The organism is Mesorhizobium sp. WSM4848, from assembly GCF_055811375.1.
In genome coordinates this window covers 13,792-60,392 of sequence record NZ_JBVVPX010000041.1, presented here as the reverse complement: position 1 = coordinate 60,392, position 46,601 = coordinate 13,792, and the positions used below count along the sequence as shown (strand labels likewise).

Below are 46,601 nucleotides of genomic sequence, written 5' to 3'. Positions count from 1 at the left end.
CCCAGCGTGCCGTATCACCAAACGAAGAGCCCGCGCGCAAGCCCGAGCCGGAAATATTGGAACGGAAGCCGCCGAGCTCGCTGCAGGATGCGCCCGCGAAGCAGGACCAGCCGAGCGCACGAGGAGGCGTGCCGCCTACGCAGGAGATCCGGCCACCGAGCCCTCGGATTTCCGAGCCGGCCCAGCGTGCCGTATCACCAAACGAAGAGCCCGCGCGCAAGCCCGAGCCGGAAATATTGGAACGGAAGCCGCCGAGCGCACTGCAGGACGCGCCCGCGAAGCAGGACCAGCCGAGCGCGCGAGGAGGCGAGCCGCCTACGCAGGAGATCCGGCCACCGAGCCCTCGGATTTCCGAGCCGGCCCAGCGCGCTGTTTCACCAAAGGAAGAACCCGCGCGCAAGCCCGAGCCGGAAATAATGGAACGGAAGCCGCCGAGCGCACTGCAGGACGCGCCCGCGAAGCAGGACCAGCCGAGCGCGCGAGGAGGCGAGTCGCCTACGCAGGAGATCCGGCTACCGAGCCCTCGGATTTCCGAGCCGGCCCAGCGCGCCGTACCACCAAAGGAAGAACCGGCGCGCAAGCCGGAGCCGGAAATATTGGAACGGAAGACGCCGAACGCGCCGAAGGACGCGCGCGGGAAACAGGAACAGCCGAGCGCGCGGGTAGAGCCGCCCACGCAGGAGATGAAGAACAAGCCGGTTCTGCCCGGCGTGACAATCGAGGGCGACCGCGGTCCCTTGCTTGCCCGGGAAGTGCCTGGTGGCGGCGGTCCGACCGGAACCGGCAAGGGGGGCGGCGGGGGCGGCGGCAATGGCGGCGGCGGCGCGTTCCACAAGCGTCTCGGCCCAGTCGATCTCTCGGCAAGCCTCACAGCCGGCCTTCGCGCGGTCAAGAAGAACCTCATCGCGGTGATGATCTTCACGATCGCGACCAACGTGCTGGTGCTTGCGATACCAGTCTACCTCTTCCAAATTTCGGATCGCGTCCTAACGAGCCGCTCGGTCGACACCCTGGTGATGCTGACGGTCGTAATTGTCGGCGCGGTCATCCTGCAGTCGATATTTGACGCCATCCGGCGCTTCATCCTCATGCGCACAGCGGTCGAGATCGCCGCGCAATTGGGCGGACCAATCCTCAGCGCAGCTGCCAGGGCTTCACTGCACAGCAACGGGCGCGAATATCAGACGCTGGGGGATCTTCAGCAGCTGCGTACGTTTCTGGTGTCCGGCACGTTGCTGTCTCTTCTCGATGCGCCGATGGCCCCGTTGTTCATGCTAGCGATATTCCTGATCCACCCCGACCTCGGCTTTATCGTCGTGGCGACGGCGCTGCTGCTGCTGGCCATCACGCTCGCCAACCAGCGCGCAACCGCCAAGCCGTTCGGCGAGGCCAACACAAGCCAAACCAAAGCCAACCTCCACGTCGATTCGATGTCGCGCAACTCGCAGATCATCAACGCGCTGGCGATGATCCCGGAGGCCGTGTGGATCTGGGGCAAGGATACCGGCAACTCGCTCAAATGGCAGGTCATAGCTCAGGACCGAAACATAGCCTTTGCTTCTCTTTCCAAGGGCGTCCGGCTGCTGACCCAAGTCGTGATGCTCGGTTGGGGCGCTTATCTGGCCATCGAAGGCACAGTCACAGGCGGCATGGTCATCGCCGCGTCTATCATTGCCGGTCGCGCACTTGGCCCGATCGAGGGTGCGATTGAAGGGTGGAACCAGGTTGTGCAGTCACGCGCCGCCTTTGGCCGCATCAGTGCACTGCTGAAGGAATCCCCGCTGAACTTCGAACGCCTGAAGCTGCCGCGTCCGGAAGGGCGTCTCGATGTCGAGCGGCTGCTGTTCGTGCCGCAAGGAACCAAACGCGTCGTGCTCAATGGCATCGGCTTTGGCCTGGAGGCGGGAGACTCACTTGCGATCATCGGCAATTCGGGCGCTGGTAAAACGACCCTGGGCAAAATGCTCGTCGGCTCGATCCTTCCAACTTCGGGAAGCGTGCGGCTCGACCTGATGGACCTGCGGAACTGGGATCAGCGGCAATTTGGTGAAAGCATCGGCTACCTTCCCCAGGACGTGCAGCTTTTCCCGGGGTCGATCAAGGCGAACATCGCCAGAATGCGCGAGGACGTCGACGATGGCGCAATCTACGAAGCCGCCAAGCTGGCCGACGTTCACGAACTGATCGCCTCGCTTCCGCATGGCTACGAGACCTTCGTCGCCGCCGATGGCGCGCCGCTTTCTGGCGGGCAGAAGCAGCGGATCGCTTTGGCGCGCGCCTTTTTCGGCAGCCCGAAATTGGTGGTCCTCGACGAGCCGAATTCGAACCTCGACACCGGTGGCGAGTTGGCTTTGTCGCGCGCTCTACAGCAAGCCAAAGAGCAAAAGATCACGATGGTCACCATCACGCAGCGGCCCGCTTTGCTGCAGACCGTGGATAAGATCCTGGTGCTCGTCAACGGCACCGTGGCTCTTTTCGGGATGCGTCAGGACGTGCTCCAGGCTTTGGCGGCGCGCGGCATGAGCCTCGACGGCGGCCATTTTGCCAATATTCAGGTCAAATGAGAGAGATCGGCCGTGAAGGAAATAGCCAAGATCGAAGACGCTCAATGGTATGGCGCCGTTCCGCGTTCCATTTGGAAGCAGACGACCGCTGGATTGCTGCTGATGGCCGTCACCTTCGGCGGATTTGGCACCTGGGCATTCACAGCACCCCTCGCAGCCGCGATTATCGCGCAAGGGAGCTTCGTGGCCACTGGTCAGAACAAGATCATCCAGCACCTGGAAGGGGGTATCATCAAGGAGCTTCTGGTTAGCGAAGGCGACCATGTCGAAACCAATCAGCCTTTGGTGCTGCTCGACGAGACGGCCGCCCGGGCAAAGGAACGGCAGTTGTTCTTCCGACAGGCGCGCCTTGAAGCGATCGTGGCGCGCTTGACCGCCGAGGTGCACGGGGCGGAGACCATACAGTTCCCGGCCATAATAACCGAAAATCGCGACGACCCGGAAATTGCTTCGATCGTGCATAGCCAGCGTCTTAACTTCGAGGGCTCGCGCACCAAGTTAAGCAGCGAGATCCGATTGCTCGACCAGAACATCGGCGCCCTGAAGTTCCGGGCGGGCGGTTATGAGCAGTTGCTGAAAGCGGTTACGATACAGCTCGGTCTTCTACGCGAGGAATACACCGGCAAGAAGACCCTGCTCGACCAAGGGTTGATCCGCGCGACCGAGATCAAGGCGATTCAGCGCGCGATAGCAGATGCCGAAGGGCAGATGGGGCGGCTCTCAGCCGAGATATCCGAGACCGGCGCCCAGGTCGTCAAGCACGAACAGGAGATGCGGCAGACAGAAAACGCCTACCGCCAGGCGGCGCTCGACGAGCTCGAGGGCGTTGAAACCGAACTGGACAGCATCCGCGAACAGTCCCGCGAGGCGCAAAACGTGCTGCGCCGAGCGACGATCCATGCGCCGGTTTCGGGCACTGTCGTGCGGATATTCTACCACACGTCCGGCGGCGTGATCGAGAGCGGCAAGAGCATCATGGAGATCTTGCCGGCGAATGTGCCGCTTATCATAGAAGCGCAGGTGCCTCGCACCGAGATCGACAATGTCAAGGTCGGACAAAAAGCGACGGTACGGCTGGTCGCGCTCAACGCGCGCACGACGCCGGTTCTGAACGGCGAAGTTTACTACGTCTCTGCCGACTCGCTCCCCGACGCCTCCGGTCCGACTGCAAAGGAGGTTTATCTGGCGCGCGTCAACCTGCCGGTCAGCGAACTGGCTCGCGTGCCTGGATTTGCTCCGACGCCTGGCATGCCCGCCGAAATTCTCATCCAGACGGCGGAGCGGACCTTTTTCAACTACCTGTCCAAGCCGATCAAGGACAGCATGGCCAGGGCATTTATGGAGCGCTGATCGTAGCGGCGGGGGGTAAATATGCAGATCGACGTCTTAACACGCCCGGAAGAACTGAAGGGGCTTCGCGACAACTGGGACGACCTCTACGCCAGGGATCCCGACGCGCATTTCTTCGTCTCGTGGGACTTTCTTTCCCACTATCTTCGCCGCTTCGACGGTGAATGGTTCATTTTGGCGGCGCGCAAGGGGCCGCCGGGGTCTCCCTATGTCGCGCTTCTGCCGCTCCGGCTGAGCAACAGGATGAGGAAAAAGACCGGCGAAATCTACCATGAAGTGTATATGGGGGGAAACCACGCAGCCGATTATACCGGCATCCTCTGCGCGCCGGAATACGCCAACCGGGCAATCGCGGTTTTCGCGAAGCATCTGAAGACGATGCATTGGGCCAGCCTGCATCTGGAGAACCTGCGGATGTCGGAACGCAGGATAGGCTGGCTGATGGAGCAGCTTTCCGACAATCGGCTGACGATGCGTCGGATGAGGCGCGTCAACCAGGTTGACAATGTTGACAACTGCATCTGCCCGGCGATCCACCTCCCGTCCTCATGGGAAGATTACCTTCTGCACAATCTCAGCGCTAACACCCGCCAGAAGATGCGGAGATTTCTCCGGAAGCTGGAGAACTCTGACGAGTTTCGCATAACGCATGCCGACGCCTCTACCATCGAGCGCGATATCGACATCCTGCTCGAGTTCTGGCGCATCAAGTGGACGCCGCGGAAGGGGAACCTGGTTCCCGGCCTGGTCAAGAGCAACCGACTGCTGTTCAGAAAAGCTTTCGAAAGCGGCACGCTGTTCCTGCCTGTGCTTTGGCACGGCGACCGGCCCTTGAGCGCTCTCGCGATCTTCCTCGATCCGATCAAGAAGAGCATGCTGTTCCACATGGTCGGGCGCGACGAGACGGCCGACATGCTGCCGTCGGGACTGGTCCTGCACGGTTATTGCATCCGCCGCGCGATCGAGAACGGTTTCCAGACATACGATTTCCTGCGCGGCAACGAACCTTACAAATATTCCTTCGGCACCCGCGACACCGTCCTCAACTGCACACTGCTGCGAACCAAAACCGGCCGGAACCTTGGCGACCGGCTGGACAGGCGATACTTGGTCGGCGCGTTGGAGGAGGCGGCCCGCCTCCACAAGAAGGGTTGGATCATCCAGGCTGAGAACGTCTATCGCCAGATCCTGAACACCGAGCCGACGCATGATCAGGCTCTGTACGGACTCGGTCACGTCTTGGGTACGAAGGGCGATCACCGTCAGGCTGCGGAATGCTTCGGCGCGCTTGCAGCGATGTCGCCGCAATCTGTAAACGCCTGGCTTTGCCTCGGCATTGCGCAGCAGTCGCTAAACGACCACTCCGCAGCCATCGAGTCGTTTGGGCGAGCCACGGACCTCGATCCGGGCCTCATCCTGGCGCGTTATGCCCGGGGCCGCAGCCTTCTCGCCCTGCAGCGGACGGATGAGGCGGCCAAGGCTTTCACGCTGGTCCTTGAGAATGGATCGCCCGCGCCCGCGGAAACCGCCCTGCGCGCCAAAGCCCGGCGACAATTGCAGCAGTTGAGGACAGCCAAGCCGCTCTACATTCTAAAGAAACCTGAGCGCGAGAAGCCCGTCATCCAGCCGTCAGTGCCGCTGGGGCTGACGACTCTGCTCACGGTTGCGCGGCCGGCAACCGCAAGCCGCTCCACCTCTTCTGTCGCTTGACGAGGGGCTTGCCTTAGGATCAGCGTGCGATTGGCCGTCCAGAGGCCAAACGCAATGGCAATCAAGTCGGGAGAGGTCCCCTGCCGCTGCAAGCCGTTCAAACGACTCGTGCCGCATCCTCATCGCGCCGATTGAGGCCAGCGTTGTAGCGCAGCACGGCCAACGTCGGTAAGCGCATAGACGCCGTGCTCGGCCCTGGCGAACCAGCCATAGACATTGTGAAGCAGGATATTGGCGGCGCGTGGCGAAATGGTCTTCAGATCGCGCGGGCGCTTCGGGCCATCGACCATGGCAGCGGCGCAGGCCAGCGCGTCCTGCCGGTAAGCGGTCATCACCGGCGTACGCGAGCCGCCGCCGACCACGGGGTCGCCGCGCCGGCGCCGATGCTCGTCCACCAGGCGCGATCTTCGCCTCGGGTCTCGCCGGGGCGGCAAGGCGGCCGGACTGAGCAGCAATTCGACGTTGCCGGCGGAGCCAACCCCGAGAAGGCCGAAGCCGAGCCGCCGGCACAGCGCACGGAACCGGCGATCGTGCTCGCGGCCTTTGCCTCGACTTGACATCCTCGCCGCGAGCCAGACCTCATCGCATGACGCGGCACGGTCAACACCTTGAAGAATGAGCTCAAGGTTGAACTGCAGCTTCAATTCGCAGATGACGAGCACGGGCGGCTCGCCGTCCCGCAGACCCACGACATCGCAGCTGCCAACCTCGCCTTTGACAGTGAAGTCCAGACTCTCAAGAAACCGCTTCACCGGGATGTAAAGAGACGTTTCCTGCATGCCGGAGCCATAGCCGATTCGTGACTGGCTGGCACCGCATCACCGACAGGCTTTGCCACCGAGGGGCAGTTTTGTCACTCGTGAACACATGGATCAATGCATCAAGCAATTTGCTGGGACTTGCCCGCTCGGCCGTTAAGCCCTCAGCCCCCTCGCCTCGCCAGACCGCTTGCGCGGAACCATCATATCCCTGGCCAGCAGGCGGCTCACCCGGCAGAATGCCATGAACGCCCGGCAAGCCTCCTCGGTCTCGACCAGGTCGACCGTGGCGCCGAAGCAGGCGTTGAACGCGGCCTGATAGACTGGACCCTGGCGGCGAACCGGCCAGCCTTGCAGGAGATCCAGCGCCTGTTCGACGCTGTATATTTCCTCGACCGGCAGGCCAGGCGCGGTCGTGATGCGCACCGGCACCTCGAATTGCAATCTGTCCATTCCTGTCTCTCCAGAACGCGCAGCAACGCCGCTCGTCGCAAAACGTTGCTTTGACCGGCTTTTCGCTCAGCCCCACATCTTGTTCAGAAATATGTCGTCAGTGCGGACAAACAGCTCGGCTTGGGCCGGACACACACACAAGATGGAAGCCGCAAAGCGTGAATATTGCCGGCTCGAGCCAAATCGCCGGCAGTTCGTCCTTGAACCTGGCGCCGTCCGGTGCCAAATCTGGGAGACTTTTCTCACGGGCTCATCAGGAGCCCTTTCACCCGGGCAAGACGGATACAATGGTCACCTATCTCGACGCCGCCACGGCACCGCTCAGAAACACCGGCCAGATCCGCCTCTATGGCGAAGAAGGCTTTGCCGGCATGCGCAAGGCCTGCGATCTCACCGCGCGCTGTCTCGACGAACTGGTGTCGATAGTGGCGCCGGGCGTCACCACCGAAACCATCGACCGCTTCGTCTTCGAGTTCGGCATGGATCACGGCGCATTGCCGGCGACGCTCAACTATCGCGGCTACACGAAGTCGTCCTGCACCTCGATCAACCACGTCGTCTGCCATGGCATCCCCGACAGCAAGCCGTTGAAGGACGGCGACATCGTCAACATCGATGTCACTTACATCCTCGATGGCTGGCATGGCGATTCCTCGCGCATGTATCCGGTGGGCACGATCAAGCGCGCCGCCGAGCGCCTGCTCGAGGTCACGCATGAATGCCTGATGCGCGGCATCGCCGCGATCAGGCCCGGCGCCCGCACCGGCGCCATCGGCGCCGCCATCCAGACCTACGCCGAAGCCGAGCGCTGCTCGGTGGTGCGCGATTTCTGCGGCCACGGCGTCGGCCAGCTCTTTCACGATGCGCCGAACATCCTGCACTATGGCAGCGCCAGCGAGGGCGTCGAGATGCGGCCGGGCATGATCTTCACCGTCGAACCGATGATCAATCTCGGCCGGCCGCACGTAAAAGTGCTGTCGGATGGCTGGACGGCGGTGACACGCGACCGCTCGCTGTCGGCGCAGTACGAGCACACGATCGGCGTCACCGAGACCGGATGCGAGATTTTCACGCTGTCGCCAAAAAACCTCGACCGCCCAGGCCTGCCGGCATAGTGTCTGCCAGCATAGTGTTTGTGCGAGGGCCGGGTCTTTCCGGTGAAGAAAATGCGGGCCGCCTATGGGGAAAACCAGCGACGAAGACGAACGGATCTTCTTTCCCGAAAGACCGATAAAATCGTCCGCGAAAGCCAATACGGTCGATAAGCCGGTCGAAAAGCCGCACTATCTCGGCCATCGCGACCGCTTGCGCCAACGGTTTGCGGCCGGTTCCGACGCTCTCCCCGACTACGAATTGCTGGAGCTCTTGCTGTTTCGCCTGATTCCCCGCGCCGACACCAAGCCCCTCGCCAAGGCATTGCTGGCACGCTTCGGCACGCTGGCGGAGGTGCTTGGCGCGCCCGTCGCACGGCTTGAGGAGGTTAGAGGTATCGGTCCGACGGTGGCGCTCGAGCTGAAGATCGTTGCCGCCACGGCCCAACGCGCGGCGCGTAGCGAGATCAAGGGCCGCGAGGTCTTGTCGTCCTGGACGCAGGTTCTCGGATACTGCCGGTCGGTCATGGCCTTCGAGGAGCGCGAGCAGTTCCGTATCCTGTTTCTCGACAAGAAGAACGCGCTGATCGCCGACGAGGTGCAGCAGGTCGGCACTGTCGACCACACGCCGGTCTATCCGCGCGAAGTGGTCAAGCGGGCGCTCGAACTCTCCGCCACGGCGATCATTCTGGCGCATAATCATCCGTCAGGCGACCCGACGCCGTCGCGCGCCGACATCGAGATGACCAAGCTGGTCATCGAGACGGCCAAACCGCTCGGCATCGCCGTCCACGACCACATCATCATCGGCAAGAAGGGTCATGCCAGCATGAAGGGCCTGCTGCTGATCTGACGCCCTGTTTGAACAAGCATCAGCTTCTCGCCGAAAGCGTCCCGTTTCATGTCATGACACGCCAGGCAGCGACGGGCGTGCCGCGAGAGCGCGGCCTCCGACCGCGATGGCGAGGGCGACGACGATCAGTATCGCCGCGACCGCAAACGTGATCCGCATACCGGTGGCGACGGCGTCGGGCCGCGCCGTTGCGATGTCGATGGCCCCTGAGCCGAATGCGAACACACCACCCATCACGGATGCACCGGTGATGAGCCCGAGATTGCGCGACAAATTGAGCAAGCCGGAAATGACGCCGCGCTGGTCAGGGCTTATATCCGACATGACAGCGGTGTTGTTTGCCGTTTGAAACAGCGCATAGCCAGATGTGATGACGGCGATCGGGGCGATGTAGCCAGGGATGCCTGATATTGCCGGCATCACGGATAGGATGAAGCAACCGGCGGCTATCGCGATGAGCCCAATGACGGTCATGCGCCCAGCGCCAAAACGGTCGGCTATGCGACCAGCCGGAACACCGGTCAGCGCGGCGACAAGCGGACCGACCGACATGACGATGCCAACAACAGCCGCATCGAGCCCAAGCGCACGAGACAGATAGAACGGCCCGACCACCAACGTCGCCATCATCACCGTCGCCACGAGCGCGCTCGTGGCGAGGCTCGCACTCAACGTCGTATTGCCGAAAGCAGCCAATCGGATCAAAGGCGACGCCACCTTCGCCTCGACAAGCACAAAAAAGCCGGCCGCCAAAACTGCAGCCACCAACAGAGCCAGGTTGAGCGGACCAAAACTGCCACGCCCGATCGTCATCGCGAGCGCATAGGCGCCAAGCGTCAGGGCAAGCAGCAGCGTGCCGACAAGGTCGAAGCCGACCCGATCCGTCTTCGGCCCCCGGCGATCAGCCGGCAGATAGCGATAGGCGAGACCAAATGCCAGCAAGCCCAGTGGCACGTTGACGAGGAAGATCGCCCGCCAACCGGCTCCGGCAATCAGCAGGCCGCCGAGCGAGGGACCGAGCGCGGTGCCTATCGCCGACATCGTTCCGAGCAGCCCCATCGCGCTGCCGGTCCTTGCCTTCGGCACCGTCTCACCGACAAAAGCCATGGTCAGGGTCATCATGATGGCCGCCGCCAAGCCCTGGGCCGCCCGGGCTGCAATCAGCAGCCAGAGCGTCGGCGCGACGCCACACAGGACCGAGGCCACCGTAAACAGGAACAGCCCGGCCAGCAGCAGCCGCCGGCGGCCGGTGATGTCACCAAGCCGTCCGACGCTGACGATCAGGGTCGTGATGGCGAGAAGGTAAGCCAGCACGATCCACTGGACCGCCTGGAACGAGGCGTCGAACGCCTGCGTCAACGTCGGCAAGGCGACATTGGCGATGCTGATGCCGAGCGAGGACAGCAACATCGATAGCGAAAGGCTGGCGAGCGCCCACCGAACCGAAGGTGCCCGGTCTGGATTTCCGGCGATCGCCCGTCCTGCATCGATTGGCTTCAACATGAACTCCGTTTTCTGGTGCGACTCCCGAAACGGAGCTGGCAGACAGGTATTCCGTTGCTTGATATGGCGGAAGGCGCATCATTTGCACTTGATCATTGCGTTTGACGCTATGTCAGGTCATGCCGGCCATGCTACGATCAGCATATGTCACATCCCGATCTCAATCTGCTTGTCACGCTTGACGTGTTGCTGACGGAAGGCAGCGTGGCGCGCGCCGCTAGAAGGCTGCGGCTCAGCCCGTCGGCGATGAGCCGGGCGCTGGCGCGATTGCGTGAGACGACCGGCGATCCGCTGCTGGTCAGGGCCGGACGCGGCCTCGTGCCCACGCCCCGAGCCATCGAGCTCCGCGAGCGCGTCGGTCAGCTTGTGGAGGACGCCGAAGCCGTTTTGCGCCCTGTTGAGACGCTCGACCTGATACGGCTTGTGCGGACCTTCACGCTTCGAAACAGGGATGGCTTTGTCGAGAATTTCGGACCGGATCTCATTGCGCGCGTCGGCCAACAAGCGCCGGGCGTGCGGCTGCGTTTTGTGTTGAAGCCGGACAAGGACAGCACGCCCCTGCGCGACGGCAGCGTAGACCTGGAAACCGGCGTCGTCGGAAAGGCCACGGGACCGGAGGTGCGCGCGCAAGCGCTGTTCCGTGATCGTTTCGTTGGCGTCGTGCGGATGGGGCATCCGTTATGCGAGCTGACGATCACCCCTGCCCGTTACGCAGCCTGCCGGCACATCCTCATCTCCCGTCGCGGGCTCGACAGGGGGCCGATCGACGATGCCCTTGTGCCGTTGGGGTTGAAACGGGAGATCGTGACGGTCGTCGGCGGCTTTTCGGAAGCTCTGGCTCTGGCGCGTGCCTCGGACCTGATCGCCAGCGTTCCCGAACGCTATACGGGAAACCTGCGCGATGGAATGTTCTGGTTCCCTCTGCCTGTTCCCCTGCCGGAAATCTCGGTCTCACTTTTGTGGCACCCGCGGCTCGATGCCGATCCGGCGCACCGCTGGCTGCGCGGCTGCGTTCGAGACGTTTGCGCCGGAATAACCCACTGGATCTCTTAAAGCGCAGCGGTCAAGGCCAGCGTTGCTGATCCGATCACGGCAACTCGGTGTTGCAGGTGCCGGCGACAGGGAGCGGCCTTTCACGATCCGGCAGAAAGCCGTGTTGTTCGGGGCCCAGCAGGTTTTTTCTTCGTCGCAGCCTTCTTCTTCTTGGGTTCTTCCACATCATCGCCATTGCGTTTTCGGCTGACGGGAAGACCGCACTAGAATTGCGACCGGAAATCGAGCTATGATGCATTTGGCATTTCCTGGGACGGCTTCGCGCCCTTGGAATGCCGGGAGGAACGGGATATGGCCATAGCGCTTGTACTCGTTTTGGTAGTTGTGGGCTCAGTGTTGTTCCACTTCCTGAGCCCATGGTGGTGGACGCCGATTGCCTCTAACTGGGACTATATCGACAACACCATCATCATCACCTTCTGGATCACCGGCGTCGTCTTCGCCGCCGTCGTCCTATTCATGGCCTATTGCGTCTTCCGCTTCCGTCATCGTGAAGGCAACCAGGCGGCATACGAACCCGAGAACAAGCGGCTCGAATGGTGGCTGACGATCGTCACCGCAATCGGCGTCACCGCCATGCTGGTTCCCGGCCTGTTCGTCTGGAACCAGTTCGTCAGCGTCCCAAGCGACGCAACAGTGGTCGAAGTCGTCGGCCAGCAATGGCAGTGGAGTTTCCGCTTGCCCGGCAAGGACGGCAAGCTCGGAACATCCGACACCCGCAACGTCAGCCCTGAAAATCCCCTCGGCGTGAACGCCAGTGACGCCAACGGCCAGGACGATGTCGTCGTCGAAGCCGCCGATCTGCATCTGCCGGTCGGCAAGCCGGTCAAGATGCTGCTCCGCTCGATCGACGTGCTGCACGATTTCTACGTGCCGGAATTCCGCGCCAAGATGGACATGATCCCGGGCTCGGTCACCTATTTCTGGTTCACCCCGACCAAGACCGGAACTTTTCAGGTCCTGTGTGCCGAGCTTTGTGGCCAGGGACACCCGTTGATGAATGGCGTGGTCATGGTCGACACGCCGGAAGACTATCTGGCGTGGCTCGGCGAACAGCAGACTTTTGCGCAATTGTCGGCCCCCCAGCAGGTGGGCTCGGCGGAGTAGACGCCGGCAAGGACGGCGATTTGGGTTGAAATTGCGGCGCGGCTCGAAACTGTCGAGTCAGGCCGAAAAGGGCACGGAGGTGTTCCTATATGGTCGATGTCACACCTGCAGATGCGGTACCGCCGGCCGAAGTCGCGGAGATGGAACTCTATCATCCGCACAGTTGGTGGACGAAGTACGTCTTTTCGCAGGACGCCAAGGTCATCGCCATCCAGTATTCGGCGACGGCCACGGCAATCGGCATGGTGGCGCTGGTGCTGTCCTGGATGATGCGGCTGCAGCTCGGCTTCCCCGGCACGTTCGACTTCATAACCCCGGAAGCCTACTACCAGTTCATCACCATGCACGGCATGATCATGGTGATCTACCTGCTCACGGCACTCTTCCTCGGCGGATTCGGCAACTACCTGATCCCGCTGATGGTCGGCGCGCGCGACATGGTCTTTCCCTATGTCAACATGCTGAGCTACTGGATCTACCTGCTCGCCGTGCTGGTTTTGGTGTCGAGCTTCTTTGCGCCCGGCGGACCGACCGGCGCCGGCTGGACGCTCTACCCGCCGCAGGCGATCATGACCGGCACACCAGGCGGCCAGAACTGGGGCATCATCCTGATGCTCGTCTCGCTGATCCTGTTCATCATCGGCTTCACCATGGGCGGCTTGAACTACGTCGTGACGGTGCTGCAGGCCCGCACACGCGGCATGACGCTGATGCGCCTGCCGCTGACCGTCTGGGGTATCTTCACCGCGACAGTCATGGCGCTGCTCGCCTTCCCGGCGCTGTTTGTCGCCTGCGTGATGATGCTGTTCGACCGTGCGCTCGGCACCAGCTTCTTCATGCCGGCCATCGTCGAGATGGGCGAACAACTGCAGCACGGCGGCGGCAGCCCGATCCTGTTCCAGCATCTGTTCTGGTTCTTCGGCCACCCCGAGGTCTACATCGTGGCGCTGCCGGCCTTCGGCATCGTGTCCGATCTGATCAGCACCCATGCACGCAAAAACATCTTCGGCTACCGGATGATGGTCTGGGCCATCGTCGGCATCGGCGCGCTGAGCTTCGTGGTCTGGGCGCACCACATGTATGTCAGCGGCATGCATCCCTATTTCGGCTTCTTCTTCGCCACCACGACGTTGATCATTGCCGTCCCGACCGCGATAAAGGTCTACAATTGGGTGCTGACGCTGTGGCGCGGCGACATCCACCTCACCGTGCCGATGCTTTTTGCCCTGGCTTTCATCGTCACCTTCGTCAATGGCGGGCTGACCGGACTGTTTCTCGGCAACGTCGTCGTCGACGTTCCGCTGTCGGACACGATGTTCGTCGTTGCCCATTTTCACATGGTCATGGGCGTCGCCCCGATCCTGGTGATCTGTGGGGCGATCTATCACTGGTACCCGAAGGTCACTGGCCGGATGCTGAACGAGGCGATGGGCCAGTTCCATTTCTGGGTCACCTTTCTCGGCGCCTATCTGATTTTCTTTCCTATGCACTACATCGGCCTGATGGGCGTGCCGCGCCGCTACAACGAACTGACCGCCACGACGGTGATGACCGAGTCGGCCCACGACCTGAACGCCTTCATCAGCATCATGGCGTTCCTCGTCGGCTTTGCCCAAATCGTGTTCCTGTTCAATCTGATCTGGAGCATCCGCCACGGCCGCGAGGCCGGCGGCAATCCGTGGCGCGCCACGACACTCGAATGGCAGACGTCCGAAACACCGCCCGCCCATGGCAATTTCGGCAAGGAACTGCCGATCGTCTATCGCTGGGCCTATGACTACAGCGTGCCGGGCGCCAAGGAGGACTTTATCCCGCAAAACATGCCGGGCTCCTTCGGATCCTCCAGGGAGCCGGCATGAGCGTCATTCTGGTCTTCCTCCTCGTCATCGTCGGCTTTGCCGGATGGTGGCTTTCCCATCAGCGGCTGATGGCCAAGCCATGGCTCGAGCAAGGTGTGATCGGGGATATTATCGGCCCGGAAGGATCAGCGCTGCCGACCGCCAAGATCGGCCTCGGCGTCTTCCTCGCCGTCGTCGGCTGCCTGTTTGCGCTGTTCACCAGCGCCTATTTCATGCGCATGGCGCTGTCGGACTGGCAGGCGCTGCCGCTGCCGCGCGTGCTCTGGTTCAACACCGGCGTGCTGGTCCTGAGCAGCATCGCGCTGCAATGCGCCTCGGTCGCTGCGCGCCGGGGCGAGATCGACGCGGTCAGGCTCGGCCTCGTCACGGCTGGGCTCACCGCGCTTGCCTTCCTGGTTGGACAAATTGTGGGTTGGCGGGAACTGACCGCCGACGGCTACTTGCTGACCGCCAATCCAGCCAACAGTTTTTTCTACCTGATAACCGGGATGCACGGCCTGCACATACTGGGCGGGCTGGTGGGCCTGGGCAGAACGACCGCCGGCGCCTGGAACGGAGCAAGGCCGGAGCGGCTTCGCCTCGGTGTCGAACTGTGCACCATGTACTGGCATTTCCTGCTTTTCGTCTGGCTCGCCATTTTTGCACTTCTGGCCGGCTGGGCCGCGACTTTTATCGAGATTTGCCGACAGTTGCTGACCTAGGAGGGCCGGACGGATGGCAGACGCGACACTGACGCATACTGGCCAAACACAGCCGCGACCGGCGGGCTTGCAAGGCGTCGCCGCCGACTGGTCCTCGGATCAGCGCGCCTTCAAGAATGTGTCCTGGGGCAAGGCCATGATGTGGATCTTCCTGCTCAGCGACACCTTCGTCTTCGGCTGCTTCCTGCTCTCCTACATGACCGCGCGCATGTCTACCCGAGTGCCGTGGCCCAATCCGAGCGAGGTCTTTGCGCTTCACATTGGCGGCTCGAATATTCCACTGATCCTTATCGCGATCATGACCTTCGTGCTGATCTCGAGCAGCGGAACGATGGCCATGGCGGTGAATTTCGGCTACCGCCACGACCGCCGCAAGACGGCGATCCTCATGCTTCTGACCGCAGCGCTCGGCGCGACCTTCGTCGGCATGCAGGCCTTCGAATGGACCAAGCTGATCACCGAAGGGGTACGCCCCTGGGGCAATCCCTGGGGTGCGGCGCAGTTCGGGTCATCCTTCTTCATGATCACCGGCTTTCACGGCACCCATGTGACGTTCGGGGTGATCTTCCTGATCATCGTGGCGCGAAAGGTCTGGCGCGGAGATTACGAAACCGGCCAGCCTGGTTTCTTCACCAGTCGCAGGGGCCGCTACGAGCACGTCGAGATCATGGGGCTCTACTGGCATTTCGTCGACCTGGTGTGGGTGTTCATTTTCGCATTCTTCTATCTTTGGTGAGAGGCAGACATGGCTTTGATGAGAGACATGGCTTTGGTGAGAGGCAGATATGGCTGAAGCAACCGCAAACGGTCTGGGGCAACATACGCTCCACGGAACCCAAGCGCATGATGCGGCGGCAGCAGGCATTGCCCCTGCGGAGGTTCATCAGGAGCACCCGATCAAGCTCTATCTGGTGGTCTGGGCATGGCTGTTCATCCTCAGCGCCTGCTCCTATCTGGTCGACTACGTCGGCCTCCAGGGTTATCTCAGATGGTCGCTGATCCTGATCTTCATGATGCTCAAGGCCGGGCTGATCGTCGCGGTCTTCATGCACATGGCCTGGGAGCGGCTGGCGCTGACCTACGCGATCATATTGCCGCCGATCCTGGTGCTGGTGTTCGTGGCAATGATGGTCTTCGAATCGGATTACACGCTTCTCACCCGGACGCTGTTTTTTGGGGCCGAGCCCTGACGCGCAATCCGGGTTCGGGCAGCATTTCCCGTCGAGGGCCGGAGGGGCTGTTCACGGCCCGCTCTGCCTTGCCTTGAAACGGTCGACAGCTGGCCCATTTTTGTCACCACCGGAAAACGACAAGGAGATCGATTTTCGTCGTTTCTCTGTCGCGAACTCCAGGAAGGGAGGCTCAAGATGACGATCGCAAACAGATTGAAGGACTTTATCGACGAGAAGGGAATTTCCTACGATACCGTCGAGCACCACCGCACGTCGACAAGCAGGCAGTCCGCCTTAGCGGCGCATGTGCCCGGCAGCTTAATGGCCAAATCGGTGGTGGTTCACCACGACGGTGGCTATGCGCTGGCCGTGGTCCCCAGCACGCACAGGATCGAGCTCGGCACTTTGCAGGACGTGATGCACCAGCGTATCGGGCTCGCCTCCGAGGACGAGGTGGTTTCGCTCTTCGAGGATTGCGACACCGGCGCCATCCCGCCGATCGGCGCGGCCTACGATGTGCCGGTGATTGTCGATGAAAGCCTCGGCAATGCCGGCGATATCTATTTCGAGGGTGGCGACCACAGGACGCTCGTGCATGTCAGCGGCAAGGATTTCCGCAACCTGACCAGCGATGCACAACAAGCCCGCTTTAGCTACCCGGCTTACTGAACGCTCTTGCCAACCTGCCGCAACGGCCTCTCGCCGGTGCGGCAGGGCAGAATTTTTTCAGTCCGCCGGTCTGGTGGAAGCCGGCGATTCCACGACTTTGCGATAGACGTGCCAGGTGGCGTGACCGAGGATCGGCAGCACCACCGCCAGCCCGGCGAACACCGGCAGCGAGCCTATGATCAGCGCGACGGCGACAATCAGTCCCCAGACAGCCATGACGATCGGGTTCGCCAGCACCACCCGCACCGAGGTGTGGATGGCTTCGTAGGCCCCGACGTCGCGGTCGAGCAACAACGGGAACGCGACGACCGTGGTGCACAACACGACCGCGGCGAAGACGAAGCCGATCGCGTGGCCAACGATAATCAGTGTCCAGCCGCGTCCGGTGGCGAATATTTCACTGATGAAGCTGGACAGTGATTCCGGCGGGGCCGAGCCGAACACCTGCTGATAAAATATCTGCGCGGTCAACAGCCAGGCGATAAAGATCGCAAGCAGCATGATCCCGACCGCCGCGATGGCCGGCAGCGCTGGAGAATTCCTGACCTCGAAAGCGTGGCTCCATGAGGCGTCGAGCCCGGCCTCTCTCCGCCGGCTGATCTCATAAAGGCCGAGCGCCGCGAATGGACCGATCAGCGCAAAACCAGACACCAGCGGAAACAACAGCGGCAACGCGTTGTTACCCGACGTCCAGACAGCGAGCACGACGCCGACAAGCGGATAGATCAGGCAGAGGAAAACGATGTGCGACGGTTTGACCATGAAATCGTCGACGCCACGCTTGAGCGCGTCGAAAAGGTCGGAAACGCCTATCTTTCGAATTCTGGTGTGCTCCAGCGTCTCGCTGGCGCCTGCAATCACGTGAAAACTTGCCATGACCATTCCTCCAGACCAGGTCCGGTAAGGTCGCGATTTCACGGTGCGTTCAGCGTGACTGGCCACGCAAAATCGCAACCTGCACCATGATCAACATACGCTCTTGCATGGGATTTGTCGCTGCCCTTTATCCGGGAGGACGGCCTCGGTGATCAGGCTAGTGGTCGAAGACTGGCGCTTGGTACCGGCGTCGTAAGCCCGCTCAGGGTGGTTTCTGCCGTACTTCTCGTCTCTGCGAGATGCATCATTTGGAACATCCAGTCACGACAAACTTGCGTTATGCTTATTTCTCCGGCAGCCCGGCAGCGATGAGATCGGCGATCTGGCGGTCGAGGATGGGGGGTCGCTGGCGAAGGCGATTTCGTGCCAGCGATGGGCGGTGAAGCCGGGGATCATTTTCAAGGCCCTCCCGATCTCCGCCTTCGCCTCATCGGGCAAGCCGAGCCGCACCGCATTGACGGCCCGCAGCAGCGGTGCATTGACGAAGACATCGCCTATTTCTTTCATGGTCTCGTGCGACTCGACGTATCGTTCCGCAGCGGTCTCCGCCCAGCCTTTGTACGTCGCGTACATGGCAATGAGCGCTGGGTCGTTCCTGATCGCGAAGTCGGCCCAGTCGATAGCCTTGTCATAGTTTCCCACAAATGTGTGAAACTGCGAACAGTCGCCGCGCAGAAAGGCGTCGTTCGGAGCCAGGGCCACTGCAAGTTCCGCTTCCTGCACCGCGGCTTGCAAATCGCCTTCGAGGGTGTGGACATAGGCAAACAAATAATGAGCCAGCTTCTTCTCCAAGGGAGAGAGCCCCTTGATCGCGAAGGCTTCGCGAACGAGTTGGCCTGCCCGGCGGATATCGTCGGTCGGTGCACCGCTCCAACCATTGACGACTTCAAAGGTGTGATAAAAGCCGAGCTTGATACGGAGCAGTGCCGAATCGGGAAATTCGGCAAGGCCCTGGGTCCAGATGCGGCCAGCTTCGGTATTTCCCTCGGGCGTGAGTTGCATCAGCAGATCGTGGCCGCGCAGATAATAGTCATACTCCCGAAGATTGGCCGTATCCTGGCCCCAGGCTTCGCGGTATTGGGCCCGCTTGAGTTGTCCCTTCTCGCCGGTCAGCGCGCCGATGATCTTGCCCGTCACCTCGTCCTGCAGCGCCCATGGATCGGTGCCGGTCTTGTCGAAACGCTCGGCCCAGACATGCTCGCCGGACTTGGCGTCGACAAGCTGCGCGACAATGCGAACCTTGTCGGCGTCCTTTCGGACACTGCCTTCTAGCACGTAGCCGACGCCGAGCTCCTTGCCGACCTGCCGGATATCGGTGGCCCTGCCCTTGTAGGTGAAGGACGAATTGCGGGCGATCACCGAAAGATCTGGCGCGCGGGCCGACCCCGACAAGATCATTGCTGCCGTCAAACGCGGGCACCAAGTGTCAGAATCGATCCACTAGCCCTAACGGCCTTTGTTCGATAGTCTCAAACTGGGTTGAAGGGGGTGAAGGTCATGGATGGAAAGACCGTTCTCATACTCGGCCTTGGCGTCGTTATTCTGCTGTTTTTGGGATTTTGTGCACTGCCGACGTGAGGCCTGAGCAGGTCATTCCGTCAATTTCCGGCCATCAAATTTCCGGCCGTCAATCTCCGGCTGACATGACGGCACGCATTGCTACGGTATCGGCAAGCAGCACGGCAAAGATCGCGAAAAGATAGAGAATCGAATAGGCAAACAGCGCCTTTGCGCGTTTCATCTCCCGTCCTTCGGCCCACCTGTTGTCGACCAGAAGCTTCCAGGCATGCCAGATGAAACCCGCGCCCAAAGCGGCCGAAACAATCCCGTACAATCCGCTCGCGAATCCGAAAGCCCAAGGAAGCACGCCGATTGGTGCCAGGATCAGCGAATAGACGAAGATTTGTTTTCTGGTCGAAGCCTGGCCGGCCACATTCGGCATCATCGGAATGCCGGCCGCGGCATAGTCGCCGATCTTGAACAGCGCGAGCGCCCAGAAATGCGGCGGCGTCCAGAGGAAAATGATCAGAAACAGGACGAGACTTTCAACCCCGACGGCGCCGGTGGCGGCCGCCCACCCGATGACAGGCGGAAGGGCGCCCGCGGCGCCGCCTATGACGATGTTCTGCGGCGTCGAGCGTTTCAGCCACATCGTGTAGATGACGACGTAGAAGAAGATGGTGAAGGCCAGCAGCGATGCGGCGAGCCACCCCACCAGCACGCCGAGCGTCATGATCGCAAGTACGGAAAGCACCAGGCCAAAGCCGAGCGCTTCGCTTGGCGTGATCCGGCCTGACGGGACCGGCCGCTTTGACGTGCGCGACATCAACGCGTCAATATCGGCATCGTACCACATGTTGAGTGCCCCGGCGGCTCCCGCTCCAACCGCAATTGCACCAATCGCAATCACGGCGATGACCGGATTCATCGCCGCGGGCGCCACCATCAGGCCGACGAAAGCGGTAAAAACAGCAAGCGCCATGACGCGTGGTTTCAGAAGCGCGAAGAAATCACTGATCGTCGCTTCAGAGATCTGGATACCGGTATCCTTGAGGCCGCTTTCCCGAGCCGACATTTCAAGCGACTACCGATTGGCACACGCAATCTGGCCGGCCCATCGGCCGGCGGAAGAGCCAGGTTACTTCCTGGCAAAAGAATCGGGTTACTCCCTGGTGGAAGAACCGGGTTACTTCCTGGCGGAAGAACCGGGTCATTTGGAGAATTGCTTCAGGTAGGCGATGACGTTGGCGAGATCCTCGTCCTTCTTGAGACCGGGAAACGCCATCTTCCCACCTTTTATCATGGCCTTGGGATCGCGAAGATAATTCGTCAGCGTGGCGTCGTCCCATTTGACGCCGGATTTACCCGCCTCGGTCATGGCTTTAGAATACTTGAACCCCGGATGTGTGCCGGCCGTCCGGCCGATGACGCCGCTCAGCGACGGACCGACCTTGTTCTGGTCCTTGTCAACGACGTGACAAACCTTGCATTTGGCGAAGACCTTCTCACCCGCGGCGGCATCCTGTGCATGGGATTGGCTCGTGACAGAGGTCGCAACGGACACGACTGCGAAAAACGCGATTGCACGCATGGCATATCCTCCCCGATCGCCAAATCTGCCTGGACGATCTGCGCCTGCCGACACCTTCGCCGCGATGCACCCTTTGCACGACAGGCAGAATATCCCGCCTCTCCCCGCATGGAATTGCGGCATCTACATACCACAGAATCTGGCCAGCAGATAGAAGAAGTCGACCAGCAAGATTGGCGCCGAGGCCACGCGGCAGGCCGATCGGCCTCGAGCACAACCGGAACGCATACCGGGTAAAGTCGTTAGACCAGCTACGGCTAAACATCTGGAAGACAAAAATCAGGGAAGTGTCTATGAACGACAGGAGCGAGCTGGAGGTGCGCCACGGCACCCGCATGATCGACGGCGAGACCGTCTTTTATCGAGAAGCAGGTCCTGAAACTGCGCCGGTGTTGCTGCTTCCGCATGGCTATCCCTGCTCATCCTTCCAATATCGCCGACTAATGCCGGCGCTCGCCGATCGGTGGCGGACGGTCGCGCCGGATTTCCCCGGCTTTGGCTACAGTGGAACCCCCGATCCGGCACGGTCGGCTATGATTTTGATGCCTATGCAATTTTCCTGGAGCGGTTTACCGACGCGCTGGAACTCGGCAGCTACGCGTTATGGTTGCATGACTACGGCTCGCAGATCGGCCCGCGCCATGCCATAGCGCACCCATCGCGGATTAGGGCCCTGATCATCCAGAATGGCGACATCTACGCAGATGCTCTTGGCCCGAAGTATGAAACGATCCGGCGTTTCTGGCGTGATCCTTCGCCAGCGAACCGTGCGCCGCTCGAACAGGCGGTGAGCGAAGACGGCTTTCGCGCCGAGTTCGTAGGCGAAGTCGATGACGACGTCGCCCAACGTGTCCCGCCCGATCTGTGGAAGTTGCATTGGCCGCTGATGGATACGCCTGTGCGCCGCGCGCTTTCAGTCGGACTGATGGAGAAGCTCAAGGCCAATCTCGACTGGTTCCCTCGTTACCAGGCATACCTGCGCGAGCAACGGCCACTGGCAATGATCCTTTGGGGTCCGAAGGACGAATACATGCCCGAGCCGGCAGCGCGCGCCTATCTGCGCGATCTCCCCGAGGCCGAGCTGCATCTGCTGAACGATGCCGGGCACTGGCTGCTGGAGACCCATTTCGAGGTCGCCCTGCCATTGGTGCGACGGTTTCTCGGCAAGGTCCTGGGTTAATGCATGTCGGGCAAAAGCATGCCCTCGGGCACTGAACCGAGGGTGTGCAGCAACCTGTCGATCATGCTCGGCACACTCGAAAAAAAGGCCACCTCGTGGGCGGCCTTTCACATTTCGCAGAATGCCGTGTTATTCGGCGTCCTTGGCGGCTTTCTTCTTCGGCGCGGCCTTCTTCTTGGGTTCTTCCGCATCGTCGGCCTTGCTGGCGTCGGCCTTCTTCGCTGCGGCCTTCTTCGCCGGCTTCGCCTTGGCCGTCTCGCTGTCCTCGTCGTCGGCCATCAGTTCTTCCTTGCTGACCTTGACGTCGGTGACCGAAATCTGGCTGAGCAGATGGTCGACCACCTTCTCCTCGAACAGCGGCGCGCGCAACGTGTTCAGCGCTTCGGGATTGCTGCGGTAGAATTCGAAGGCTTCCTGCTGCTGGTTGGCCGGATAGCGGCGCACCTGCTCGAGCAGGCCACGCTGCAGTTCCTCGTCCGACACGGTGACGCCGGCCTTCTCGCCGATTTCTGCGAGAACCAGGCCGAGACGCACACGGCGCTCGGCAAGCCGCATATATTCGGCGCGCGCCTCTTCTTCCGTCGTCTCCTCGTCGGCGAAGGTGCGGCCGGCGGCTTCCAGATCGCGGTTAACCTGGTTCCAGATGTTGTTGAACTCGGCCTCGACGAGCTTCGACGGCGCCTCGAACGCGTAGGCGGCATCGAGCTGGTCGAGTAGCTGGCGCTTGATTTTCTGGCGCGTCATCGAGCCGAACTGGTTCTCGATCTGGCCGCGCACCACCTCACGCAGGCGCTCCAGCGACTCGAGGCCGAGATTCTTGGCCATTTCGTCGTTGATCTCCAACGCACCGGGCTGGGACACTTCCTTGACGGTGACATCGAAGGTGGCTTCCTTGCCGGCCAGATGCGCCGCCTGGTAGTTTTCCGGGAATGTGACCGTGACCTGCCTCTCGTCACCGGCCTTGCTGCCGATGAGCTGATCCTCGAAGCCGGGAATGAATTCCTTGGAGCCGAGCACCAGCGGCTGGTCGGTGCCGGCGCCGCCGCTGAAGGCTTCGCCGTCGATCTTGCCGACATAGTCGATCGTCACGCGGTCGCCCTCGGCGGCCTTGCCGGTCTTCGGTTCGTAGGTGCGCGCCGATTCGGCGACACGCTTGACCTGCTCGTCGATTTCCGAATCCGGCACGTCGAACACCTGACGCGTCACCTTGATGTCGGAGAAATCCTTGATCTCGATCGGCGGAATGATCTCGTAGTTAAGGCGGAACTCGAAGTCGGCGCCGCCGGCCAGGATCTTCTCGGCCTCCTTCTCGTCCTCGGTCATGATCACTTCGGGCTGCATGGCAGCCTTTTCGCCGCGGCCGGTAATGATCGATCGGGTCGAATCGTTGAGGATCTCGTTGACCACTTCGGCCATGAACGACTTGCCGTAGACCTTGCGCAGGTGCTGCACCGGCACCTTGCCGGGGCGAAAGCCGTTGATGCGGACCTTGCTCCTGGCATCGGAAAGCCGCGCCATCAGCTTGGCTTCCATGTCACCGGCCGGCACGGTGATCTTGATCTCGCGCTTGAGACCGGAGTTAAGCGTTTCGGTGACCTGCATCATAGAACCTTCGTTTCCACCAATGAGGCAGCCAAACGGCTCTTGCCGTTTACAGCCTGCCGGTATGATCTTGCCGGGAATGGCTTTTGGTGCGGGACTTGGCGATCTGTCCACTCAACGCGGCTCAAATCGTCCAGAAACACGCTCCAAAATGTGAATAAGTCTTTGTTTTTCCGACTTCTTGTCACATTCTGCAGAAGTGGATCGTCGCATCCCGTCACATTCGACACGCCTTTTGTCACAGGCGCGGCCGATTTTCAACCATCTTCGCGTCTACAGGCGTCTACAGCGCCGCGCCTCATCTTGGACGCACACAGGATGCTGGAGCACCTTGAATATGGCACATGATCCCCAAAAATACGATTTTTCGTGTTTCGGGATCATGCGCCGGCGAACGGCCGCTATTTTGACCGCGACATTGACAGAATGATGGCTGCCTGCGGGCAACGCGGATGTGGCGGAATTGGTGGACGCGCTGGCTTCAGGTTCCACTCCCATCTTGGCTCCCGCTGGTGTAGCTATCTCCAAGTAGTCAGCCGCTCAGCGCAGCGGTCCTGATGCAGACAAGCCCGCCACCCCTTGCGAGTGGCGGGCCGGCCGCGAGGCCAGGAGAGTGTTGTCAAAGCCTCCGCGGCCGATGCGACACTCCCGTTTGCGCAACAGTCTTCTCAGCGGCGTGCAATCAGCAAGCAAAGCTCACGTAGATCGCGATCGTATGCGCCGCCGCTCGCGAGCACGTCGACGCAGCGCTTCTTCATCCGCATCAGCTGGCTGCTGGACATCTGCGCGACCCCGCTCATGGCGAGAGTGCCGGGCGCTCCAGGGGTCCCGGGTGCTCCAGAGGTGCCGCCAGGAACGGTTCCGCCGCCGACGCCGACACCGACGCCGACACCGACGCCGCTCGTCGCACCAAGATTGGCACCCACACCCGGTGCAATGCCGCCGGTGCCGCCCAGATTTGCGCTCGCGCCGGCACTGATACCACCGGTGCCGTCGAGATTGGCGCCCAGGCCAGCCGTGGCCCCACGCGTACCGCCGAGATTGGCGCCCAGCCCAGCCGTGACGCCACGAGCGCCGACGACATTGGCGCCTGCACCGGCGCTAACGCCCCTGCTGCCGCCGATCGATGCACCGGCGCCGGCATTCACCCCGCTTCGGCCGCCGATCGAAGCGCCGACACCCGCGGTAATGGGTTTCTTGCGGCCGATCGATGCACCGACTCCCGTGTTTACCCCGCTGCTACCGCCGATCGAAGCGCCGGCTCCCGCATTAACGCCGCCACTGCCGCCGATCGAGGCGCCGAGACCGGCGTTTACCCCGCCCCGGCCGCCAACCGAGGCGCCGAGACCGGCATTTGCGCCGCCTCGGCCGCCAACCGATGCGCCGGCGCCGACGCTAATGCCGCCTGCGCTGGAGGGAAAAGAAAGAGATAAAACAAGTGCACCACAGGCCAAAGCTGCGGCGAAGCCGTTAACGACGTTTGCCATGACACTCTCCTTTGATAAGTACCCCACAGCAGCAGTTTCAAAGCTGCTACTTTAGAAATAACGAACTCAGAGAGTGTTAGAATCGCTAACACGAAACAATGTTTGCAGTCGTGCCTTACGGGTAGAAAAATATTCCGAATCAATTTGAAAAAATTTGGATACATCCATTGGGAGGAAGATCCGGCCGCCGACGAGTTCGTTCGCGCATGGCACGGGCTGGGACTTACCAAGCGACCGGCGTAGACGCCAACGCGGGACCAAAAACCTCGAAAATCTAAGTGTTGAACTTGTGACACGGGTTGTGACATAGACATGTCACGGTGACACGAAGCCAGCGGGTATGGCGGAATTGGTAGACGCACCAGATTTAGGTTCTGGCGTGAGAACGTGGGGGTTCGAGTCCCTCTACCCGCACCACTGCTCCCCTCGAACAGTGGATCAAGGTTCCAGTACCGGAAGGCTGGGGGTCAAGTCCTTTCTTCCGCACCAATTGGTGCCTGCTCATCAAATACCTGGCGTGTGAACCATCCGGTCAAATTCGCAAGTTCAGGTCCCAGCATGCGGTCGTCGCCGACCGGCCGATTCTAATAAAGCGGTTCCTCGAACAGCGTCTTGTCGCCGTCCATCAGCGCCTTGATCTGCGCGGCGCCATCGGCTGCGATCGCGACGCGGACGCCGAACGGCCGCACCCGCATGTTGTTCTGGATCGCCATCCCCTCGCCTTCCGGCAGATAGAAGCGCTCGATGCCGTAATCCGGCGCGATCGTCGTGGCTTCGCTGAGATCCCGCCCTTTTGACACATGCCCGACGATATCGACTTCATCGGATGCTGCCGGCGCAGGCGCTTGCCCGAACCAGGCCGTGGTTGCGCCCCAATAGCCGTCGGCGCCCTGCTTCAGCCTGACCACGATCGGCGTATCGTCGCTCGTCAGTTTGCCGGCCGGAATGTTGGCGATCAGCTTCACCGGTAGGCGCGAAATATCATAGCCGAGCATAATGTAGTCGCCACGCAGCAGATCGCGCGGATCGATCGGTTCGACCCTCAGCAACACTTGCTTGCCGTCGCGCAGGATCGCCGCCCGGCCGGCGATGATCCAGCTCAGGAAGCCGATCTGGACGAGCGCCAGCACCAGCGCCGAAATGATCAGTCTTTTACCGGTCATCATGCCGCCGCTCCTTCTGCGTCGGGGGCCCTCATGCGCTTTTCCACGCGGAGGATGACAAGGGCAAGCAGGCCAAGAAGCACAGCGGCTGCAAGGAAGAAGCCTGCCGTGTCGAGCATCGACTGCAGCATCACCACATAGATGATGGCGAGTTCGAAGGCGAAGCCGGCATAGGCAACCCAGCGCAAGCCCCTGCTTTCGCGGCCGCCCAGCACGATTGCCGCGACCATGCCGGCAAGCGCAATGGCCGAGGCAATGCCGAAGCCGCTGTTACTGCTTTCACCGGCCAGTTCGAACTGGATCATCGCCAGGCCGGTGAGAAACCCGATCAGCGCGTGTAAGGGCAATCTGCCGCCAAGCTGCAATATCCGGTCGACGGGTCCGGCAGCGAAGATCGCAGCCGCGAAAAGCAGCGCCGACACGATAATGAGCGGGACGGCGACCTGCAGCGTTTCGTATTCCGTAAACAACAGCACGAGATAGAAGATGACCGACAGGATAATCAGATGCCGCGCCGCCTGGCTGCGGGTCCAGAACGAAATGGCGAACAACACGATCGCCATGACGACGAAGGGGTGCGGAAATTCCGTGCGCCTGAAATAATCGAAGCCTCTCAGGAACAGCCACGCGTCGGCAATGCCGACAGAAGCAACGGTCAGCGGGTTCGAGCGCAGCGCAACGGCCGCCAGGGCGGTGCCCGCGCCCCAGGTGATCAAGGCCGACGCTTCGTCGCCGGACAAATGGTACATCTGGCCGATCAGCGCGATCGATCCGCCGAATGCCGCTGCGGCGACGATCCAGAGTGCCTCGCCGATTGCAGCATGGTCGCGTGTCTTCAGCACGGCGCCGCCGACATAGCCGGCGAAGATGATAGCGAAGAGCGCTGCCACCCGCGCCAGCCGCGGAATGGCTTCCCAGTTGGCGGCGACGAAGATCAGCACGGCCGCACCAAAAAGCAACGCCGCCATCATCGCCAGGATCGAGCCGAAGCTCAGTGATTTGCGCTCATTGGCCTCGACGTCGCGCGTCAGCGCGTCGGCCGTCGAGGCGTCGATCAGGCCAGCCTGCAGCCATCGCGTGATATCGGCCCTGACCCGCGACGAATAGCTCGCCATGCTTTTCTCCCCCAGCTTGGTCGTTTCTTCAGCCGACCCGGACAAACCGTTGACGCTACGGCATTTTCCGATTCGGGCCTATCTATGTCGAAGACGAGAATTGCCGGTGATTGTGCATTGCACAATTTGCATTGCTGCCATGCACCAATAGCGCTTTTAAATCGATATGACCCGACCTATCTTCTCGGCGTACACAAAGACGGAATGATCCGAAAGAAAGACGAAACGAGAATACCATGAACCTGATCCGCAACTACCGCAACTGGCGCCGCTACCGGGACACCGTTTCCGAGCTGAGCCGCCTGAACAACCGCGAATTGACCGACCTCGGCATCAGCCGCAGCGACATCCACTACGTCGCCCGCAAGGCGGTCTAATCCTCTTCGGACCGCAAATGGTCCGAACCAGTTTGACTTGAAAAGAGAATGACAATGAACCTGATCCGCAACTATCGTAACTGGCGCGTTTATCGCTCGACGGTTACCGAGCTGGGTCGCCTTTCGAACCGCCAGCTGCATGATCTCGGCATCGTCCGCGAAGAGATCAAGAGCATCGCCCGCAAGGCGATCTAGTCAGAATTTCGCCAGGGTCGACCTCCTCCCCGACCCTGACGGATACGGTCAGCCTTCACCTCCTCCCGCGGGTTGACCACAAAAACGGCGCCCGCCGCACCTCCTCCCGCGGCGGGCGCTGTTTCCCCCGGGGCCAAGCAAATTTCGTCCTAGGGCGAACAAATTTGGTCCAAAAGGGTTTCGCCCCCTTCATTAGGCGAAAGGAATTTCGTCAAAGCCGACCTCCTCCCCGGCGATGGCGAATACGGTCGATCTTCACCTCCTCCCGAGGATCGACCAGCAAAACGACACCTGCCGGATCCTCCCCCGGCGGGTGTTGTTGTTTTTCAGGGGCGACGCACTCTCTGAGAATCGTTCTGCGAAAATCGTTCTGGCGGGGAAGTCCTTGCCGTCAGTCGAGCGCACCGCTTTCCAGCACGCCCCGCTTCTTCCACTGGTTCAGCGGAAAAATGTCCGGTGCGCCGCCCATCGGCGCATACCAGGAATCCACCACCCACTCGGTGCCCCTGCGGTCGCTGATCACCGCCGTCCAATGGGGATAGCGCCCGTCGACAAACAGGCCTCGCGAGGCCCTGTCCTCGACCTTGTGGAACCTGAGCAATTTTCGCTCGGCAAGATAGACCAGCAGCGCATGCGTATTGGCCGATTCGTCGACACAATCCATCTGGCCCCTGATGCGCGATGCACCGAATTCCGACTGCGGCAGATCGCGAATGCCGGTGGCCCGAAAAATGCGCTGCTCGAAATAGCGAACAGCCTTCGAAACAGCGGCACGCTCGGCTTGAGGCGAACCGGCGCCGGCACGCAGGATAGAGCGGAAACGCGCGCCGTCACCGGAGCCAAGCGCCAGCATGGTGCGATAGTTGCAACTGTAGCCGTGGCAGATGGGGATCCGCTTGGAAGCCGTCGCGGCCAGTTCGCCGGCGGCCGCTGATCCGCCCACGGCGATCACGACTGTCAGAAATGTCGCTCTGGAAAAGATCCCGCCCATTCTCCGACAGTAGACGATTGCAGCGCTTGGCGGCAACAACGCGGCCGACTCGTGCAATTGCAATCGCAGCGACAAAGGATTATTTCGGCGCTCATGAACAAGAACCCCATTCACGTCATCGGCGGTGGCCTGGCCGGCTCCGAAGCCGCCTGGCAGGCGGCCGATGCCGGCGTTCCCGTCGTGCTGCATGAAATGCGTCCCATCCGCGGCACCGATGCGCACAAGACGGATGGATTGGCCGAGCTCGTCTGTTCCAATTCCTTCCGCTCCGATGATGCGCAGACCAACGCCGTCGGCCTGCTGCACGCCGAAATGCGGCTGGCCGGTTCGCTGATCATGAGCGCCGGCGACGCGCACCAGGTGCCGGCTGGCGGGGCGCTGGCTGTCGACCGCGACGGGTTTTCCGGAGCGGTGACAAAAAAGCTCGAAGCGCACCCGCTCATCACCATCCAGCGCGAGGAAGTGCCCGGCCTGCCGCCGGCGGATTGGGACCAGGCGATCATCGCCACCGGCCCGCTGACCGCACCTGGGCTCGCCCAATCGATCGCGGAAGTGACCGGCGCCGATGCGCTCGCCTTCTTCGACGCCATCGCGCCGATCGTCCATTTCGACACGATCGACATGGACATCTGCTGGTCCCAGTCGCGCTACGACAAGGTCGGACCTGGCGGTACTGGCAAGGATTACATCAATTGTCCGATGGACAAGGAGCAATATCTCGCCTTCGTAGGGGCGCTTCTCGAGGGCCAAAAGACCGAATTCAAGCAGTGGGAAGGCACGCCCTATTTCGACGGCTGCCTGCCGATCGAGATCATGGCCGAGCGCGGCGTCGAGACGCTGCGCCATGGGCCAATGAAGCCGATGGGGCTGACCAATGCGCACAATCCGTCGGTAAAGGCCTATGCCGTCGTGCAGCTTCGCCAGGACAATGCGCTGGGCACGCTCTACAACATGGTCGGCTTCCAGACCAAGCTGAAGCACGCCGAGCAGGTGCGCGTGTTCCGCACCATCCCGGGCCTCGAAAACGCCGAGTTTGCCCGCCTCGGCGGCCTGCACCGCAACACCTATATCAATTCGCCGACGTTGCTTGACCAATCGCTGCAGTTGAAATCACGGCCCGGCCTGCGCTTCGCCGGCCAGATCACCGGCTGCGAGGGCTATGTCGAAAGTGCCGCCATCGGCCTGCTTGCCGGGCGCTTTGCCGCAGCCGAGAGGTTGGGCCACGCGCCGGCGCTGCCGCCGATGACCACAGCCTTTGGCGCGCTGCTCAACCATATTACCGGCGGTCACATCGTTTCCGACGAGCCGGGAAAGCGCTCCTTCCAGCCGATGAACATCAATTTCGGCTTGTTCCCTCCGGTGGAAGCGCCGAAAGCCGAGGGAAAACGCCTGCGCGGCAAGGACAAGACCGTCGCCAAGCGGCGTGCGGTGACATCGCGGGCGCTGGTCGATTGCCGCGAATGGCTGGGGCTGCCTTCCCAGGCGGAAGCGGCGGAATAGGCCGCCTGTCTGTTCTTGTCGATAGGCCGGCAGGAGAGTAGGATATTATCCTACCATCATCATAGGGAGCGATTCCGTGGAACCCGCCGAGAAACTGTCCGTCACCGTCACGCCCGCCATGGCGCGCATGATCCGCGAAAAAGTCGAGGATGGTACCTTTGGATCGGCGAGCGAGGTGATCCGCGCAGCACTGCGCGCCTTCCAGCGCGAAGAGGAAGAGCATGCCGAGCGGATGGCGTCGATCAGGGCGCGCGTGAAGGCATCGATCGAGGATACAAGGCCCGCTGTTCCGCTCGAAGAAGCAATCGACAGGGTAAAGAGCCGGATTTCGCAACTCGCGCGAGACAATGATGATACAGCGTCTCGCCGTCGTTCTTAGCGAAGAAGCTATTACCGATCTCGAAGCGATTGCCGCCTACATTCTTGAGAGCAGCGGGAGCGAAAGCATCGCAGATGGTTTTGTCGATCGGATCAAACAACGCTGCCAGTGCATCGGCAACGCGCCTCGCGGCGGCCGCCAGCGCGACGACATTGTTCCGGGATTGCGAACAGTGCCATTCGAGCACTCTGCAATCATCGCTTACGTTGTCGATGACGATCTCGTCCGCATCGTCAACATCTTCTATGGTGGTCGCGACTATGAGACGCTGATGCGTGATGGCGGATCGAGCGATCCATCGTGATAGACGTCTACGGCTGCCGTGATAGTTCCGGCTTCCGGATTCCTGCTCGGCAGCCTTCAGACGTCCGGCCAGCCTAGCGTCGCGCGGCGCAACAGCAGCCAATGCCGCCGCCAGGCCGAGAGCCGCGCCACGTCGTTCAGAGGTGACTGACGAGAACTTTCCATCTTGCCGAGATAGGCGCGCGACAAGGCCAGCGGCAAAAATGCTGGTCTGAGCGAATCCGGCAACGACGATGCGCCCTGCTCGAATGCCGCAAGATGTTCTTGCGCCAGCGCGATCATCGCGGCGACGGCGCTTTGCGCGCCAGGCCCGACATCGCCCGCAACGAATTCCTCGGACGACGACCCTGCCGCGGCCAGAATATCGGCCGGGACAAAGCACTGCCCACGCTTGCGATGCAGCGGCAGCAGCAGCAAAAGGCCGGTCATCGCTTGTGCACAACCTGCCCTGCCCGCAAGTTCGGCAAACCGTGGTGCTTCGACGGGATCAAGCACAATCGCTGCAAGCTGGATAAGCGCCGCCGCGGTCTCGCCGCAATAGCCTTCCAGATCGGTGCGCGACGGCATAGGATCGTCGTAGAGATCGAAAATACGGGCTTCGAGCATGTTCTCGAAGGCGGGTTTCGGCAGGTGGCGGGCGGAAATCGTCGCCTTCAACGCGTCGGCGACGGGATGGCCGGTGCCTACCCCGGTGTCCTCGGCTGCGATGACATCGCGCCACCATTGCAGCCGCACCTCGCCCGGCAGTGCCTCCCGGATACGGTCGCGAATGCCGGATATCTCGGCATTGAAGGCATAGAGCGAAAACAGCGCGTCACGCTTGTCCTCGGGCGCATAGAGCGTGCAGACATAGCGGTCATGATCGGCGGCGCGCACCGTTTCCGTGACGATTTTGGCGTTTTCGCTCACGTCACTCGACGGCAATCAGCGCTGCGGCCACCGCACGGTTTTCCGCCAGGAGAACATTGTAGGTCCGCACGGCAGCACCAGTCGACATCGGATCGGCCGCAATGCCCGCCGCCTTCAGCGCAGCACGCAGCGCCGCCGGCAACGGCCTGACATCCTTGCCGGCGCCGACCAGCAGGATCTCGACCTGGTCAGCCTCGTTGAGCAGCTTGACGAAATCCGCCGCCGTCATTGCCAGGGGATCAGCCGGATCCCAGCCATAGATGCCCGACGGCAGGCACAGGAGCGAGCCGCGATGCGACATATCGGCGAAGCGAAATCCGCCATTGCCATAGGCCTCGATCGGCGCCCGGCCGGGGAAATGCGCTTCCCGGATGACAATGCCTTTGGTCATCCCGTTGGCCGCCCGTCAGGTTGCTATGGCTTTGCCGCCGCTCACCGGCTTCTCCACATCGGCCGTCGCGGTCTCCGGCCGTAGCTTGAACAGGATGAGCAATGGCGCGGCGATGAAGATCGACGAATAGGTTCCGAAGACGACGCCGAACAGCATCGCCAGCGTGAACGAGCGGATCACCTCGCCGCCGAACAGCACCAGAGCCAGCAGCGCCAGCATCGTCGTCACCGAGGTCAGCGTCGTTCGCGACAGCGTCTCGTTGATGGCGTTGTTCAACAATTGCGGCAGCGGCATCCGCTTGTATTTTCGCAAGTCTTCGCGAACACGGTCATAGACGACGATCGTGTCATTGAGCGAATAGCCGATGATGGTGAGTATCGCCGCAAGCGACGATTGGTTGAATTCGAGACCGGTGATGACGAAGAAGCCGATCGTCATGACCACATCGTGGACCGTGGCGATAATGGCGCCGACCGCGAACTGCCATTCGAAGCGGAACCAGACATAGATCAGGATTCCGAGCAGCGCGATCAGCATGGCGATGGTGCCTTGCTTGGCGAGTTCACCGGAAACCGTCGGTCCCACCACTTCGACGCGGCGGAAATCGTAATGGTCCTGCAACTCGCCACGCACCTTGTCGATGACGGTCTGTTCGGCGTTCTCGCCGCCCTCCTGCGTGCCGACACGAATCAAGACGTCGTTCGGGTCGCCGAACTGCTGCACCTGCACTTCGCCGATGTTGAGTTCCGAAAGCCTGCCGCGAATGTCGGCAATGTCGGCGGTGCCATCCTTGGCCTGGACCTCGATCAACGAACCGCCCTTGAAGTCGATGCCGTAGTTGATGTCGACGGTCGTGAACAGCACGACCGAAAGGATCGACAGCACGCTGGACAGCGCGAATGTCCAGCGGCGGATGCCCATGAACGGAATTTTCGTGCCCGGCGGGACGAAGGTCACCGGCGCGCGCGGCAATTCCTTTGGGCGGGCGCGGCGAAGCCAGATCGACACCAGCAGGCGGGTGAAGGTGAAGGCGGTGAACACCGTGGTCAGAATGCCGATGGCGAAGGTAACGGCAAAGCCCTTCACCGGCCCGGTCCCGAGCCAGAACAGCACCACGGTCGCGATCAGCGAGGTGACATTCGAATCGACGATGGTCGCCAGCGCTTTGGAAAAGCCCGTGTCGATCGCCTGGATGACCGAGCGACCGTTTCGTCGCTCCTCGCGAATGCGCTCGTAGATGAGAACGTTTGAATCGACCGCCATGCCGATGGTCAGCACGATGCCGGCGATGCCGGGCAATGTCAGTGTCGCGCCAAGCAACGACAACAAGGCGATGATCATCGCCACATGCACCGCCAGCGCGATGTTGGCAATGAAGCCGAGAAAGCCATAGGCCACGAACATGAACACAACGACGAGGATGGAGCCGATCACGCCGGCGACCTTGCCGGCGTGAATGGAATCCTCGCCGAGCCCAGGGCCTACCGTGCGCTCTTCGATCACCGTCAGCGTCGCCGGCAGCGCGCCGGCACGCAACAGCACGGCGAGGTCGTTGGCGCTCTCTGCGGTGAAATTGCCTGAGATCTGGCCGCTGCCGCCAAGGATCGGTTCGCGGATCTGCGGCGCCGAAATCACCTGATTGTCGAGGATGATGGCAAACAGCTTGCCGACATTCTGCGAGGTGGCCTGGCCGAAACGCGCCGCCCCCTTGGAATCGAAGGTGAACGAGACCACCGGCTCACTGGTCTGGGAATTGTATGTCGCCTGCGCATCGACGAGATTTTCGCCAGAAACGATGACGCGGTTTTCGATCAGATAGGGAACCGGCGGATCATCCTGCGAATACAACACCGAGGATCCGGCCGGCGGACGACCGTTGAGCGCGTCCTGCACCGGCATCGACTGGTCGACCATCTGGAAGGTCAGCTTGGCGGTCTGGCCTAGAATGTCCTTCAGCCGTTGCGGATCCTGCAGGCCCGGCACCTGGACCAGAATGCGGTCGTCGCCTTGGCGTTGCACGATCGGCTCGGTGGTGCCGAGTTCGTTGACACGGCGCTCGACGACTTCGAGCGACTGCGCCAGCGCCGTCGACGTGCGGTATTTGATGCCGGCATCGGTGAATGCGAATTTGAGCAGACCCGGCTCGGAATCATCCAGCGACATTTCCTGGACGGAGCCGCCGCTGAACAGGCCGGCGGCCACCGGGTCGGTCAATGTCTTCAGCGCCGTCTTGGCGGCTTCGACCTGACCGGGATCGGTGATGCGGACCTGCACGGACCGGCCTGATCCGGCAAGGCCGGTATAACCGATCTTGGCATCGCGCAGCCGCGTCCTGATTTCGTCGCGCGTTGTCTCCAGCCGATCCTTGATCAGATCGTTCGGATCCATCCTGAGCAGGATATGCGAGCCGCCCTGCAGATCGAGGCCGAGCGTCATCTGGCGCTTCGGCACCCAGCCGGGAAGCTGGGCGAGTGTGCTCGCCGAAAAAAGATTGGGCGCAGCGAGGATCACAGTGGCGGCCACAGCCAGCCAGATCAGGATCATCTTGAAGCGCGAGAAATAAAGCATATGGCGTCGTCCGTCAGGGCGTTCGGGCGGATCGTTCCGCCTGGAATTGGGTTATTTCTAGGCGCTCTGGTTCGCCACTGGCTCGCCGTGGTCGGCACATAGGTGATTGTCAAGCACAAGGCAGTTCACTTTGATGCTGCCATCGGGCTTTCTTCAACTATTGTCAATCTTGTCGGCAAGCGACCAGCGCGCAATGGCATCACGAGATCGTTGGCGCCCCGTGACAGGTGGCCAGCCAGATCACAGTCGTCCTGAAGCGCGAAAATACAGCAAATGGCGTTTGTCGGTCAGGATGTATCCGCAGATCGTTCGCCGACAATCCGTTTATTTCTTAGCGTTCTGGTTCGCCACTGGCTCGCCCTTGACGCGCACATCGGCAATCGTCGAACGCAGCGCCGTTACCTTGGTGCCACCGCCGAGATCGATCTCGAGCTCGTTGTCGTCGATCACCTTGGTCACCTTGCCGACGAAACCGCCACCAGTGACGACCGTATCGCCGCGGCGGACCGCCGCCAGCATCTCGCCGCGCTTCTTCAACTGCGTACGCTGCGGCCGGATGATCAGAAAATACATGATCACGAAAATCAGGACAAACGGCAAAATGCTGATGAACATATCCGGGGAGGTGCCGACGCCTTGGGCATATGCCGGTGTCACGAACATCGAAGTACTCCTGAATTTTGAAAAACAGCCGCCAAACGGGTAATTTGGCGGCCCCGTGAAATTTGGCCGGAATATAGTCGGTAAAGTTGCCAATGCAACTGCGGCCGAGCATTTCAGCTGCTTTTCCGGCTGGTTGAGCCGTGTTAGAGCATGGTCCCGAAAGACGGAGCGCGGTTCTCGGAAAAGATCGTGCCCTAACAAAAGGTTGGAGCCGGTTCCGAAACCGCCCGGATCGACAGGTTCCGTTGCTTTCCTGAATGCAAAAACAAAAGACAAGAATGACCGACAGCACCATCGAAGCCCTGAACAGGAAGCTCGACCGCCTGATCGAGGCGGTCGCCCGCCTCGCCCCGCCCCCGGTGCCGGAAACCGATCTCGGCGGGGCCGACTGCTTCGTCTGGCAGGCTGATCCCGGCTATCTGGAGCCGGTGCGCAAGGTCAACCGGGTCGACATCGGTCTGATCCGCGGCGTCGACCGCGTCCGCGACATACTGGTCGACAACACCGAGCGTTTCGCCTCCGGTTACGCAGCCAACAACGTGCTGTTGTGGGGCGCACGCGGCATGGGAAAATCCTCGCTGGTCAAGGCCGTGCATGCGGCGGTCAACGCATCGGCAAAGCTGGATCTGCCGCTCAAGCTCATCGAGATCCACCGCGAGGACATCGACACGCTGCCGAAGCTGATGGCGGTGCTGAAGGCAGCGCCTTACCGTTTCATCCTGTTTTGCGACGACCTCTCCTTCGACCACGACGACACGTCCTACAAGTCGCTGAAGGCGGCGCTCGAAGGGGGAGTCGAGGGCCGCCCGGCCAATGTGATCTTCTACGCTACGTCGAACCGGCGCCACCTTTTGCCGCGCGACATGATCGACAATGAGCGTTCGACCGCCATCAACCCGTCGGAAGCGGTCGAGGAAAAAGTCTCGCTCTCCGACCGTTTCGGCCTCTGGCTCGGCTTCCACAAATGCTCGCAGGACGAGTATCTCGACATGATCGACGGATATGTCCGCCATCACGGACTCGCCATCGATCCCGAGACGCTGCGCGCCGAGGCACTGGAATGGGCGACGACGCGCGGCAGCCGTTCGGGCCGCGTCGCCTGGCAGTACACCCAGGATCTGGCAGGCCGGCTCGGCAAGTCGCTCCAGGATTAGACCATGATCCCGAACCGAAGGTCAGCGTAGCAAAAAGTGGAGCCCGGTTTTCGGACAAGATCATGGTCCGGAAAAGCCACTGAAAAAGCCCGCCCCTTGCGGAGCGGGCTGAGCCGGCGGGCCAGACTGGAGGTCAGGCGGCCCGCAATCGCTTTTCTTGTTCTATTCAAGATAGGTCGATGAATCGTCTTGCCTACTCTGGATCGAAGGGCGACTTTCCCTCCTCAAGATAGGTCGAAGGATCGACTTTCTTATTCAAGATAGGTCGAAGGATCGACCGGCGCCGAATTCTTGCGCACTTCGAAATGCAGTTTCGGCGAGTCGGTGGTGCCGCTCATGCCGGACTGCGCGATTTCCTGGCCGCGCTTGACCTTCTGGCCGCGCTGGACCTCGATCGAACGGGCGTGGCCATAGACTGTGACCAAACCGTTCTCGTGGCGCACCAGCACCGTATTGCCGAATTCCTTGAGGCCATCGCCGGCATAGATGACGACGCCGTTCTCGGCCGCCTTGACTGGCGTTCCTTCCGGCACGGCGATGTCGACACCGTCCTTGCCGCCGCCGAAACTGGAGATCACGCGGCCGCGCACCGGCCAGCGCATCTTGCCGATACCGGTGGCGTTTGGCGCGACCGCATCGTCGTCCTCGGCCTGCTGGATGACCTTCGCATCCTTCTTCGGCGGCGTGTAGGCGGCGAGCGTTTCCGACGGCGTGGTCTTTGCCGCAGGCGGGGTGGTGGCAGTCGTTACCGGATCGACCTTTGCCGGCTTGGCATTTGCCACCGTCGCGGTGCCGCCGGCCGGCACCTTCAATGTCTGGCCGATCTTGAGCAGACCGTCCTGCATGCCGTTCGCCCGCTTCAACGCAACCACGCCGACGCCGGTCTTCCTGGCGATGGCCGACAGCGTATCACCCTGCTGGACGGTGTAGGAGCCACCGGCACCAGCCGCCTTGGGTGCAGCGTCCTTCGGCTGGCTGGCTGCGGCCGATGCATCCACCTTCGCGGCGGACTTGCCCTCCTTTAGCTTGGGCTGCTGCGGCAGCACGGCCACCATCTCCGGCGCCTTGGCCGGCAAATCCTGTTTTGTGTCGTTCGCAGGCTTGTCGGCAAGCTTCGGCGCCGGTTTCTTACCCGAATAGCCATAGGCCGGGATGACGATCTTCTGGCCGGCCTTCAGCCCGTTGGTCGCGCTTAGCCCATTGACCTTCATCAGGGCGTCGGCGGGCACGCCGTAGCGCCGCGACAGGCCGGAAATGGTCTCGCCGTCCTTGACGATGATCTCGGCTGCACGCGGTTCGCCGCCCGCCGTCGCAATGCGCGGAGCATCGGGCCGTGACTCTTTGAACGGCTTTGCCACGGTTCCGGTCGCAGTCCGGTCGACCCGGGGAGCGGCTGGCGCCGAAGCTGTGCGGGCCGGAATGGCGGCGGGCGCCGACGCGGTAGCCGGCTGCGCCTGGTCGACCGGCGGCGATTGCTGCGTCGTGACCGGTTCAAGGCTTGAACGGCTTACCGACTGGGTGTGGCTGCCGTCGAGCGGCGCAGCCGAAACCGTGGCGGCATCGCCGGGATAAGGCTGGGCGGCGTCCTGCTTGTCGATGATGGCGCGCTGGTTGTTTGTCGACGACGTGAAGACGTCGTCGACGCTGTTGAACCGCGAGACCTGGGAACTGCATCCCGCCGCAGTACCCGCAACCATCAGGACGGCGATACCCCGCGCCAGGTTGCGTCCGTTTGCCTTCAAAATACTGAATTGCATCGCATTTACCCGCAGATACCCGGTACAGACTGACCGTGATTAAAGCGCGTTAATGTTACCGGCCGGTTAAACCTCTAGAATCAGACGCAAATTTTCTTAAAATATTTAAAGCTGCATCGGACGGGCGTGATTCAGCTCAGGTAAGCCGGAGACGGACCAGTCAGGTGAGATGCGGGCATCACCTGAATATCGACAGATCCTAGATGACGGCGGCTACGCTGCGCAGGATCGGCTGCAGGCGTACGAGACCGATGTCCTCGCGTTCGAAGCGGCTGCCGACCTTGGTCAGTTTGGCCAGCACCTGCTCGCCCTCCTCGGGTCCGATCGGCGCGATGACGATGCCGCCGCTCGACAATTGATCGAGCAGGAAGCGCGGCAGGCTGTCGAAGGCCGCCCATGCGACGATACGGTCGAACGGCGCTTCATTGGCCAGTCCGTTGGAGCCGTCCGCCAGGCGCACGATGACATTGCCGATGCCGAGCGCCTCGACGCGCTGTTTGGCCTGCTCGACCAGCGTCTTGTAGCGGTCGATGGTGACGACGCGTGCGGCGAGCCGCGACATCACCGCCGCGGTGTAGCCTGCCCCGGTGCCGATCTCGAGCACCCGGTTGCCCGGCTCGATGGCAAGTGCTGCGATCACCGCAGCTTGCAGATCGGCGCCCTCGATCGCCTCGCCGCATTCGATCGGCAGCATGCGGTCGGACCAGGCGATCGGATGGAACTGTGCGGAAAGGAAGCCGCGCCGCGGCGTCGCCTCGAAGGCGGCGATCAGCGCCTTCGGCACCACGCCCTTGCCACGCAGGCGGAGCAGGAAAGCGGCGAAGCCTTCGCGGTCGTCGACCGTCGGACCATGGTTCAGGTTCATGCGAGCGCCTTGGTCAGTTGATCGCGAATTTCATGCGCTGTGAGATCGAGCTGCAGGGGCGTCACCGACACCAGCCGATTGCGCATGGCATAGAGATCAGTGCCTTGCTTGCCCTCGACCGGCTCGCGGCCGAAGCGCAGCCAGTAATAGGGAAGCCCGCGGCCGTCGCGGCGCTCGTCGACCCACAGGCTATGGACGAGCTTGCCTTGCGCGGTGACCACCGTGCCGGCGACCTCGTCGGGAAGGCAATTCGGAAAATTGACGTTGAGCAGCACACCATCCGGCAGCGGCATGGCGACCAGCTTTTTGAGCAGCGCCGGCGCCAGCGCCTCGGTGGTCTCGTAAGGGACGAGGCGATCCTCGCCGACATAGGAATAAGCCTGGCTGAGCGCGATCGAGCGCACGCCGAGCAGCGCGCCTTCCATGGCGCCGGCAACGGTGCCCGAATAGGTGACGTCGTCGGCGATGTTGGCGCCGGAATTGACGCCGGACAGGATCAGGTCTGGTGCTGCGGGCAGGATTTTTTTCACGCCCATGATGACGCAGTCGGTCGGCGTGCCGCGCACGGCAAAGTGCTTTTCGCCGATCTTTCTCAGGCGCAGCGGCTCCGAGATCGACAGCGAATGCGCATAGCCGGACTGATCCTGCTCCGGCGCCACCACCCAGACATCGTCCGACAGCGTGCGGGCAATGCGTTCAAGCGATGCAAGGCCCTCGGCATGGATGCCGTCATCATTGGTCAGGAGGATGCGCATTATTTCGATTCGATCTTTTCCAGACCGCCCATGTAAGGCCGAAGCGCTTCAGGAATGGTTACGCTGCCATCCTCATTCTGGTAGTTTTCGATGACAGCAATAAGAGCGCGGCCGACGGCGGTGCCGGAACCGTTCAGCGTGTGGACGAAGCGGTTGCCCTTGCCGTCCTTGTCCTTGTAGCGGGCATCCATGCGCCGCGCCTGGAAATCGCCACAGACCGAGCACGACGAAATCTCGCGATAGGCGTTCTGGCCCGGCAGCCAGACCTCGATGTCATAGGTCTTGCGCGCGCCAAAGCCCATGTCGCCGGTGCACAGTGTCACCGTGCGGAACGGCAGGCCGAGCCGCTTCAGCACTTCCTCGGCGCATTCGGTCATTCGCTCGTGCTCGGCAAGCGACGATTCCTGGTCGGTGATCGACACCAGTTCGACTTTGTAGAACTGGTGCTGGCGCAGCATGCCGCGCGTATCGCGCCCGGCCGAGCCCGCTTCCGAGCGGAAGCACGGCGTCAGCGCCGTATAGCGCAGCGGCAGTTTTTCATGCGCGGTGACTTCCTCACGAACAAGGTTAGTAAGTGGAACTTCAGCCGTGGGGATTAGATAGTGGCTGGGCTTGATTTCGTCATTCTCAAGCTTCTCGACCCACTCGCGCTGGCGTCGTAACGACCTGTCTCGAATTTCCTCTTGAGATGGCCGAGTCTCGCGAAATTCCGCGAATTGCTGTTCACGAGCCTCCTCATAGGCAGCCCAGAAATTAGAAGCAGCAAACAAATCTACCTTGAATTTCGGCAACTGCCCCGTGCCAAACATCGCCTCTTCGCGCACCATCAGCGGCGGCTGGATCTCCTCGTAGCCATGCTCGATCGTATGCAGGTCCAGCATGAACTGGCCGAGCGCGCGCTCCATCCGCGCCAGTCCGCCCTTGAGCACCGTGAAGCGCGATCCGGACAGTTTCGCCGCCCGCTCAAAATCCATCATGCCGAGCGCTTCGCCGATCTCGAAATGCTCCTTCACCCAGTTCGGGCGGGCCGGCACCTTGCCGACGGTGCGCTTGACGACGTTGTCGTGCTCGTCCTTGCCGACCGGCACGTCGTCGAGCGGCACGTTGGGCAGCACCGCCAATGCCTCGTTCAGCGCCTTGTCGAGCTCGCGTTCGCGCGCCTCGCCGTTCTGGATGAAGGCCTTGATCTCGCCGACCTCGGCCTTCAGCCTTTCGGCAAGGGCGGCGTCGCCCGAACGCACGGCGTTGCCAATCTCCTTCGAAGCAGCGTTGCGGCGCTCCTGCCTTGTCTGCAGCTCGGTCAGATGTTCGCGCCGCGCCTCGTCCCTGGCGATCAGATCATCGACCGTGGACTGCGCCTCCGCAGCCGGCCACGAGCGCTTCTGGAGCGCCTCGACAAGGGCCTTCGGATTGTCGCGAATCCATTTGATGTCAAGCATGGTCGGTTCGTCCTCAAGTAGGCTAGAGGGGCGTAAACCGCATCCTTGACCGATGCAAGATGTCTTGCAGATGCACTTATGTCGACGACGCGTCCGCCGGCTTTTCGGCCGCCGCTTCCGCAGCCTCCCGCTTCTCGCGCGCCAGACGTTCCCGTTCCTTGCTGCGCTCGATCAGCCGGGCCGACCAGATCGAAACCTCGTAGAGAAGGATCGTGGGAACAGCCAGACCGATCTGGCTTATCGGGTCGGGCGGTGTCAGAATAGCCGCGACGACGAAGGCGATGACAATTGCCCATTTGCGCTTTTCGACCAGCGCCTCGGACGACAGCATGCCCACCCGCGTCATCAGGCTGGTCACCACCGGCAACTGGAACACCAAGCCGAAGGAGAAGATCAGCGTCATGATCAGGCTGAGATATTCCGACACTTTCGGCAGCAGCGAAATCTGCACCTGGTCGTCGGTGCCGGTCTGCTGCATGGCGAGGAAGAACCACATCACCATTGGCGTGAAGAAGAAATAGACCAGCGACGCGCCCATCAGGAACAGGATCGGCGAAGCGATCAGGAACGGCAGGAAGGCGTTGCGTTCATTCTTGTAGAGGCCGGGCGCGATGAATTTGTAGATCTGCGTGGCGATCAGCGGGAAGGCGATCACCATGCCGCCGAACATCGCCAGCTTGACCTGTGTGAAGAAGAATTCCTGCGGCGCCGTGTAAATCAGCTCGACCTTGTGCGGGTCGAGCCCTGCCCATTGCGTCGCCCATTTGAACGGGATGACCAGCAGGTTGAACAACTGCTTGGCGAAGAAGAAGCAGAACAGGAAGGCGACGAAGAACCCGCCGATCGACCACATCAGCCGCCGGCGCAACTCGATCAGATGCTCCATCAGCGGAGCCGCCGACTTGTCGATCTCGTCCTTTTCCGAAATGCTCACTTGGCGGCTCCCGCCGTCTTTTTGGCGGCTGCAGCCGGCTTCTTCACCGCTGCCGGTGCAGGCTTCGGCTCGGCTTTTTTAGCCGCGGTCTTTATCACAGCAGGTTTTGCCGCAGGCTTCGCTGCGGCCTTGGAGGTCGGCATCGCTTTCGCTGGCGCGCCCTTCGTCTTCGCCGCCGAGGCCTTTTGCGATGCGGCCGGCGTCGCCGTCGCGACAGGCGGTGTCACCGAACCATCGGTCATCGCCGGAAAGGTCGGCGCCGCCGGCGCCGCTTCCGGGGCTTTGACGCCCGGCAGCACCGTCGCGCCATTGTTCAGTTCGGTATCCTGCGGCGTCGGAGTAGCCGGCGCGACCGGGTCTGCGGCCGGCTTCGGCTTCATCACCGCGTCGACGCCTGAACGGACGTCGGCCGCCGCCTGCTCGAACGGGTTGAGCTGTTTCCTGATCTCGGCGGCCGGGTTGAGGCTTCTGAGTGAATCGACCGACTTCTTGACGTCGTCAAGCTCGGCCTCCTTCAGCGCATCGTTGAACTGTTTCTGGAAGTCGGCTGCCATGCCGCGCATCTTCGCCGTCGTGCGGCCGAAAGTGCGCAGCATCTTGGGCAAATCCTTGGGCCCGACGACCACGATCATGACGATCGCGATCACCAGCATCTCGGTCCAGCCGATGTCGAACATGGCGATACGTTCCGACTAAAGTTTTGGGCTCAGCTCTTGCTGGCCTTTTCCTTCGCTGCCGAAACGGTTTCGTCGGCACGGTGCTCGACGGTGCGCTTGTCCTCGGCAACCTCGTCGTCGGCGATGCCCTTCTTGAAGCTCTTGATACCCTTGGCCATGTCACCCATCAGCTCGGGGATCTTGCCGCGACCGAACACCAGCAGCACGATCACCAGCACGATCAGCCAATGCCAAATCGAAAATGAACCCATAACAATCTCTCTCGAAAGTTTTCTCTGACGATGATCTATGCGCTTTCACGCCGGGATTCAAACACAACCGCGACAGAGTTTATAAATGAGTGGCCGAAGTCACGCAGTTTCGGCGCCTCAGCCCGCTACCTATCGGCGCAGCCGCTAAATACCAATCGCTTTCGGCACGTCGTTTGCGGTCAATCTTCCTCAACGCGCGGCGTCAACAGGCCGAGTTCCTCAAGATCGATGTCGGTCAGCGGATCCTCGTCATCGGTCAGCGCGTCCGGGTCGGCCGGCGGCATCGGAATGGAAAAATTCGACGGCATGCGGCCCGAAAGCAGCCCGGCACCCTTCAATTCCTCCATGCCGGGGAGATCGCGGATCTCCTCCAACGCGAAATGGTCGAGGAAGATGTCGGTGGTGCCGTAGGTGACGGGACGGCCGGGCGTGCGGCGCCGGCCGCGCATCTTCACCCATTCGCTCTCCATCAGCGTGTCCAGCGTGCCCTTCGAGGTCTCGACGCCTCTGATATCCTCGATCTCGGCGCGCGTCACCGGTTGGTGGTAGGCGATGATCGCCAGCACTTCGAGCGCCGCACGGGAAAGTTTCTTCTGCTGCACCGTGTCGCGGCTCATCAGGAAAGCGAGATCGCCGGCGGTGCGGAACGCCCAGGCATCGCCAACGCGCATCAGATTGACGCCACGCCGCGAATAAATCTGCTGCAGTTCAGCCATCGCCGCGGCAATATTGATACCGTCGGGCAGGCGCGCGGCAAGCTGCTTTTCGCTGACCGGTTCGGCGCTGGCGAAAACGATCGCCTCGGCCATGCGCACAGCTTCCGCCATATGCAGCCGCTCGCCGGGATTCAGGGACAAGCTCTGGGCCTGACTTTCTGCCGGCACATCGGCGAGCACGCCGTCTTCGGTCTCGTCATCGACCTTGAACGGAATGACCGAAGCGTTGGCTCGCTCGCTCATGATGCCACCTCAACTGCCCTGATGCCTTGCGCACGTCCGCGCAGATAGAGCGGCGCGAACACGTCGTCCTGCCGCATTTCCATTTTGCCTTCGCGCACCAGTTCCAGCGTCGCCGCAAACGAACTGGCAACCGCGGTACGCCGCTCGTCCGGGTCGGTCAAATATTCGACCAGGAAACTGTCCAGCGCCGTCCAGTCGGCAAGCGTGCCGATCAGCCTGTTCAGGATGTCGCGCGCATCCTTGAGCGACCACACACCGCGCCTGGCGATCGTCACATTGGTGATCGCCTGCTTCTGGCGTTGCGCCGCATAGGCGGTCAGCAGATCGTAGAGCGAGGCCGAATAGGCGTTGCGTTTCTCGACAATGACCATTTCCGGCATGCCGCGGGCGAACACGTCGCGCCCGAGCCGATTGCGATTGACCAGGCGTGCCGCCGCGTCGCGCATCGCTTCTAGGCGCTTCAACCGGAATTGCAGCACCGCCGCCAGTTCCTCGCCGCTTTCGCCGTCGTCGCCGGGTTGCTTGGGGATCAAAAGCTTCGACTTGAGAAACGCCAGCCACGCCGCCATCACCAGATAGTCGGCCGCAAGCTCCAGCCTGAGCGCCCTCACCTTCTCGACAAAGGCCAGATATTGCTCTGCCAGCGCCAGGATCGAGATGCGCGACAGATCGACCTTCTGGTTGCGGGCAAGATGCAGCAGAAGATCGAGCGGGCCCTCGAAACCGTCGACATCGACGACCAGCGCGGGATCGCCGGTCAGCCGCGAATCGTCGTTCTCGGCCCAAAGACGGTCCATCGGTGCGGCCTTGCCGGCCTTGCTGTCCAACGTTTCCGCCACTGCCTGTCGCGTCCTTTGCTTCTAACTTCTTGTTTGACCGTGGTCTGTTCCGAAAAACCGGCTCCCACCTTTCGGCATCATGGTCTAGGCCACCGCACCGAAATAGGTGGCGAATTCGGCGCGTATCTCGGCTTCATCAGCCCGATCGCGGTTCTTGATATAGGTCAGCGCCCGTTGCGCGCGTTGCAGCGACGTGCCTTCAAGCCCCGTTGTGCGCGACGCAATGCCGACCATCTCCTCGAAAACGCCGTTGCAGTGAAGGACCAGATCGCAGCCCGCCGCAAGGATCGCCGCCGCCTTTGTCGGGAAATCCCCAGAAAGTGCCTTCATCGAGGTGTCGTCGCTCATCAGCAGCCCGTCGAAGCCGATTTCGCCGCGGATGATCTCGTCGATGACCTTGCCGGAGATCGTGGCCGGGTTTTTCGGGTCGATCGCGCTGTAGACGACATGCGCCGTCATCGCCATCGGCAAATGATTGAGCTCCCTGAACGGGGCGAAATCATGCCGCTGCAAGTCGCTCATCGAGGCATCGACGGTCGGCAGTTCGAAATGCGTGTCGGCAAAGGCCCGTCCATGCCCGGGAATGTGCTTCATCACCGGCAGCACCCCGCCCGACATCAGGCCCTCCGCCGCGGCGCGACCCAGTTCAATGACGGCGCGGGGCTCCTTGCCATAGGCGCGCGCGCCGATGACGTCGCTGGCGCCCTCGATCGGTACGTCGAGCACCGGCAGGCAATCAGCCGTGATGCCGTAGCGCAGCAGATCGAAAGCATGCAGCCGCGCCATCAGCCAGGCAGCGCGGTTGCCGGCGTCGTGATCGTTGCGCCACAAAGCGCCGAGCGCGCCACCAGCCGGATAATTCGGTGCCAGCGGCGGCCGCAGACGCTGCACACGGCCGCCTTCCTGGTCGATGAACACCGGGGCGTCCGGGCGCTCGACGCAATCGCGCATCGCGGCGACCAAATCGCGGATCTGCTCGGCCTCGCCGATGTTGCGGGCAAACAGGATGAATCCCCACGGGCATTCGTTGCGGTAGAAATTGATTTCGTCGCGTGTGAGCGATTTCCCGGCGCAGCCAAGGATCATGGATTTTGATTCGGTCATGAGCGGGAGTTTAGAGCTTCACGCAGACAAAGGGAATCGCATCGAGCCACATCGCTTGAGCCGGAATTCCTTCCACAAGAACTCACTTCCACATGGAAAACCGGCGCGGTCTGTGACCGCGCCCGTTATTTAGGCCCCAGGGGGGGGGGGAGATTTTAAAATTGTTAGCGCGACACGAAACAATTTCCCCCGGCAGCCATGTATTTGGTGGACAGGTTGATAGCATCGTTGCGG

The 46,601-nt window shown here is 61.7% G+C and carries 43 protein-coding genes, 1 tRNA gene and 3 pseudogenes; 20 read left to right on the top strand and 27 right to left on the bottom strand.

What is annotated here, in order from left to right; all coding sequences use genetic code 11:
* Positions 1 to 416: 416 nt before the first annotated feature.
* The 3 genes from AC0L16_RS28590 to AC0L16_RS28580 are packed head-to-tail and all read left to right on the top strand — an operon-like array spanning position 417 to position 5,624.
* Positions 417 to 2,564: a type I secretion system permease/ATPase gene (locus tag AC0L16_RS28590; RefSeq protein ID WP_473624717.1), complete on the top strand. Its 2,148-nt coding sequence runs from the start codon at positions 417 to 419 to the stop codon at positions 2,562 to 2,564.
* A 12-nt stretch (positions 2,565 to 2,576) separates the two neighbouring features.
* On the top strand, positions 2,577 to 3,914 hold the full coding sequence (locus AC0L16_RS28585) for an HlyD family type I secretion periplasmic adaptor subunit (RefSeq protein ID WP_473624710.1): 1,338 nt from the start codon (positions 2,577 to 2,579) through the stop codon (positions 3,912 to 3,914).
* A gap of 21 nt (positions 3,915 to 3,935) precedes the next feature.
* Positions 3,936 to 5,624 carry a GNAT family N-acetyltransferase gene (locus AC0L16_RS28580; protein ID WP_473624709.1) on the top strand — a complete coding sequence of 563 codons (1,689 nt, stop codon included), beginning with the start codon at positions 3,936 to 3,938 and terminating at the stop codon, positions 5,622 to 5,624.
* 119 nt (positions 5,625 to 5,743) lie between these two features.
* On the opposite strand, the gene AC0L16_RS28575 is transcribed toward AC0L16_RS28580, so the two are convergent.
* Positions 5,744 to 6,403, bottom strand: coding sequence for a DUF2161 domain-containing phosphodiesterase (locus AC0L16_RS28575; protein WP_473624707.1), 660 nt, complete (start codon positions 6,401 to 6,403; stop codon positions 5,744 to 5,746).
* Between the two features lie 135 nt (positions 6,404 to 6,538).
* On the bottom strand, positions 6,539 to 6,835 hold the full coding sequence (locus AC0L16_RS28570; protein WP_077380514.1) for a DUF982 domain-containing protein: 297 nt from the start codon (positions 6,833 to 6,835) through the stop codon (positions 6,539 to 6,541).
* Positions 6,836 to 7,122: 287 nt separating this feature from the next.
* On the opposite strand from AC0L16_RS28570, the gene map reads away from it, so the two are divergent.
* Both map and radC read left to right on the top strand, forming a co-directional pair.
* Positions 7,123 to 7,950 (top strand): type I methionyl aminopeptidase, encoded by an 828-nt coding sequence (gene map / locus AC0L16_RS28565; RefSeq protein WP_023802538.1) that lies wholly within the window; start codon positions 7,123 to 7,125, stop codon positions 7,948 to 7,950.
* Positions 7,951 to 8,014: 64 nt separating this feature from the next.
* Complete coding sequence (gene radC, locus AC0L16_RS28560; RefSeq protein ID WP_473624706.1) at positions 8,015 to 8,779, top strand: RadC family protein; 765 nt, start codon at positions 8,015 to 8,017, stop codon at positions 8,777 to 8,779.
* Between the two features lie 51 nt (positions 8,780 to 8,830).
* Here the strand turns inward: radC and AC0L16_RS28555 are convergent, their stop codons facing one another.
* A complete protein-coding gene (locus AC0L16_RS28555) occupies positions 8,831 to 10,282 on the bottom strand; it encodes an MFS transporter (protein ID WP_473624705.1) in 1,452 nt (483 codons plus the stop codon).
* Positions 10,283 to 10,426: 144 nt separating this feature from the next.
* Between AC0L16_RS28555 and AC0L16_RS28550 the strand changes: the two genes are divergently transcribed.
* The 7 genes from AC0L16_RS28550 to AC0L16_RS28520 all read left to right on the top strand — a co-directional run bounded on the left by AC0L16_RS28550 (position 10,427) and on the right by AC0L16_RS28520 (position 16,843).
* Complete coding sequence (locus AC0L16_RS28550) at positions 10,427 to 11,335, top strand: LysR family transcriptional regulator (protein WP_473624704.1); 909 nt, start codon at positions 10,427 to 10,429, stop codon at positions 11,333 to 11,335.
* A 291-nt stretch (positions 11,336 to 11,626) separates the two neighbouring features.
* Complete coding sequence (gene coxB, locus AC0L16_RS28545; RefSeq protein WP_077381602.1) at positions 11,627 to 12,442, top strand: cytochrome c oxidase subunit II; 816 nt, start codon at positions 11,627 to 11,629, stop codon at positions 12,440 to 12,442.
* An 89-nt stretch (positions 12,443 to 12,531) separates the two neighbouring features.
* Complete coding sequence (gene ctaD, locus AC0L16_RS28540; protein ID WP_473624703.1) at positions 12,532 to 14,301, top strand: cytochrome c oxidase subunit I; 1,770 nt, start codon at positions 12,532 to 12,534, stop codon at positions 14,299 to 14,301.
* The gene (locus AC0L16_RS28535; protein WP_473624701.1) at positions 14,298 to 15,002 is read left to right on the top strand and encodes a cytochrome c oxidase subunit 3; all 705 of its coding nucleotides are present in this window, start codon (positions 14,298 to 14,300) and stop codon (positions 15,000 to 15,002) included. Before ctaD ends, AC0L16_RS28535 begins: the two co-directional genes overlap by 4 nt.
* A gap of 13 nt (positions 15,003 to 15,015) precedes the next feature.
* A complete protein-coding gene (locus AC0L16_RS28530) occupies positions 15,016 to 15,738 on the top strand; it encodes a heme-copper oxidase subunit III family protein (RefSeq protein ID WP_473624700.1) in 723 nt (240 codons plus the stop codon).
* A gap of 49 nt (positions 15,739 to 15,787) precedes the next feature.
* Entirely contained in the window at positions 15,788 to 16,192 is a 405-nt protein-coding gene (locus tag AC0L16_RS28525) for a cytochrome C oxidase subunit IV family protein (protein WP_473624698.1), read from the top strand.
* Between the two features lie 177 nt (positions 16,193 to 16,369).
* Positions 16,370 to 16,843 carry an aminoacyl-tRNA deacylase gene (locus AC0L16_RS28520; RefSeq protein WP_473624696.1) on the top strand — a complete coding sequence of 158 codons (474 nt, stop codon included), beginning with the start codon at positions 16,370 to 16,372 and terminating at the stop codon, positions 16,841 to 16,843.
* Between the two features lie 57 nt (positions 16,844 to 16,900).
* Here the strand turns inward: AC0L16_RS28520 and AC0L16_RS28515 are convergent, their stop codons facing one another.
* The 4 genes from AC0L16_RS28515 to AC0L16_RS28500 all read right to left on the bottom strand — a co-directional run bounded on the left by AC0L16_RS28515 (position 16,901) and on the right by AC0L16_RS28500 (position 20,810).
* On the bottom strand, positions 16,901 to 17,719 hold the full coding sequence (locus AC0L16_RS28515; RefSeq protein ID WP_077381723.1) for a DUF2189 domain-containing protein: 819 nt from the start codon (positions 17,717 to 17,719) through the stop codon (positions 16,901 to 16,903).
* Between the two features lie 261 nt (positions 17,720 to 17,980).
* Entirely contained in the window at positions 17,981 to 19,117 is a 1,137-nt protein-coding gene (locus AC0L16_RS28510) for a hypothetical protein (protein WP_473624694.1), read from the bottom strand.
* 229 nt (positions 19,118 to 19,346) lie between these two features.
* Positions 19,347 to 20,294, bottom strand: a complete 948-nt coding sequence (locus tag AC0L16_RS28505) for a heme o synthase (protein ID WP_473624692.1) — start codon at positions 20,292 to 20,294, stop codon at positions 19,347 to 19,349.
* A gap of 135 nt (positions 20,295 to 20,429) precedes the next feature.
* A complete protein-coding gene (locus AC0L16_RS28500; RefSeq protein WP_473624691.1) occupies positions 20,430 to 20,810 on the bottom strand; it encodes a c-type cytochrome in 381 nt (126 codons plus the stop codon).
* 293 nt (positions 20,811 to 21,103) lie between these two features.
* On the opposite strand from AC0L16_RS28500, the pseudogene AC0L16_RS28495 reads away from it, so the two are divergent.
* Positions 21,104 to 21,990, top strand: a pseudogene (locus AC0L16_RS28495) (alpha/beta fold hydrolase).
* A 129-nt stretch (positions 21,991 to 22,119) separates the two neighbouring features.
* On the opposite strand, the gene tig reads toward AC0L16_RS28495, so the two are convergent.
* Positions 22,120 to 23,592, bottom strand: coding sequence for a trigger factor (gene tig / locus AC0L16_RS28490; protein ID WP_473624715.1), 1,473 nt, complete (start codon positions 23,590 to 23,592; stop codon positions 22,120 to 22,122).
* A 668-nt stretch (positions 23,593 to 24,260) separates the two neighbouring features.
* A complete protein-coding gene (locus tag AC0L16_RS28485) occupies positions 24,261 to 25,079 on the bottom strand; it encodes a hypothetical protein (protein WP_473624689.1) in 819 nt (272 codons plus the stop codon).
* Positions 25,080 to 25,413: 334 nt separating this feature from the next.
* Between AC0L16_RS28485 and AC0L16_RS28480 the strand changes: the two genes are divergently transcribed.
* Positions 25,414 to 25,496, top strand: a tRNA-Leu gene (locus AC0L16_RS28480).
* Positions 25,497 to 25,663: 167 nt separating this feature from the next.
* Here AC0L16_RS28480 and AC0L16_RS28475 read toward each other — a convergent pair.
* Both AC0L16_RS28475 and AC0L16_RS28470 read right to left on the bottom strand, forming a co-directional pair.
* A complete protein-coding gene (locus tag AC0L16_RS28475; RefSeq protein ID WP_473624688.1) occupies positions 25,664 to 26,245 on the bottom strand; it encodes a GDYXXLXY domain-containing protein in 582 nt (193 codons plus the stop codon).
* Positions 26,242 to 27,357, bottom strand: coding sequence for a DUF2157 domain-containing protein (locus AC0L16_RS28470; RefSeq protein ID WP_473624687.1), 1,116 nt, complete (start codon positions 27,355 to 27,357; stop codon positions 26,242 to 26,244). The genes AC0L16_RS28475 and AC0L16_RS28470 overlap by 4 nt, the downstream gene beginning before the upstream one ends.
* A gap of 236 nt (positions 27,358 to 27,593) precedes the next feature.
* Here AC0L16_RS28470 and AC0L16_RS28465 point away from each other — a divergent pair, with 236 nt between their 5' ends.
* Both AC0L16_RS28465 and AC0L16_RS28460 read left to right on the top strand, forming a co-directional pair.
* A complete protein-coding gene (locus tag AC0L16_RS28465) occupies positions 27,594 to 27,734 on the top strand; it encodes a DUF1127 domain-containing protein (RefSeq protein WP_077381719.1) in 141 nt (46 codons plus the stop codon).
* A gap of 54 nt (positions 27,735 to 27,788) precedes the next feature.
* Complete coding sequence (locus AC0L16_RS28460; protein ID WP_023802557.1) at positions 27,789 to 27,929, top strand: DUF1127 domain-containing protein; 141 nt, start codon at positions 27,789 to 27,791, stop codon at positions 27,927 to 27,929.
* A gap of 391 nt (positions 27,930 to 28,320) precedes the next feature.
* Here the strand turns inward: AC0L16_RS28460 and AC0L16_RS28455 are convergent, their stop codons facing one another.
* The gene (locus tag AC0L16_RS28455; RefSeq protein WP_473624685.1) at positions 28,321 to 28,872 is read right to left on the bottom strand and encodes a hypothetical protein; all 552 of its coding nucleotides are present in this window, start codon (positions 28,870 to 28,872) and stop codon (positions 28,321 to 28,323) included.
* Between the two features lie 141 nt (positions 28,873 to 29,013).
* Here AC0L16_RS28455 and trmFO point away from each other — a divergent pair, with 141 nt between their 5' ends.
* The 3 genes from trmFO to AC0L16_RS28440 all read left to right on the top strand — a co-directional run bounded on the left by trmFO (position 29,014) and on the right by AC0L16_RS28440 (position 31,103).
* Entirely contained in the window at positions 29,014 to 30,420 is a 1,407-nt protein-coding gene (gene trmFO / locus AC0L16_RS28450) for a methylenetetrahydrofolate--tRNA-(uracil(54)-C(5))-methyltransferase (FADH(2)-oxidizing) TrmFO (RefSeq protein WP_473624684.1), read from the top strand.
* 76 nt (positions 30,421 to 30,496) lie between these two features.
* Complete coding sequence (locus AC0L16_RS28445) at positions 30,497 to 30,799, top strand: type II toxin-antitoxin system ParD family antitoxin (protein ID WP_473624682.1); 303 nt, start codon at positions 30,497 to 30,499, stop codon at positions 30,797 to 30,799.
* Positions 30,771 to 31,103: a type II toxin-antitoxin system RelE/ParE family toxin gene (locus tag AC0L16_RS28440; RefSeq protein ID WP_473624681.1), complete on the top strand. Its 333-nt coding sequence runs from the start codon at positions 30,771 to 30,773 to the stop codon at positions 31,101 to 31,103. The genes AC0L16_RS28445 and AC0L16_RS28440 overlap by 29 nt, the downstream gene beginning before the upstream one ends.
* A 56-nt stretch (positions 31,104 to 31,159) precedes the next feature.
* Here AC0L16_RS28440 and AC0L16_RS28435 read toward each other — a convergent pair whose 3' ends face one another.
* From AC0L16_RS28435 to yajC, 4 genes are all read right to left on the bottom strand, one after another.
* A complete protein-coding gene (locus AC0L16_RS28435; protein ID WP_473624679.1) occupies positions 31,160 to 32,011 on the bottom strand; it encodes a phytoene/squalene synthase family protein in 852 nt (283 codons plus the stop codon).
* 1 nt (position 32,012) lies between these two features.
* The gene (locus AC0L16_RS28430; RefSeq protein ID WP_473624677.1) at positions 32,013 to 32,402 is read right to left on the bottom strand and encodes an Mth938-like domain-containing protein; all 390 of its coding nucleotides are present in this window, start codon (positions 32,400 to 32,402) and stop codon (positions 32,013 to 32,015) included.
* 15 nt (positions 32,403 to 32,417) lie between these two features.
* The gene (gene secDF, locus AC0L16_RS28425; RefSeq protein ID WP_473624676.1) at positions 32,418 to 34,970 is read right to left on the bottom strand and encodes a protein translocase subunit SecDF; all 2,553 of its coding nucleotides are present in this window, start codon (positions 34,968 to 34,970) and stop codon (positions 32,418 to 32,420) included.
* A 324-nt stretch (positions 34,971 to 35,294) separates the two neighbouring features.
* On the bottom strand, positions 35,295 to 35,633 hold the full coding sequence (yajC, locus tag AC0L16_RS28420) for a preprotein translocase subunit YajC (RefSeq protein ID WP_023802565.1): 339 nt from the start codon (positions 35,631 to 35,633) through the stop codon (positions 35,295 to 35,297).
* Between the two features lie 278 nt (positions 35,634 to 35,911).
* Here yajC and AC0L16_RS28415 point away from each other — a divergent pair, with 278 nt between their 5' ends.
* Positions 35,912 to 36,787 carry an ATP-binding protein gene (locus AC0L16_RS28415; protein ID WP_473624675.1) on the top strand — a complete coding sequence of 292 codons (876 nt, stop codon included), beginning with the start codon at positions 35,912 to 35,914 and terminating at the stop codon, positions 36,785 to 36,787.
* Between the two features lie 251 nt (positions 36,788 to 37,038).
* On the opposite strand, the gene AC0L16_RS28410 is transcribed toward AC0L16_RS28415, so the two are convergent.
* The 11 genes and pseudogenes from AC0L16_RS28410 to nagZ form a co-directional block, all read right to left on the bottom strand.
* The gene (locus AC0L16_RS28410; RefSeq protein ID WP_473624673.1) at positions 37,039 to 38,544 is read right to left on the bottom strand and encodes a peptidoglycan DD-metalloendopeptidase family protein; all 1,506 of its coding nucleotides are present in this window, start codon (positions 38,542 to 38,544) and stop codon (positions 37,039 to 37,041) included.
* Positions 38,545 to 38,743: 199 nt separating this feature from the next.
* Positions 38,744 to 39,409, bottom strand: a complete 666-nt coding sequence (locus AC0L16_RS28405; protein ID WP_473624671.1) for a protein-L-isoaspartate(D-aspartate) O-methyltransferase — start codon at positions 39,407 to 39,409, stop codon at positions 38,744 to 38,746.
* Positions 39,406 to 40,164 (bottom strand): 5'/3'-nucleotidase SurE, encoded by a 759-nt coding sequence (surE, locus tag AC0L16_RS28400; protein ID WP_473624670.1) that lies wholly within the window; start codon positions 40,162 to 40,164, stop codon positions 39,406 to 39,408. Before surE ends, AC0L16_RS28405 begins: the two co-directional genes overlap by 4 nt.
* Positions 40,164 to 40,787 (bottom strand): annotated as a pseudogene (serS, locus tag AC0L16_RS28395) (serine--tRNA ligase); the annotation flags it as partial. The pseudogene serS and the gene surE, both read right to left, overlap by 1 nt.
* Before the next feature lie 129 nt (positions 40,788 to 40,916).
* A pseudogene (locus tag AC0L16_RS28390) lies at positions 40,917 to 41,603 on the bottom strand (serine--tRNA ligase); the annotation flags it as partial.
* Between the two features lie 76 nt (positions 41,604 to 41,679).
* Entirely contained in the window at positions 41,680 to 42,489 is an 810-nt protein-coding gene (tatC, locus tag AC0L16_RS28385; protein WP_292403010.1) for a twin-arginine translocase subunit TatC, read from the bottom strand.
* Between the two features lie 44 nt (positions 42,490 to 42,533).
* Positions 42,534 to 43,214, bottom strand: coding sequence for a Sec-independent protein translocase protein TatB (gene tatB, locus AC0L16_RS28380; RefSeq protein ID WP_473624669.1), 681 nt, complete (start codon positions 43,212 to 43,214; stop codon positions 42,534 to 42,536).
* A gap of 29 nt (positions 43,215 to 43,243) precedes the next feature.
* A complete protein-coding gene (locus AC0L16_RS28375) occupies positions 43,244 to 43,465 on the bottom strand; it encodes a twin-arginine translocase TatA/TatE family subunit (RefSeq protein WP_023802572.1) in 222 nt (73 codons plus the stop codon).
* 179 nt (positions 43,466 to 43,644) lie between these two features.
* Positions 43,645 to 44,424 carry an SMC-Scp complex subunit ScpB gene (scpB, locus tag AC0L16_RS28370; RefSeq protein WP_473624667.1) on the bottom strand — a complete coding sequence of 260 codons (780 nt, stop codon included), beginning with the start codon at positions 44,422 to 44,424 and terminating at the stop codon, positions 43,645 to 43,647.
* Positions 44,421 to 45,221, bottom strand: a complete 801-nt coding sequence (locus AC0L16_RS28365; RefSeq protein ID WP_287291308.1) for a segregation and condensation protein A — start codon at positions 45,219 to 45,221, stop codon at positions 44,421 to 44,423. Before AC0L16_RS28365 ends, scpB begins: the two co-directional genes overlap by 4 nt.
* Before the next feature lie 126 nt (positions 45,222 to 45,347).
* Complete coding sequence (gene nagZ, locus AC0L16_RS28360; RefSeq protein ID WP_473624666.1) at positions 45,348 to 46,367, bottom strand: beta-N-acetylhexosaminidase; 1,020 nt, start codon at positions 46,365 to 46,367, stop codon at positions 45,348 to 45,350.
* Positions 46,368 to 46,601: the final 234 nt, after the last annotated feature.

Excerpts from the sequence above, each read along its gene's own strand:
- AC0L16_RS28590 (WP_473624717.1), top strand. The coding sequence starts at position 417 with ATGGAACGGAAGCCGCCGAGCGCACTGCAGGACGCGCCCGCGAAGCAG.
- AC0L16_RS28580 (WP_473624709.1), top strand. The coding sequence starts at position 3,936 with ATGCAGATCGACGTCTTAACACGCCCGGAAGAACTGAAGGGGCTTCGC.
- AC0L16_RS28575 (WP_473624707.1), bottom strand. The coding sequence starts at position 6,403 with ATGCAGGAAACGTCTCTTTACATCCCGGTGAAGCGGTTTCTTGAGAGT.
- AC0L16_RS28570 (WP_077380514.1), bottom strand. The coding sequence starts at position 6,835 with ATGGACAGATTGCAATTCGAGGTGCCGGTGCGCATCACGACCGCGCCT.
- map (WP_023802538.1), top strand. The coding sequence starts at position 7,123 with ATGGTCACCTATCTCGACGCCGCCACGGCACCGCTCAGAAACACCGGC.
- radC (WP_473624706.1), top strand. The coding sequence starts at position 8,015 with ATGGGGAAAACCAGCGACGAAGACGAACGGATCTTCTTTCCCGAAAGA.
- AC0L16_RS28555 (WP_473624705.1), bottom strand. The coding sequence starts at position 10,282 with ATGTTGAAGCCAATCGATGCAGGACGGGCGATCGCCGGAAATCCAGAC.
- AC0L16_RS28550 (WP_473624704.1), top strand. The coding sequence starts at position 10,427 with ATGTCACATCCCGATCTCAATCTGCTTGTCACGCTTGACGTGTTGCTG.
- coxB (WP_077381602.1), top strand. The coding sequence starts at position 11,627 with ATGGCCATAGCGCTTGTACTCGTTTTGGTAGTTGTGGGCTCAGTGTTG.
- ctaD (WP_473624703.1), top strand. The coding sequence starts at position 12,532 with ATGGTCGATGTCACACCTGCAGATGCGGTACCGCCGGCCGAAGTCGCG.
- AC0L16_RS28535 (WP_473624701.1), top strand. The coding sequence starts at position 14,298 with ATGAGCGTCATTCTGGTCTTCCTCCTCGTCATCGTCGGCTTTGCCGGA.
- AC0L16_RS28530 (WP_473624700.1), top strand. The coding sequence starts at position 15,016 with ATGGCAGACGCGACACTGACGCATACTGGCCAAACACAGCCGCGACCG.
- AC0L16_RS28525 (WP_473624698.1), top strand. The coding sequence starts at position 15,788 with ATGGCTGAAGCAACCGCAAACGGTCTGGGGCAACATACGCTCCACGGA.
- AC0L16_RS28520 (WP_473624696.1), top strand. The coding sequence starts at position 16,370 with ATGACGATCGCAAACAGATTGAAGGACTTTATCGACGAGAAGGGAATT.
- AC0L16_RS28515 (WP_077381723.1), bottom strand. The coding sequence starts at position 17,719 with ATGGCAAGTTTTCACGTGATTGCAGGCGCCAGCGAGACGCTGGAGCAC.
- AC0L16_RS28510 (WP_473624694.1), bottom strand. The coding sequence starts at position 19,117 with ATGATCTTGTCGGGGTCGGCCCGCGCGCCAGATCTTTCGGTGATCGCC.
- AC0L16_RS28505 (WP_473624692.1), bottom strand. The coding sequence starts at position 20,294 with ATGTCGGCTCGGGAAAGCGGCCTCAAGGATACCGGTATCCAGATCTCT.
- AC0L16_RS28500 (WP_473624691.1), bottom strand. The coding sequence starts at position 20,810 with ATGCGTGCAATCGCGTTTTTCGCAGTCGTGTCCGTTGCGACCTCTGTC.
- tig (WP_473624715.1), bottom strand. The coding sequence starts at position 23,592 with ATGCAGGTCACCGAAACGCTTAACTCCGGTCTCAAGCGCGAGATCAAG.
- AC0L16_RS28485 (WP_473624689.1), bottom strand. The coding sequence starts at position 25,079 with ATGGCAAACGTCGTTAACGGCTTCGCCGCAGCTTTGGCCTGTGGTGCA.
- AC0L16_RS28475 (WP_473624688.1), bottom strand. The coding sequence starts at position 26,245 with ATGATGACCGGTAAAAGACTGATCATTTCGGCGCTGGTGCTGGCGCTC.
- AC0L16_RS28470 (WP_473624687.1), bottom strand. The coding sequence starts at position 27,357 with ATGGCGAGCTATTCGTCGCGGGTCAGGGCCGATATCACGCGATGGCTG.
- AC0L16_RS28465 (WP_077381719.1), top strand. The coding sequence starts at position 27,594 with ATGAACCTGATCCGCAACTACCGCAACTGGCGCCGCTACCGGGACACC.
- AC0L16_RS28460 (WP_023802557.1), top strand. The coding sequence starts at position 27,789 with ATGAACCTGATCCGCAACTATCGTAACTGGCGCGTTTATCGCTCGACG.
- trmFO (WP_473624684.1), top strand. The coding sequence starts at position 29,014 with ATGAACAAGAACCCCATTCACGTCATCGGCGGTGGCCTGGCCGGCTCC.
- AC0L16_RS28440 (WP_473624681.1), top strand. The coding sequence starts at position 30,771 with ATGATACAGCGTCTCGCCGTCGTTCTTAGCGAAGAAGCTATTACCGAT.
- AC0L16_RS28430 (WP_473624677.1), bottom strand. The coding sequence starts at position 32,402 with ATGACCAAAGGCATTGTCATCCGGGAAGCGCATTTCCCCGGCCGGGCG.
- secDF (WP_473624676.1), bottom strand. The coding sequence starts at position 34,970 with ATGCTTTATTTCTCGCGCTTCAAGATGATCCTGATCTGGCTGGCTGTG.
- yajC (WP_023802565.1), bottom strand. The coding sequence starts at position 35,633 with ATGTTCGTGACACCGGCATATGCCCAAGGCGTCGGCACCTCCCCGGAT.
- AC0L16_RS28415 (WP_473624675.1), top strand. The coding sequence starts at position 35,912 with ATGACCGACAGCACCATCGAAGCCCTGAACAGGAAGCTCGACCGCCTG.
- AC0L16_RS28410 (WP_473624673.1), bottom strand. The coding sequence starts at position 38,544 with ATGCAATTCAGTATTTTGAAGGCAAACGGACGCAACCTGGCGCGGGGT.
- AC0L16_RS28405 (WP_473624671.1), bottom strand. The coding sequence starts at position 39,409 with ATGAACCTGAACCATGGTCCGACGGTCGACGACCGCGAAGGCTTCGCC.
- surE (WP_473624670.1), bottom strand. The coding sequence starts at position 40,164 with ATGCGCATCCTCCTGACCAATGATGACGGCATCCATGCCGAGGGCCTT.
- tatC (WP_292403010.1), bottom strand. The coding sequence starts at position 42,489 with ATGGAGCATCTGATCGAGTTGCGCCGGCGGCTGATGTGGTCGATCGGC.
- tatB (WP_473624669.1), bottom strand. The coding sequence starts at position 43,214 with ATGTTCGACATCGGCTGGACCGAGATGCTGGTGATCGCGATCGTCATG.
- AC0L16_RS28375 (WP_023802572.1), bottom strand. The coding sequence starts at position 43,465 with ATGGGTTCATTTTCGATTTGGCATTGGCTGATCGTGCTGGTGATCGTG.
- scpB (WP_473624667.1), bottom strand. The coding sequence starts at position 44,424 with ATGAGCGAGCGAGCCAACGCTTCGGTCATTCCGTTCAAGGTCGATGAC.
- AC0L16_RS28365 (WP_287291308.1), bottom strand. The coding sequence starts at position 45,221 with ATGGACCGTCTTTGGGCCGAGAACGACGATTCGCGGCTGACCGGCGAT.
- nagZ (WP_473624666.1), bottom strand. The coding sequence starts at position 46,367 with ATGACCGAATCAAAATCCATGATCCTTGGCTGCGCCGGGAAATCGCTC.